At 65.7% G+C, this 53,928-nt stretch carries 63 protein-coding genes and 1 tRNA gene (2 of these 64 only partly in view); 28 read left to right on the top strand and 36 right to left on the bottom strand.

Annotated elements, in window-relative coordinates; all coding sequences use genetic code 11:
- The 5 genes from fabF to fabD all read right to left on the bottom strand — a co-directional run.
- Positions 1–979, bottom strand: partial view of a beta-ketoacyl-ACP synthase II gene (gene fabF / locus DF286_RS12780; RefSeq protein WP_109271791.1) — the 5' portion only. The gene continues 281 nt to the left of window position 1, outside the view; 979 of the gene's 1,260 nt are visible here — the first part of the coding sequence; it begins with the start codon at positions 977–979; its stop codon lies off the left edge, out of view.
- A 110-nt stretch (positions 980–1,089) separates the two neighbouring features.
- Positions 1,090–1,326: an acyl carrier protein gene (locus DF286_RS12775; RefSeq protein WP_109271790.1), complete on the bottom strand. Its 237-nt coding sequence runs from the start codon at positions 1,324–1,326 to the stop codon at positions 1,090–1,092.
- Positions 1,327–1,436: 110 nt separating this feature from the next.
- Entirely contained in the window at positions 1,437–2,174 is a 738-nt protein-coding gene (gene fabG / locus DF286_RS12770) for a 3-oxoacyl-[acyl-carrier-protein] reductase (RefSeq protein ID WP_109271789.1), read from the bottom strand.
- Between the two features lies 1 nt (position 2,175).
- Positions 2,176–2,604: a GxxExxY protein gene (locus DF286_RS12765; RefSeq protein WP_109271788.1), complete on the bottom strand. Its 429-nt coding sequence runs from the start codon at positions 2,602–2,604 to the stop codon at positions 2,176–2,178.
- Positions 2,605–2,642: 38 nt separating this feature from the next.
- The gene (gene fabD, locus DF286_RS12760; protein ID WP_109271787.1) at positions 2,643–3,563 is read right to left on the bottom strand and encodes an ACP S-malonyltransferase; all 921 of its coding nucleotides are present in this window, start codon (positions 3,561–3,563) and stop codon (positions 2,643–2,645) included.
- Between the two features lie 255 nt (positions 3,564–3,818).
- On the opposite strand from fabD, the gene DF286_RS12755 reads away from it, so the two are divergent.
- Positions 3,819–4,616, top strand: coding sequence for a hypothetical protein (locus DF286_RS12755; protein WP_109271786.1), 798 nt, complete (start codon positions 3,819–3,821; stop codon positions 4,614–4,616).
- Here the strand turns inward: DF286_RS12755 and DF286_RS15590 are convergent.
- Positions 4,611–4,841 (bottom strand): DUF6471 domain-containing protein, encoded by a 231-nt coding sequence (locus DF286_RS15590; RefSeq protein ID WP_424141256.1) that lies wholly within the window; start codon positions 4,839–4,841, stop codon positions 4,611–4,613. The genes DF286_RS12755 and DF286_RS15590 overlap by 6 nt on opposite strands.
- Positions 4,842–5,110: 269 nt before the next feature.
- Here DF286_RS15590 and rpsF point away from each other — a divergent pair, with 269 nt between their 5' ends.
- From rpsF to DF286_RS12720, 6 genes are all read left to right on the top strand, one after another.
- Positions 5,111–5,527, top strand: coding sequence for a 30S ribosomal protein S6 (gene rpsF, locus DF286_RS12745; protein ID WP_109271785.1), 417 nt, complete (start codon positions 5,111–5,113; stop codon positions 5,525–5,527).
- A gap of 19 nt (positions 5,528–5,546) precedes the next feature.
- Positions 5,547–5,771, top strand: a complete 225-nt coding sequence (rpsR, locus tag DF286_RS12740) for a 30S ribosomal protein S18 (protein WP_109271784.1) — start codon at positions 5,547–5,549, stop codon at positions 5,769–5,771.
- A 12-nt stretch (positions 5,772–5,783) separates the two neighbouring features.
- Entirely contained in the window at positions 5,784–6,404 is a 621-nt protein-coding gene (rplI, locus tag DF286_RS12735; RefSeq protein ID WP_109271783.1) for a 50S ribosomal protein L9, read from the top strand.
- 79 nt (positions 6,405–6,483) lie between these two features.
- The gene (locus tag DF286_RS12730) at positions 6,484–7,506 is read left to right on the top strand and encodes a hypothetical protein (RefSeq protein ID WP_109271782.1); all 1,023 of its coding nucleotides are present in this window, start codon (positions 6,484–6,486) and stop codon (positions 7,504–7,506) included.
- On the top strand, positions 7,506–8,168 hold the full coding sequence (locus DF286_RS12725) for a Fe2+-dependent dioxygenase (protein ID WP_109271781.1): 663 nt from the start codon (positions 7,506–7,508) through the stop codon (positions 8,166–8,168). The genes DF286_RS12730 and DF286_RS12725 overlap by 1 nt, the downstream gene beginning before the upstream one ends.
- A 153-nt stretch (positions 8,169–8,321) precedes the next feature.
- Complete coding sequence (locus tag DF286_RS12720) at positions 8,322–8,729, top strand: hypothetical protein (RefSeq protein ID WP_146193626.1); 408 nt, start codon at positions 8,322–8,324, stop codon at positions 8,727–8,729.
- On the opposite strand, the gene DF286_RS12715 is transcribed toward DF286_RS12720, so the two are convergent.
- The 8 genes from DF286_RS12715 to DF286_RS12680 all read right to left on the bottom strand — a co-directional run bounded on the left by DF286_RS12715 (position 8,726) and on the right by DF286_RS12680 (position 20,054).
- Positions 8,726–10,033 (bottom strand): MFS transporter, encoded by a 1,308-nt coding sequence (locus DF286_RS12715; RefSeq protein WP_109271779.1) that lies wholly within the window; start codon positions 10,031–10,033, stop codon positions 8,726–8,728. The two genes, DF286_RS12720 and DF286_RS12715, sit on opposite strands and share 4 nt — an antisense overlap.
- A 101-nt stretch (positions 10,034–10,134) precedes the next feature.
- A complete protein-coding gene (addB, locus tag DF286_RS12710) occupies positions 10,135–13,062 on the bottom strand; it encodes a double-strand break repair protein AddB (RefSeq protein ID WP_109271778.1) in 2,928 nt (975 codons plus the stop codon).
- 85 nt (positions 13,063–13,147) lie between these two features.
- Positions 13,148–13,846: a nucleotidyltransferase family protein gene (locus tag DF286_RS12705; protein WP_109272177.1), complete on the bottom strand. Its 699-nt coding sequence runs from the start codon at positions 13,844–13,846 to the stop codon at positions 13,148–13,150.
- Between the two features lie 62 nt (positions 13,847–13,908).
- A complete protein-coding gene (locus DF286_RS12700; RefSeq protein ID WP_109272176.1) occupies positions 13,909–14,901 on the bottom strand; it encodes an aminoglycoside phosphotransferase family protein in 993 nt (330 codons plus the stop codon).
- Positions 14,898–15,344 carry a tRNA (adenosine(37)-N6)-threonylcarbamoyltransferase complex ATPase subunit type 1 TsaE gene (tsaE, locus tag DF286_RS12695; protein ID WP_109271777.1) on the bottom strand — a complete coding sequence of 149 codons (447 nt, stop codon included), beginning with the start codon at positions 15,342–15,344 and terminating at the stop codon, positions 14,898–14,900. Before tsaE ends, DF286_RS12700 begins: the two co-directional genes overlap by 4 nt.
- 10 nt (positions 15,345–15,354) lie before the next feature.
- The gene (locus DF286_RS12690) at positions 15,355–17,712 is read right to left on the bottom strand and encodes a sensor histidine kinase (RefSeq protein WP_109271776.1); all 2,358 of its coding nucleotides are present in this window, start codon (positions 17,710–17,712) and stop codon (positions 15,355–15,357) included.
- Positions 17,713–17,974: 262 nt separating this feature from the next.
- Positions 17,975–19,387, bottom strand: coding sequence for an adenosylhomocysteinase (gene ahcY, locus DF286_RS12685; protein WP_109271775.1), 1,413 nt, complete (start codon positions 19,385–19,387; stop codon positions 17,975–17,977).
- Positions 19,388–19,493: 106 nt separating this feature from the next.
- The gene (locus DF286_RS12680; RefSeq protein ID WP_109271774.1) at positions 19,494–20,054 is read right to left on the bottom strand and encodes a YqgE/AlgH family protein; all 561 of its coding nucleotides are present in this window, start codon (positions 20,052–20,054) and stop codon (positions 19,494–19,496) included.
- Between the two features lie 81 nt (positions 20,055–20,135).
- On the opposite strand from DF286_RS12680, the gene DF286_RS12675 reads away from it, so the two are divergent.
- A complete protein-coding gene (locus tag DF286_RS12675) occupies positions 20,136–20,618 on the top strand; it encodes a peroxiredoxin (RefSeq protein ID WP_109271773.1) in 483 nt (160 codons plus the stop codon).
- A 112-nt stretch (positions 20,619–20,730) separates the two neighbouring features.
- Positions 20,731–21,054 carry a hypothetical protein gene (locus DF286_RS12670; RefSeq protein ID WP_146193625.1) on the top strand — a complete coding sequence of 108 codons (324 nt, stop codon included), beginning with the start codon at positions 20,731–20,733 and terminating at the stop codon, positions 21,052–21,054.
- Here the strand turns inward: DF286_RS12670 and DF286_RS12665 are convergent, their stop codons facing one another.
- The 4 genes from DF286_RS12665 to DF286_RS12650 form a co-directional block, all read right to left on the bottom strand.
- Positions 21,055–21,597: a YbjN domain-containing protein gene (locus DF286_RS12665; protein ID WP_109271771.1), complete on the bottom strand. Its 543-nt coding sequence runs from the start codon at positions 21,595–21,597 to the stop codon at positions 21,055–21,057.
- A 70-nt stretch (positions 21,598–21,667) separates the two neighbouring features.
- A complete protein-coding gene (locus tag DF286_RS12660) occupies positions 21,668–23,521 on the bottom strand; it encodes a M2 family metallopeptidase (RefSeq protein WP_109271770.1) in 1,854 nt (617 codons plus the stop codon).
- A gap of 63 nt (positions 23,522–23,584) precedes the next feature.
- Entirely contained in the window at positions 23,585–24,352 is a 768-nt protein-coding gene (locus DF286_RS12655) for an alpha/beta fold hydrolase (protein ID WP_424141247.1), read from the bottom strand.
- A 5-nt stretch (positions 24,353–24,357) separates the two neighbouring features.
- Positions 24,358–25,386 (bottom strand): aspartate-semialdehyde dehydrogenase, encoded by a 1,029-nt coding sequence (locus tag DF286_RS12650; protein ID WP_109271769.1) that lies wholly within the window; start codon positions 25,384–25,386, stop codon positions 24,358–24,360.
- Positions 25,387–25,576: 190 nt separating this feature from the next.
- On the opposite strand from DF286_RS12650, the gene DF286_RS12645 reads away from it, so the two are divergent.
- Positions 25,577–26,392: a DUF2189 domain-containing protein gene (locus tag DF286_RS12645; protein ID WP_109271768.1), complete on the top strand. Its 816-nt coding sequence runs from the start codon at positions 25,577–25,579 to the stop codon at positions 26,390–26,392.
- Between the two features lie 33 nt (positions 26,393–26,425).
- On the opposite strand, the gene DF286_RS12640 is transcribed toward DF286_RS12645, so the two are convergent.
- The 3 genes from DF286_RS12640 to trmD form a co-directional block, all read right to left on the bottom strand.
- Positions 26,426–28,621, bottom strand: a complete 2,196-nt coding sequence (locus DF286_RS12640) for a S9 family peptidase (RefSeq protein ID WP_170303963.1) — start codon at positions 28,619–28,621, stop codon at positions 26,426–26,428.
- An 88-nt stretch (positions 28,622–28,709) separates the two neighbouring features.
- Positions 28,710–29,132 carry a 50S ribosomal protein L19 gene (gene rplS / locus DF286_RS12635; RefSeq protein ID WP_109271766.1) on the bottom strand — a complete coding sequence of 141 codons (423 nt, stop codon included), beginning with the start codon at positions 29,130–29,132 and terminating at the stop codon, positions 28,710–28,712.
- A gap of 1 nt (position 29,133) precedes the next feature.
- Positions 29,134–29,874 carry a tRNA (guanosine(37)-N1)-methyltransferase TrmD gene (gene trmD, locus DF286_RS12630; protein WP_109271765.1) on the bottom strand — a complete coding sequence of 247 codons (741 nt, stop codon included), beginning with the start codon at positions 29,872–29,874 and terminating at the stop codon, positions 29,134–29,136.
- Between the two features lie 60 nt (positions 29,875–29,934).
- On the opposite strand from trmD, the gene DF286_RS12625 reads away from it, so the two are divergent.
- The gene (locus DF286_RS12625; RefSeq protein WP_109271764.1) at positions 29,935–30,852 is read left to right on the top strand and encodes an NAD(P)/FAD-dependent oxidoreductase; all 918 of its coding nucleotides are present in this window, start codon (positions 29,935–29,937) and stop codon (positions 30,850–30,852) included.
- Here the strand turns inward: DF286_RS12625 and rimM are convergent.
- From rimM to ffh, 3 genes are read right to left on the bottom strand one after another with little or no spacing between them, the layout of a single operon-like run.
- Complete coding sequence (gene rimM / locus DF286_RS12620) at positions 30,849–31,334, bottom strand: ribosome maturation factor RimM (protein ID WP_109271763.1); 486 nt, start codon at positions 31,332–31,334, stop codon at positions 30,849–30,851. The two genes, DF286_RS12625 and rimM, sit on opposite strands and share 4 nt — an antisense overlap.
- Before the next feature lie 3 nt (positions 31,335–31,337).
- Positions 31,338–31,862, bottom strand: a complete 525-nt coding sequence (gene rpsP / locus DF286_RS12615) for a 30S ribosomal protein S16 (RefSeq protein ID WP_109271762.1) — start codon at positions 31,860–31,862, stop codon at positions 31,338–31,340.
- 26 nt (positions 31,863–31,888) lie between these two features.
- Complete coding sequence (gene ffh / locus DF286_RS12610) at positions 31,889–33,367, bottom strand: signal recognition particle protein (protein ID WP_109271761.1); 1,479 nt, start codon at positions 33,365–33,367, stop codon at positions 31,889–31,891.
- Between the two features lie 222 nt (positions 33,368–33,589).
- Here ffh and DF286_RS12605 point away from each other — a divergent pair, with 222 nt between their 5' ends.
- From DF286_RS12605 to DF286_RS12575, 7 genes are read left to right on the top strand one after another with little or no spacing between them, the layout of a single operon-like run.
- Complete coding sequence (locus DF286_RS12605) at positions 33,590–35,224, top strand: putative bifunctional diguanylate cyclase/phosphodiesterase (RefSeq protein WP_109271760.1); 1,635 nt, start codon at positions 33,590–33,592, stop codon at positions 35,222–35,224.
- A gap of 49 nt (positions 35,225–35,273) precedes the next feature.
- Positions 35,274–36,077, top strand: coding sequence for a diaminopimelate epimerase (gene dapF / locus DF286_RS12600; protein WP_109271759.1), 804 nt, complete (start codon positions 35,274–35,276; stop codon positions 36,075–36,077).
- A complete protein-coding gene (gene mtaB, locus DF286_RS12595; protein ID WP_109271758.1) occupies positions 36,074–37,405 on the top strand; it encodes a tRNA (N(6)-L-threonylcarbamoyladenosine(37)-C(2))-methylthiotransferase MtaB in 1,332 nt (443 codons plus the stop codon). The genes dapF and mtaB overlap by 4 nt, the downstream gene beginning before the upstream one ends.
- Positions 37,402–38,340 (top strand): signal recognition particle-docking protein FtsY, encoded by a 939-nt coding sequence (gene ftsY, locus DF286_RS12590; RefSeq protein ID WP_109271757.1) that lies wholly within the window; start codon positions 37,402–37,404, stop codon positions 38,338–38,340. Before mtaB ends, ftsY begins: the two co-directional genes overlap by 4 nt.
- Positions 38,337–38,942, top strand: coding sequence for a septation protein IspZ (gene ispZ / locus DF286_RS12585; RefSeq protein ID WP_109271756.1), 606 nt, complete (start codon positions 38,337–38,339; stop codon positions 38,940–38,942). Before ftsY ends, ispZ begins: the two co-directional genes overlap by 4 nt.
- Positions 38,943–38,969: 27 nt before the next feature.
- On the top strand, positions 38,970–39,905 hold the full coding sequence (locus DF286_RS12580) for an ABC transporter ATP-binding protein (protein ID WP_109271755.1): 936 nt from the start codon (positions 38,970–38,972) through the stop codon (positions 39,903–39,905).
- Positions 39,905–40,675, top strand: a complete 771-nt coding sequence (locus DF286_RS12575; RefSeq protein ID WP_109271754.1) for an ABC transporter permease — start codon at positions 39,905–39,907, stop codon at positions 40,673–40,675. The genes DF286_RS12580 and DF286_RS12575 overlap by 1 nt, the downstream gene beginning before the upstream one ends.
- Before the next feature lie 118 nt (positions 40,676–40,793).
- On the opposite strand, the gene DF286_RS12570 is transcribed toward DF286_RS12575, so the two are convergent.
- The 3 genes from DF286_RS12570 to pspF form a co-directional block, all read right to left on the bottom strand.
- The gene (locus DF286_RS12570) at positions 40,794–41,405 is read right to left on the bottom strand and encodes a superoxide dismutase (RefSeq protein WP_109271753.1); all 612 of its coding nucleotides are present in this window, start codon (positions 41,403–41,405) and stop codon (positions 40,794–40,796) included.
- A 192-nt stretch (positions 41,406–41,597) separates the two neighbouring features.
- Entirely contained in the window at positions 41,598–42,146 is a 549-nt protein-coding gene (locus DF286_RS12565; protein WP_109271752.1) for a tetratricopeptide repeat protein, read from the bottom strand.
- Between the two features lie 134 nt (positions 42,147–42,280).
- Positions 42,281–43,339, bottom strand: coding sequence for a phage shock protein operon transcriptional activator (pspF, locus tag DF286_RS12560; RefSeq protein WP_109271751.1), 1,059 nt, complete (start codon positions 43,337–43,339; stop codon positions 42,281–42,283).
- A gap of 165 nt (positions 43,340–43,504) precedes the next feature.
- Here pspF and DF286_RS15195 point away from each other — a divergent pair, with 165 nt between their 5' ends.
- The 9 genes from DF286_RS15195 (at position 43,505) to DF286_RS12520 (ending at position 46,959) form a co-directional block, all read left to right on the top strand.
- The gene (locus DF286_RS15195; protein WP_158274688.1) at positions 43,505–43,663 is read left to right on the top strand and encodes a hypothetical protein; all 159 of its coding nucleotides are present in this window, start codon (positions 43,505–43,507) and stop codon (positions 43,661–43,663) included.
- Positions 43,664–43,717: 54 nt separating this feature from the next.
- Positions 43,718–44,392, top strand: a complete 675-nt coding sequence (gene pspA / locus DF286_RS12555) for a phage shock protein PspA (protein ID WP_109271750.1) — start codon at positions 43,718–43,720, stop codon at positions 44,390–44,392.
- A 3-nt stretch (positions 44,393–44,395) separates the two neighbouring features.
- The gene (gene pspB / locus DF286_RS12550; RefSeq protein WP_109271749.1) at positions 44,396–44,680 is read left to right on the top strand and encodes an envelope stress response membrane protein PspB; all 285 of its coding nucleotides are present in this window, start codon (positions 44,396–44,398) and stop codon (positions 44,678–44,680) included.
- A complete protein-coding gene (pspC, locus tag DF286_RS12545; RefSeq protein ID WP_109271748.1) occupies positions 44,677–45,060 on the top strand; it encodes an envelope stress response membrane protein PspC in 384 nt (127 codons plus the stop codon). Before pspB ends, pspC begins: the two co-directional genes overlap by 4 nt.
- A gap of 25 nt (positions 45,061–45,085) precedes the next feature.
- Positions 45,086–45,379 (top strand): hypothetical protein, encoded by a 294-nt coding sequence (locus tag DF286_RS12540; protein WP_109271747.1) that lies wholly within the window; start codon positions 45,086–45,088, stop codon positions 45,377–45,379.
- 36 nt (positions 45,380–45,415) lie between these two features.
- Entirely contained in the window at positions 45,416–45,727 is a 312-nt protein-coding gene (locus DF286_RS12535) for a hypothetical protein (protein WP_109271746.1), read from the top strand.
- A 91-nt stretch (positions 45,728–45,818) separates the two neighbouring features.
- Positions 45,819–46,052, top strand: coding sequence for a hypothetical protein (locus tag DF286_RS12530; RefSeq protein WP_109271745.1), 234 nt, complete (start codon positions 45,819–45,821; stop codon positions 46,050–46,052).
- Positions 46,053–46,111: 59 nt separating this feature from the next.
- Entirely contained in the window at positions 46,112–46,519 is a 408-nt protein-coding gene (locus tag DF286_RS12525; RefSeq protein ID WP_109271744.1) for a SufE family protein, read from the top strand.
- A gap of 20 nt (positions 46,520–46,539) precedes the next feature.
- The gene (locus DF286_RS12520; RefSeq protein WP_109272174.1) at positions 46,540–46,959 is read left to right on the top strand and encodes a PaaI family thioesterase; all 420 of its coding nucleotides are present in this window, start codon (positions 46,540–46,542) and stop codon (positions 46,957–46,959) included.
- Here DF286_RS12520 and DF286_RS12515 read toward each other — a convergent pair whose 3' ends face one another.
- On the bottom strand, positions 46,960–47,493 hold the full coding sequence (locus DF286_RS12515; RefSeq protein WP_109271743.1) for a J domain-containing protein: 534 nt from the start codon (positions 47,491–47,493) through the stop codon (positions 46,960–46,962).
- A 132-nt stretch (positions 47,494–47,625) separates the two neighbouring features.
- Here DF286_RS12515 and DF286_RS12510 point away from each other — a divergent pair, with 132 nt between their 5' ends.
- The gene (locus tag DF286_RS12510) at positions 47,626–49,722 is read left to right on the top strand and encodes a S9 family peptidase (RefSeq protein ID WP_424141246.1); all 2,097 of its coding nucleotides are present in this window, start codon (positions 47,626–47,628) and stop codon (positions 49,720–49,722) included.
- Positions 49,723–49,777: 55 nt separating this feature from the next.
- Here the strand turns inward: DF286_RS12510 and DF286_RS12505 are convergent, their stop codons facing one another.
- The 8 genes from DF286_RS12505 to DF286_RS12470 all read right to left on the bottom strand — a co-directional run.
- On the bottom strand, positions 49,778–50,539 hold the full coding sequence (locus DF286_RS12505; RefSeq protein WP_109271741.1) for a CsgG/HfaB family protein: 762 nt from the start codon (positions 50,537–50,539) through the stop codon (positions 49,778–49,780).
- 176 nt (positions 50,540–50,715) lie between these two features.
- On the bottom strand, positions 50,716–51,327 hold the full coding sequence (folE, locus tag DF286_RS12500) for a GTP cyclohydrolase I FolE (RefSeq protein WP_109271740.1): 612 nt from the start codon (positions 51,325–51,327) through the stop codon (positions 50,716–50,718).
- Between the two features lie 69 nt (positions 51,328–51,396).
- On the bottom strand, positions 51,397–51,606 hold the full coding sequence (locus DF286_RS12495) for a hypothetical protein (RefSeq protein ID WP_146193624.1): 210 nt from the start codon (positions 51,604–51,606) through the stop codon (positions 51,397–51,399).
- An 87-nt stretch (positions 51,607–51,693) separates the two neighbouring features.
- A tRNA-Arg gene (locus DF286_RS12490) sits at positions 51,694–51,770 on the bottom strand.
- 36 nt (positions 51,771–51,806) lie between these two features.
- The gene (locus DF286_RS12485; RefSeq protein ID WP_109271738.1) at positions 51,807–52,256 is read right to left on the bottom strand and encodes a DUF1178 family protein; all 450 of its coding nucleotides are present in this window, start codon (positions 52,254–52,256) and stop codon (positions 51,807–51,809) included.
- The gene (locus DF286_RS12480; RefSeq protein WP_109271737.1) at positions 52,253–53,083 is read right to left on the bottom strand and encodes a carbon-nitrogen hydrolase family protein; all 831 of its coding nucleotides are present in this window, start codon (positions 53,081–53,083) and stop codon (positions 52,253–52,255) included. Before DF286_RS12480 ends, DF286_RS12485 begins: the two co-directional genes overlap by 4 nt.
- Entirely contained in the window at positions 53,084–53,341 is a 258-nt protein-coding gene (gene grxC / locus DF286_RS12475) for a glutaredoxin 3 (RefSeq protein ID WP_109271736.1), read from the bottom strand.
- Positions 53,342–53,391: 50 nt separating this feature from the next.
- Positions 53,392–53,928, bottom strand: the 3' portion of a protein-coding gene (locus tag DF286_RS12470; protein ID WP_109271735.1) for a ComF family protein. Its footprint extends 210 nt past the window's final position; only the last 537 of its 747 coding nucleotides appear in the window; its start codon lies beyond the right edge, outside the window — the gene reads right to left on this strand; the stop codon is at positions 53,392–53,394.

Below are 53,928 nucleotides of genomic sequence, written 5' to 3'. Positions count from 1 at the left end.
GGCGAACCGCGCCCAGCTCCAGCTCGTCGCCGAGCGGAGTCGAGGTGCCGTGGGCGTTGATATAGTCGATGTCGGACAGGTCGAGACCGGACCGCTTCATCGCCACCTGCATCGCGCGAAAGCCGCCGGCGCCTTCCGGGTGCGGCGCGGTGACGTGATAGGCGTCGCCCGACATGCCGTAGCCGATCAACTCGGCATAGATCTTCGCACCACGCGCCTTGGCACGCTCATATTCCTCGAGCACGACCACGCCCGCGCCTTCGCCCATGACGAATCCGTCGCGGTCCTTGTCATAGGGGCGGGACGCTTTTTCCGGCTGGTCGTTGAAATTGGTCGAGAGCGCCCGCGCCTGGGCAAAACCGGCGATGCCGAGCGGGCAGAGGGCGCTTTCGGCGCCGCCAGCCAGCATCACGTCGGCATCCTCCATCGCGATCATCCGGGCGGCGTCGCCGATCGAATGCGCGCCGGTCGAGCAGGCGGTGACGACGGCGTGATTCGGGCCCATCAGGCCGTACTTGATCGAGACCTGACCCGAGATGAGGTTGATGAGCCGACCATGCACGAAGTGCGGAGACACGCGCCGCGGGCCCTTTTCGTGAAGGACGATCGATTCCTTTTCGATTCCGGGCAAGCCGCCGATACCGGAGCCGATCGACACGCCGGTGCGGTAGCGATCCTCCTCGCTCATGTCGGTGAGACCAGCATCCTCGAGCGCCTGGCCGGCCGCGTCGATGCCGTAGACGATGAAGGGATCGACCTGCCGCTGCACCTTGTGATCGACGCGCTTGGCCGGGTCGAAGCCCCATTCATGATCGGGGGCCTTCACCTCACAGGCGATCTGGCAGGCATAGTCGGTCGGATCGAAGCGCGTGATGCGCGTCGCGCCGCTCTTCGAGGCGAGGATGTTCTTCCAGCTGGTCTCGACGTCCGCCCCCAACGGGGTGACAAGTCCAAGACCGGTGACGACTACGCGGCGCATTTAGAAAACTCCCGTATTTAGACGAAAACGGCCCCCCGGCCTTGGGACGGGGAGCCGTTTTTCAAACCTTGGCTCGATCCCATCGGGGCCGGTAGCCGCGGGCCTGACGATCAGGCCTTGTTCGCCTCGATATAGTCGATCGCGTCCTTGACCGTCGTGATCTTCTCGGCGGCGTCGTCCGGGATCTCGACCCCGAACTCTTCCTCGAAAGCCATGACCAGCTCGACGATGTCGAGGCTGTCGGCGCCCAGATCGTCGATGAAGCTGGCTTCCTCGGTGACCTTGTCGGCTTCGACGCCCAGATGCTCGACGACGATCTTCTTAACGCGCTCGGCGGTCTCGCTCATATGTATACCTTCCCTAGATGATGTTTGTATTCGCCCTAGCCGCTCCCGGCGCATGCTGGCAAGTGGCCGGAAACAAGCCGTGCATCTGCAAAGCGTCTGGCATGCCCCCGTCAGAGCATGGCCATGCCGCCGTTCACATGCAGGGTCTGGCCCGTCACATAAGCAGCCTCGCGGCTCGCAAGATAAACAGCGGCCGCCGCGACGTCGTTCCCCTCGCCTAACTTGCCAGCGGGAATGCGGCCTAGCAAGGCCTCCTTCTGAGCGTCGGGCAGAGCGTCCGTCATGGCCGAGGCGATGAAGCCCGGGGCGATGCAGTTGACGGTGATGCCGCGGCTCGCGACTTCCTGGGCCAGCGCCTTCGACATGCCGACGAGCCCCGCCTTGGACGCGGCGTAATTCGCCTGGCCGGGATTGCCGGTCGCGCCCACCACGGACGTGACGGAGATGATCCGGCCATGCTTGGCGCGCATCATCGGCTTCATCGCCGCGCGAGCAAGTCGGAATGCGGCCTCGAGGTTGATCCGGATCACGTCGGACCACTCCTCGTCCTTCATCCGCATGGCGAGATTGTCGCGGGTGACTCCCGCATTGTTGATGAGGATGTCGAGCTTGCCGAGCGCTTCGACCGCCTGCGGCACCAGCGCGTCGACGGCGGCGCTATCGGAGAGGTTGCACGGCAGAATGAGGCTCTCGCCGCCGATCTCGGCCTGGACGCCCTTCAGCGCCTCTTCGCGAGTCCCGGAAAGCGCCACCCGCGCGCCCTGGCCGGCCAGGGCCTTGGCGATCGCCGACCCGATGCCCCCCGAAGCGCCCGTCACCAGCGCGGTCATTCCCGATAAGTCGAACATGTCATTCTCCGTAGATTGAGTTCGCGCAGAGACGCGGAGGCGCAGAGAGGCCGTGTCCGTTGACGAGCCGACGGAAGCCTTCCTTCAGAGTCGCCCCACCGAAATTGATAAGCAGCCCCACGGGCTGCTTCGTGAGCCGAAGGTAGGTGAGCAGTTGCTTCGCATGCGCAGCATGCAACCGATCCAAGGATTTTATCTCGATCAGAAGCGTGTCGTCGACGAGAATGTCTATTCGAAAGGCGGCTCCGAAGCGCAATCCGTCAAATTCGACGTCGATCGGCTTCTGCCGCTCTACCTTATAGCCCATCCGCGCGAGTTGCCCGGCAAGCACCATTTCATAAACGGATTCCAGCAGGCCCGGTCCAAGATCACGGTGCAAGCGGATCGACAAGTCCAGCACGTCCCCACTGATGCGATCGAGATCCGTCACCCACTGACCCTCCGCGTCTCTGCGTCTCTGCGCGAGTATCAGATATCCTTCACCAGCGCGTCGATGTCGTCCATCGTGATGACGCTGGTCGTCTTCACGTCCGGCGCGATGCGCTTCACCATGGGCGAGAGCACCTTGCCGCCGAATTCGACGAAGTGGGTGACCCCGAATTCCGCCATGGCCGCGACGCTTTCCCGCCAGCGGACCATCCCCGTGACCTGCGCCACCAGCAGCTTGCGGATGTCGACCGGATCGTCGGCAGGCGCGGCGATGACATTGGCGTAGACCGGCACCGCCGGCGCGCGGAGATCGGCCGTCTCCAGCGCCTCGGCCATGGCATCGGCGGCCGGCTGCATCAGCGGGCAGTGGAACGGCGCCGAAACCGGAAGCAGCAGCGCCCGCTTCGCGCCCTTCGCCTTGGCGATCTCCAGCGACCGCTCGACCGCCGCCCTGTGGCCCGACACGACCACCTGGTTCGGATCATTGTCGTTCGCGACAGTGCAGACTTCCCCCTGGGCCGCCTCGGCGGCGACCTCCTGGGCGGCTTCGAGGCCGAGGCCGAGCAAGGCCGCCATCGCCCCCTCGCCGACCGGCACCGCCGCCTGCATCGCCTTTCCGCGGAGCTTCAGGAGGCGCGCCGTCGTCGCGACGTCGAACGCCTCGGCCGCGCAGAGCGCCGAATATTCGCCTAGGCTGTGGCCCGCGACGAAATCCGCCTTGTCGAGCGAGATGCCGGAGACGCGAAGCGTCGCCACCGCATTGGCCATGATCGCGGGCTGCGCGTTCTCGGTCAGGGTCAGCTCGTCCTGCGGCCCCTCGGCCATCAGCCGGGCGAGATTCTGCCCGAGCGCATCATCCACTTCCTCGAACAGCTCGCGAGCGACCGTGCTCGCCTCGGCCAGCGCCTTGCCCATGCCGACCGCCTGGCTCCCCTGCCCTGGAAAAATGAATGCACGCATGTCGAAGCCTCCTCCTGTCGCGGCGGCTGGTAGGCCAGCACGATCGCGGGGCGCAAGAGGGGTGCCGCACTCGTCACCCGTGCCTCAAACCGTCTTGGGTTAGGTGGACGGAATTGTGCCGGCATTATGTATCAAATGCACCAAGCCAACGCAGGAGTGTGTCTCCCGCGATTTTCGGCGGCTTAACTGCCCCGCGCGGAGGCGCGCGATGAACAGGACTCCACAACGGGTCCGTAACGGGGCAGGATCACGTCAATGGAGATCAAACGAAAACCAACCGCACTGCTACTGGCTGGTGCATACGGCGTTTGGGAACTCTTCGCTAAGCCCATTTGGAATCTCAACGTCGAGCGCGTTGCTGAGCGCGGGAACATTGACGATGCTTTGCTCGGGGCTGGGCGCATGAGCGACGTTATAGCCTCCATAGCATCATATCTGCCCAGCTCTTTTGGGCTAGGCTTCGTCGCTGGCGCCGTAATATTTGCCTACTGGGACAATGTTGCTGCTTGGGGTCGGCGCCTGCGGGGGAGGGAGGCGCGCCCCGATATGCGGGCGTGGATCGGTAACATGTGGCCGCACTTTGACCCCGAAAACCGAAACTTTGAACTCTGGATCAGCCTCATAAACGTCGGCGATGTGCCGCTGCAACTAAAGCGATTGGAAGGAACGGCCAAGATTGTATCGATGGGCGGCACCTTCGATCTGACAGAACCTCGTTTCCATCAGAAGCTAGATGCGTTCATAGAGCGGGCGCACTACGCAACCGTCGCAGTGCGCTTCGATGCCCCTGCGAAATTCTGGTCTTGTCTCCCAGACATGTTCATTTGGAACAGCCCGCACACGAGCTTACGCCTGGATGAGTTCGCCGTAGTTATGCAATCGGCTGACGGAACAGAGAAGATTGTAAAGGGCTGGGACAGCATGCGGCTAACGGCAGGAGAATGGGAAGTGCGATCGGTCCAGACCTTTCCTCTCTTTAGTTCCAAAGAGGAACAAGAGAGATTTCAAACAGCGATGGGAAACGTGGTAAAACGCTTTGGAATGAAGCTATAAATTTAATTCGCGCACACCAATAGCCTCTAAGCATTGTATCAAAAAGACCGCCGTGAATTTGCCCCGGGCAAGTTTGTTCCTGATATTCGGCTCAGAGTCCACCACCCCTATTGCCGCCAGTTTATCCACCAGCTGCAGGAGCGCGCACGCGACTTTCCTACAGGTCGTTGTTTCTGCTATGTTCCGCACGATGGACGGGTTCGACAGTCTCGGGCAGGGATTCATTCGGGCATTCGGCCGCACCGGCAGGCCCGGCGCGCCGAAGGTCTCGATCTTTGACGCGGCGGCAGGCGGGAGCAAATCCCATGGCCACTGCGACCATCGGGACCATTCGCGCGGCGGCCCTTGCTTTTTCCGGCCCCTTCCGCCATTAGGCCGCTCGTCCGGGGTTGAGGCGCTGCCTTCAGCCCCGGTTTGCATTGAGTACGAGGACAGCCGGAGGGGCGTTCGCATGGTGCGGCGTCAGCGATCGGCCAAAAGAAAAGGACGCATGCATGCCGCTCTACGAGCATGTATTTCTCGCGCGTCAGGATCTGGCTCAAGCCCAGGTCGACGCGCTGGCGGAAAACGCCACCAAGATCATCGAGGACAATGGCGGCAAGGTCGTCAAGACGGAGACCTGGGGTCTTCGCAGCCTCGCCTACCGCATCCAGAAGAACCGCAAGGCGCATTATGTGATGCTCGAGGTCGACGCGCCCGCATCGCTCGTCGCCGAGCTGGAGCGTCAGACGCAGATCAACGAGGACGTCATCCGCTACATGACCATCAAGGTCGACGCGCATGAGCAGGGCCCGTCTGCGATGATGCGCCGCAACGAGCGCGACCGCAAAGGCCGTGGCGGCGATCGTGACGACCGCGGCGGTGACCGCGGCCCGCGTGGCGGCCGTGGCCGCGACGGCGACGACGAGTAAGCGAGAAGGATAGCACATCATGGCACGCCCATTTTTCCGCCGCCGCAAGAGCTGCCCTTTCTCCGGCAAGGACGCTCCCGCCATCGACTATAAAGACGTTCGCCTCCTCCAGGGCTTCGTCTCCGAGCGCGGCAAGATCGTTCCCAGCCGCATCACCGCCGTTTCGGCCAAGAAGCAGCGCGAGCTCGCCAAGGCGATCAAGCGCGCGCGGCATCTCGGCCTTCTCCCCTACGTCGTGAAATAAGGAGCAGGACTCATGGACGTTATTCTGCTCGAACGCATCGAGAAGCTCGGCGCCATCGGCGACGTGGTGAAGGTCAAGAACGGCTATGCCCGCAACTTCCTCCTGCCGCGCGGCAAGGCCCTTCGCGCCAATGAAGCCAACCGCAAGGTCTTCGAAGCCAACCGCGAGAAGATCGAGGCCGAGAACGCCGAGCGCCGCAAGGCCGCCGAGAAGGACTCGAAGTCCATCGAAGGCGTCAAGATCCAGCTGATCCGCCAGGCGTCCAACGCGGGCGCGCTCTACGGTTCGGTCTCCGCCCGCGATCTCGCCGAGGCGCTCGAAGCGCAGGGCCACAAGGTCGCCAAGAACCAGATCGTGCTCGACCGCCCGATCAAGGCGATCGGCGTGCAGGACGTGAAGGTTTCGCTTCATCCGGAAGTGTCGGTCATGATCCAGGTCAATGTCGCCCGCTCGCCCGAAGAGGCCGAGCTCCAGGCGCAGGGCATCGACGTCATGGCCGAGATGTTCGAAAAGGACGTGGCGAGCTTCACCGAGGAGTTCGACGCCAATGCCGAGCCGGGCACGCTTCCGACCGACGAGGGCGAAGCGCGCGAAAGCGAAGCCTCCGAGGACGAGACGGCCGAACAGGCTTGATGCGTTCCTCGACCAAGACAGCAAGGCCGTCCGCTCGCATGAGCGGGCGGCCTTTCTTTTTGCCGCACGGAGCTCGGTCATGATCGGCCGCACGCCCGAATGGTTCCCGCACCAGTTCGACATCGCGAACGACCGCGTCGCGCTACTGAGGATGAGCGAGGCCGATTACCGCGCCGCCAGCTTCCTCGACCAGCGGGCGCTTCGCCCCGGAGCCGAGATGCGGGTCGTCGAATGGCAGTCGCTCGCCGCCGCGGTTCCATCGGACGCACGGCGCGATGCGCAATATATCTTCCACATCGGCAATGTCGGCTCGACATTGATCTCGCGGTTGCTGGGGGAACTGCCCGCCGTGCTGGCGCTTCGCGAGCCGCTGCTGCTCCGCGCCTTCGCCGAGATGCTCGGGCCGGTACCGCCGCCCGCCCCCTGGACCGACGGCAAGGACCGGCTCGATACGCTGACCGCCCTCCTCTCGCGCAGCTTCCGCCCGGAGCAGCGCGCCATCGTGAAGGCGACCAGCTTCACCAGCGAGATCGCCGATCGGCTCGTCCCGCCGGGCTCCAGGGCTCTTTTCCTGTTCGCGACCCCGCAACATTATCTGGAGAACATCCTCGCCGGCGAGAATTCGCGGCAGTTGCTCCAGATCGTCAGTCCGTCCCGCCTCCAGCGCCTCCAGAGCCGGTGCTCCGGGTTCCGCGCGGACCTCGACACCCTGTCCGAAGCGCGCAAGGCGGCGCTTGGCTGGGCCTGCGAAATGACCTCGCTAGAGCTCAACGTATCGAAGCTTCCTTCCGGTGATGCCCGCTGGATGGACTTCGACCAGTTCCTCGCCGACCCTGCCCGCCACTTCGCCGACATCGCCGCCTTCTTCGGCCATCCCGTCGATGCGGCGACCGCCCGCACGATCTGCGGCGGACCGCTGATGCGCCGCTATTCCAAGGCGCTGGAATATGAATACAGCCCGGAGCTGCGCCGCGAGATCCTGGCCGAAGCGCGCGCCATGCACGGGCCCGCGATCAAGGACGCTCTTGGCTGGCTCGATGCCTTGGCGAGCGACTATCCTCCGATCGCGCAGGCGATTCGGCGGGCGCGAGGGGAAGGATGATGTTCAAGGAAATCGAGCTGCTCAGCGCGGGCCAGATCGAGGAGCTGCGCCAGATCGCGGCCACCGCGAAATTCGTCGACGGCCGCATCAGCAATCCGCACTCCAAGGTGAAGCAGAACCTCCAACTGCATGACGAGGCCGCCTATCGCAAGTCGTCGCAGATATTGTCGCAGGCGCTGCTCAGCCACGAAGACTTCCGCAACTTCGCCTTCCCCGTCGCCATGCTCCCCCCGCTGATGACGCGCTACACGCCGGACATGCGTTACGGCGCCCATGCCGACGCCGCCTTCCTCCAGCTCGGCAACATGTCGGTTCGCTCCGACCTTAGCTGCACCATCTTCCTGGGCGACCCGAGGACTTACGAAGGCGGTTCGCTCCGCATCCAGCTCGGCACGCGCGACATGCGCTTCAAGGGCGAAGCGGGGACGGCGATCGTCTATCCCTCCGACATGCTCCACGAGGTCGAGCCTGTGACCAAGGGGGAGCGCTGGGTCGCTATCACCTTCATCCAGAGCCGCATCCCAGATTCCTCCCGCCGCGAATTGCTCTACGAGCTCAACGAGGTGGCCGCGCTGGAAGGCCTCAACATGGCGCCGGAGAACTTCACCCGGCTGCAGCTCGTCCAGTCCAATCTCCTGCGCCAATGGGGGGATCGGCCCTAGCCCGCCTCCAAGACAGGGGCGCCGTCATCTGCTATAAAGGTCGGCTCGCAGATCTCATCGCTGGAGGTGAGAATGAAGCGTGCTTTGGAGGCGTCTCTCTTACTTTTGATCATCGGCGGGACGCCGGCGCTCGCGGCCGATGGGGCTCGACACATGTCCGGCCGGACCTGGGACGGTCGACTCCACGACTTCCATGGAAAGCGCGGTTTCGATCCTTGGCTGGCGCCCGGATTTATCTGGCTCGGCCCCCGGCACCACCCGCTCCTCTCCTGGGACGACGGGTTCTTCGCCGACCTCAGATACCGCCGCCACCGATATGGATATTGGCCCTATCGCCGGGGCCGCTATTATCCGAGCGGCGACGTCGAGGTGGTGAACGGCGAAGCGGTCTACCATTATGACCGCAACTATCCCTACGATCATTACGACTATGATCGCTACGGCAGCTATGGCGCAGATTGGCGCGGCTACGACCGATCCGCTCCGGCCAGATGCCGCGTCGAGCGAGTGTGGAGCGCGCGCGAGCGGGAACAGGTTCCGGTCCGCATCTGCTCCGACTAGCGGATCGCCGCCAGCTCCACGCCCTTGGTTTCCCGTGCCAGCAGCGCGCTGAGGCCGCTGATGGCGCAGGCGATGCCGACATAGATCGCCACCGGCAGCGCCGATCTATATTCCGTGTAGAGGGCAAGCGCGATGATCGGCGCCAGCGATCCCGCCACGATCGAGGTCAGCTGATAGGCCATCGACACGCCCGAGTAGCGGATGCGGGTGGGAAACAATTCGGTGATGAAGGCCGCCTGCGGCCCGTACATCGCCCCGTGAAGCACCAGCCCGACGACCAGCGCGAGATAGATTTCCAGGTTGCTGCCGCTGCCAAGCAGCGGAAAGAGCGCGAAGCTCCAGGCGGCGAGGCCAAGGCCGCCAAAGGCATAGACCGGTCTGCGGCCGATCCGATCGGACAAGAGGGCGAAGCCCGGAATGGCAAAGAACTGCACCGCCGCGCCGATGAGAAGCGCATTGAGGGCAAGGCTGCGGCTCTCTTCGGCCACGTCGACGAGATAGGTGAGCGAGAAAACGGTGAGAATGTAATAGGATATATTCTCGCCGACGCGCAGGCCGGCGCCCAGCAGCATCGCCCTTGGCCGCTCGCGGATCACCTCCATGGCCGGGAGCTTCGGCGGCACCTCCGCCTCGCCTAGCTCCTTCTCGAACATGGGACTCTCGGTCACCCGATTGCGGATGTACCACCCCACGGCGACGAGCAGGGCCGACAGCACGAACGGCACGCGCCAGCCCCATTCGAGGAAATCCGCCTCGCTCTGCACGCCGGCCATCAGCGCCAGCACGCCGGCGGCGAGCAGGTTTCCCGCCGGCACACCAGCCTGGGGCCAGCTTGCCCAGAAGCCGCGCCGGGCGGCGTCGCCATGCTCGGCCGCCATCAGCACGGCTCCGCCCCATTCGCCCCCGACCGCGAAGCCCTGGATCAGCCGGAGGACGATGAGCGCGACCGGCGCCCAGACGCCGATCTGGGCGTATGTCGGCAACAGCCCGATCAGCACGGTGGCGACGCCCATCATGACCAGGCTGAGCATCAGCAGCTTCTTGCGGCCGATGCGGTCGCCGAAATGGCCGAATACGATGCCGCCCACCGGCCGGGCGACGAAACCCAGCGCATAAGTCGCAAAGGCCAGCAGCGTGCCGACCAGCGGATCGAATTCCGGGAAGAAGAGCCGGTTGAAGACCAGGGCCGCGGCCGAGCCGTAAAGGAAGAAGTCGTACCATTCGATGGTCGTGCCGATCAGGCTTGCTGCGACCACCCGCCTAAGCGGCGTCCTGCCTTCGTCGGCCGTCACGCGCTCGCTCATTGCCCCTCCCCTCGTCTTTGGTGGCAGCAAACTACAGGCCACAGCCCTCATGGCAATCGCCGATGGTTCGAGCGAAACGGCACCGCGAACGCCTCTTGAAGTCAGGTCTCCCGCCCGTACCATTCCTCGAGGCGCATCAGCTGGTCATAGTCGCCATAGGGCGCATATTCCGGGTGGAGCTTGGCCGTGAAGGGCTCGCCGCCCGTCAGCCAGGTCTCCGCGGCGGCGATGAAGTTGCGCGCCGCCAGAGTCGTGAAGTCGGCCGGATCGATGCCCGAGCGGCCGCCGACGGGACTTTTCACGAAGCCGAGCTTGCCCGCCTTCTTCGCCAGCGACCAATATTCGAAGGCCGCGGGGATGCCTTCCACCTCCTTGAAACCGCCGCGTTCGGCGATGAGGCCGAGCAAGCCGAGCTGCATCGAATAGCCCTCCGCCACCGCCTTGCCGCTGGGCGGCGTTCCGGTCTTGTAGTCGACGATGACGAGGCTGCCGTCGGCGGCGCGGTCGATGCGGTCCGCCATGCCGTGCAGGACGACGTTGGCGATTTCGATCCGCCCCTTGGCCTCGGCGCTGAGCGGTAGCCTCCCTGCGCGCCGGTTCGTCTCGACTTCCTCCGCGATCCAGTCGATCGCTTCCAACAGGCGCGGCTGCCAGAGCGCCCGCATCAGCGGATGGGCCGAAGCGCTTTCCAGAAAGGCCTGCGCGCGCGGGCGGAGCTTGGCCGGATCGCAGTCATCCTCCTTCATCCAGCCTTCCAGCACGGCATGGACCGCGCTGCCGCGCCAGGCCGGGCTCGGATCGGCATCGAGGATATCCAGCGCCGACAGGCCGAGCATCTTGCGGGCGTAGAAGGCGAACGGATCGGCCTTGAGGCGGTCGACCTCGGTCACGGAAATATCGCGCGGCCGGATGGCGCTGGGCGGCCCCGGCGCCGGTTGGGCGGCCGGGCGGTGCCCCTCGGGCCTGTCGAGCATCTTCGCCCAACGGCGATGGTAAGGCGATCGGGTGAGGCCGCCGGTCATCGCCTCGAGCCGCAGCCAGAAACGCGAGGCGACGGCGGGCGCGCGGGCATCGCGGCGGGCGCGAGTGACGAGCACCTGCCGGCCGCCCAGCGCGGTCGCGAGATCGTGGGCGGAAAGGCCGATGCGCCTCTCCAGGCTCGGCAGCCCGAGTTCGGCGCGGATGCGCGGCGCGAGCCATGGGTCCGGGGTCGGCAATGCGGGCCAGGTGCCTTCGTTGAGGCCCGCCAGGATCATGACGTCGGCATGCTGGAGCCGCGCCTCGAGCAAACCCCAGATGAAGATGCGGGGATGCTGTCCATAAGGCGGGCGCACGGCGGTTCGGCCCATCAGTTGTTCGAGCACGGTGGGCAGGCTCGGCGGGTCGAGATCCGCCGGTCCGAGCCCGGCCGCGGCCTCGGCGCTGGCAAAGAGATCGGCCGTCGCGCGGCCGGCAGGGCCTGCCCAGACCGTGTCGCCGCTCAGTCGGGAGGCGACCTCCCGGAGCGCAGCGAGTGATGCGGGCAGGCCGCCCTCGAGTCGCTCCAGCGGCGCCAATAGGGGGACCACCGATCTCCACCAGCGTAGCGCCGTCTCCCGCGTATCTCGGTCGCGGCCGGTCCGGTCGGACAGAAGCGCCGTCACCCCCTCCAGTCCGGCCGGCGGCCGAGGCCCGCGAAGGGCGAGGTCGAGCAGGCGGGCGCCTTCCAGCCATGGGAGACGCCCCTCGCCCTTCATCACCAGCGGGTGCTTGAGCAGCGCCAGCAGCGGCACCGGTGCGAACCCCTCGGCCGCCGCCGTGGCGAGCGCAAGAAGCAGCGTGCCCGGAGGCGTCTCCGTGAGGGGCCGGCCGGCGCTGTCGTCCGCCTCGATGCCCCAGCGCCCGAGATGAGCGGAAACGCGGCGCGCCAGCCCCCGATCGGGCGTGACCAGGGCGGCGGTGCGGCCGGGCTCCTCCAGCGCTTCCCGGAGGGCCACGGCGATGGCCTGCGCCTCCTCGGCCGGATCGGCGAGTTCCAGCGCGCGCACGCCGGTGAGGCGGCGCTCGGCCGGCTTCAGAGCCTGCCATTTGCCGGTGAAGCGAGCCGGCTTCATCGCGTTGGCGATGGCGCGCGTGCGGACCGCCGGGGCGTCGCGGCCGCCGCCCCAGCGCCAGCGCTCCACCTCGTCGCGTCCGACGCTCATCCGCTCGAGCAGCAGCTTCAGGTGGAATTGAGGATGAGTCTCGATCGAGCGCGGGCGGCGGCCGGTCACCGGATCGGGCTCATGCGGCCCGAGCGCGCGCCATTCCTCCTCCTCCATCCCGACGTCCAGCGCCGGGATGACGACCATCCCTTCGGGCAGGCGCGCGACCGTGCGGAGCAGCCGCGCGACCGCTGGCGCGGCCGTCGTGATGCCGGCTGCAACGACGAAGCCTCGCGGAGGCCGCTCCCGCCATCGTTTTGCGACGGCCGCGAGGAGGCGGTTGCGGCGCTCCGCCAGGTCGATGCGTCCCCGCTCCGCCAACAGCCTCGGCCAATCGGAAAGGATCACGCTCAGCCGGTCGAGCGACTTCTGCCAGTGGAGCGAGAGGTCCGGCAGTTCCGCCGCGATGTCGGCGAGGCGGACCGGGTCCACCTGCTCGACGAGGAGCTGATCGAGGGTCCGAGCGAGATCCTCGGCGAGGCGGAAGGCTTCCGCCGCGTCGACGCCGCCATGCCGCTGCACCAGCCGCGCAAGCAGCATCAGCCGCTCCATAGGATCGATCGCGGGCGGGATGGGCTCGCCTTCCAGCGGCTCCAGCGCTCCGCCGATCCGCTCGTCCAGCTCCGGATCGCCGACGGGGACGAGGCGCGGCAGCAGCAATCCGCCGCCCGACCGGCGGACGAATGCGTCGGAGATGGCCCGCGCCGCGCGATTGTTGGGAACAAGGATCAGCCCCTGGGCGAGCCCGGTCCTCTCCTGGCCGTAGCGGGCGATGAGCCCCGCCGCGAGAGCGTCGGCAAAGGCCCGATGCGGCGGAATGGTGAAGACCGAGAGGGACTGACTCACGCCATCAGCCTAGCCGTTCGTGCCGAGCGAAGTCGAGGCGCGTTGGCGCGGACTTATCACTTGCGCTCGGGATGAACGAGGTCGGTCAGACCTCTCCCAATACCGCTTCGGTCTTCTTGATGCTGGCGGGGGCGCCGACGTCGAACCACAGCCCCTGATGAACGGCGCCGAAGCAGCGGCCCGCCTCGATCGCGCGGTCCCAGAGAAGATTGGTGGAGAAAGGCCCGTCGGGCATCTCACCCTCGAACAGCCGTTTCGAGGCCATCTGGATGCCGGTGTAGACATAGGGCGCCACCGTGCCCGGCTTCTTGCGCCGGATCGCGCCGGTGGCGCTCATGTGGAAGTCGCCCTGCCCGCCATGGCAATTGGCCCGCGCCAGCGGCACCAGCAGAAGCAGCGCATCCATCCGCGCCTCGTCCCAGTGGGACGCCAGCAGTCGGAGCGTATCGACGGGCCCGTCGATCCACAGATTGTCGGAATTGACGACGAGGAAGGGATCGGCATCGATGAGCGGCAACGCCTTCACCAGCCCGCCACCCGTTTCAAGCAGCTGGCTCCGCTCGTCCGACACGGCGATCTCGATGCCGTTGACGCGATTGCTGAGATGCGCCTCCAGCGCGTCGGCCAGATAATGGACGTTGACGACCGCCTTCCTGACACCGGCGGCGCGGAGACGATCGAGGCTGTGATCCAGGAGCGTCCGGCCGGCGACCTCGATCAACGGCTTGGGCCGGGTCGCGGTCAGCGGCCGCATGCGCTTGCCGAGGCCGGCGGCCATGACCATGGCGACTTCAGGCACGTCGGCGGCGGGGTTGGGGCGGAGGGCGAGCGGCGCCTTGTATCGGGTCACGCAGCAGCGTCCTTCGTCCAGGCGGCGGCGCGCTTGCTCGCCGGCACATGCGTGTCGAACCAGGCGCGGACGGGCGCCAGCGCCGGATGGGCGAGATTGCGCTCCAGATAGCCCCAGACCCGGGGCTGCAGCGGCAGATAGTGCGGTTTCCCGTCGCGCTTCCACAGCCGCGTGAAGATGCCGAGTATCTTGGTGTTCCGCTGCGCGCCGAGGATTTCGTAATGCGCGCGGAAGCTATCCTTGTCGGCCACGCCGGCCGCGGCATAGTAGCGGGCGAGCATCGCCTCCTCCAGCGCCGGCGCAACGTTGCGACGGGCGTCCTGGAGGAGCGAGACGAGGTCGTAGGCCGGATGGCCGGCGAGCGCATCCTGGAAATCGAGCAGGCCAAGCGTGTCGCGGCCGGGCAGGACCATCAGATTGTCGGCATGATAATCGCGGAGAACCAGCACGGGCCGCTCCGCGACGATCTTCTCCACCTCGCCCCAAACCTCGCGCCACGCATCGAGGAAGGCCGTCTCGTCGGCCTCCAGCCCAAGCGCGGGCGCATACCATTCGGTGAACAGCGAGACCTCGCGCGTCATGGCGGCATCGTCATAGGGCGGGATGTCGGCGGGGGCTGGATCGCGGGCGAGGTCGGCGAGGATGTCCACCGCCATTTCGTAAATTGCGTGCTCGTGGCGCGGCTCGCGGGCGAGCAGCGGCCCGACACGATCGTCGCCGAAATCTTCCAGCAACAGCAGGCCCTGCCCGCGATCGACAGCCAGCGGCCGGGGCGGCGCGAAGCCGCGATCGAGAAGGCACTGGGCGACCTTCAGGAAGGGACCCACATCTTCATGCGCGGGCGGCGCGTCCATCAACACGGCGGTGGCGCCGCCCCGCACGACGCGGAAGTATCGACGGAAGCTCGCATCGCCGGCAAGCGGCAGAATCTCGGCGCCTTCCCAGCCGTGGGCGGCAAGGAACGCGGGCGCGGCGGCAGGCGGAATCATCGGGGCGGCCATCGCTCCTCCCAAGCGGGCGGCACCTGGGCTGTCAAGGCGCGCTCGCCGGGGCCGGCGATGCTAAGGGTCAGACGGAGGCTATCGGGCCACAGTGCGGGGCCAAGCCGCTCCGGCCATTCGATGAGCAGCGCCCCGCCCGAGCGCCCCTCGTCCAGCGCGAGCTCGTCCAGCTCCTCGGGATCTTCGATACGGTACAGGTCGACATGCCAGAGCGGCAGGCGGACATCGGGCGGATCGTAGGTCTGGACGATCGGGAAGGTCGGGCTGGCGACCTCTCCGGAAAAGCCGAGGCCGTGGAGGACGCCCCGGCTGAGCGTCGTCTTGCCGGCGCCGAGATCGCCGAACAGCGCGACCACGTCGCCGGGCCGCAGCAAAGCCGCAAGGCGCGCGCCGAACGCCTCCGTCTCGGCCGGGCCGGGCAGCATGATCATCGGCAGCGCCTCAGCCCGCCCGCGGCAGGCGGAGGGTGACGGTGGTTCCGCTACCTATTTCGGATTCGAGCTCCAGGCGCCCGCCATGGGCTTCGATGAACTGGCGGGCGAGCGGCAGGCCCAGGCCGAGCGCGCCCTCCTCGCCGGTCCTCGGCGCCACGGTGCGCTGGAACCGATCGAAGATTCTCTCGCGGTCGGCGGGCGCGATGCCCTTGCCATTGTCGGAGATGGTGATCTCAGCCTCCAGACTGTCCCCCTCGGCATGCACCAGGATGCGACCGCCCTCGCCGGTGTAGGCGACGGCGTTCTTGAGAACATTGTCGAGCGCCTGGCGCAGGCGACTGCGGTCGCCGGTGACGGCGCCCACCGATGGATCGATTTCCAGCGCCAGCTCGATCGACTTCTTCCCGGCCCCTTCCCGCGCAGCCCCCACGGCTTCGGCGCACAAGGCCTCAAGGTCCACCTGCTCCTCGGCCAGCAAAAGGCTGCCGCTGTCGCTCTGGGTCAGGTCGAGCACGTCGTCGATGAGCGAGCTGAGGCGCGCCACGGAATCCGTGATGGCCTTTACATAGTCCTGCGCCGTCGGGCTCAGCTCGCCGGCATAGCCCCCTTCCAGCATTTCGGCGAAGCCGGCGATCGATGTGAGCGGCGTCCTCAGCTCATAGCTCATATTGGAGACGAAGGCGGTCTTCAGCCGGTCGGCATCCTCCAGCGCCTCGTTGCGCTCGCGAAGGGCCGTCTCGATCTTCCGGCTGTCGGTCACGTCGAGCATGGTGAAGAGTGCGTTGCCGTCCGGCAGCGGCACGGCGGCGAACTCGAAATCCCGGCCGTTGGTGAGCGATACGCGGCCGCTCCGCTGCTTGCGCTCCACGGTCGCGCTTCGAACCAGCTCGCGCACCATCCCGGCATGGTTCGGATTCTTGAGCTTCCTGCCGATATGGGGGGTCATCGCGTCGATGCGCGGGTGCGTGGCGAGATGCTCCTCCTCGAAGTCCCAGAGCTCGCGGAAGCGATTATTCCAGAGGTGGAGACGCCCGTCGGAGGCGAAGACGCCGATCGCCTCGAACAGATTGTCGAAGGTGGCGGTGCGGACTCGAAGCAGCGTATCGCGAGCGCTGGCGAGCTGGATCTGCTCGGTGCGATCCTCGAAGATGAGGAGGAGGCCCCCGTCCGGAAGGGGCTGGGCGACGACGCGCAGATGCTTGCCGCCGGGGAGAAGCCAGTCCTCCTCCTCGGCTGCCCGATCGGAGGTGAACCAGGCCCGGCGCTCCTCCTTCCAGGCCGGAAAGTCCCGGACTTCCGGCAGATGCCCTTGCTCGCGCATCGCATCGATCACGCGATCGAATTCGGGTCGATCGGCGAGGAAATCCATCTTCAGGGAAAAGAGGCGGGCGAAGGGCTGGTTGAAGAAGATGAGGCCATGCTCGCGGCTGAACTGAGCGACGCCGGCGGACAGCCGGTCGAGCATGTCGCGCTGGGCACGAACGAAGCGCGTAAGGTCGGCCCGCGCCTGCTCCCGTTCCTCGACGTCGATCGCGTAGCCGGCGACGCCCGTCGCGCCCATCGGCACCTCAACCACGCGCATCATGCGTCGCTCGCCGGCGATGGTGGCCGGGACGGTGCGCGCGACCGCCTGCCCCTTCTCGCGCACGGCCGCGGCCTGGCTCAGCGGGCTGCGCTCCTCGCTCTCGTCGACCAGTTCGACGCCGGCCTCGACCACGGCGAGCGCATCATCGGCCTCCACGGCTTTGACATAGGCGCTGTTGACCATCGCGAGCCGAAGATCGGGGCCGCGGTGCCACATCGGGAAAGGCGCCGCCTCGATCAATGCGGAGAGGGCGTCGATCGCCGCCTTGAGCCCCGCCGCTTCGGCACGAAACGCCGCCGTCTGTTCCTCGCGTTCGGTAGCGTCGGTAAACCAGAGGACGATCGTCGACGGAGGATAAGGCGGCGGCGCCGGCGCGCCCTGGATATTGTAAACGCGGGTCGAATCCTGCGCCCGCGCGGCGATGGAAAAGCCGCCGCCGGAAGCGGCGCTGGCCGCCACATTGTCGGCCAGGAGCGCCATGTCCTCGGCGGTCAGGCCGGCTCCTTCACCCGCGAGGCCGGCGAACTGCGAGGGGATGTCCGCAAGGCCGAGGCTGCCGGCCAGCGCTGCCCCACCCTGGATGGTCCCGTCTCGGTAGACGATCAGGGGAATGGCGGGGCCCGACGCGAGCAGGGCTTCCGCTCGCTCGGCGCCCTCCTGGGCGGCGGCGGCCCTGCGGCCGCGTTTCGAGGCGCGGATCGTCGTCCAGGCGCCAAGGCAGAGCCAGGCGCCGCTGACAAGAGCGATCAGCGCGACGGCGGTGCGAGAAAGCTCGATCATTCACCGATGGAACGGAGCGAGGGAGCGGTGTGCATGGATATTGTCTAGACGGAGCGCCGCCGCAACGAAAGCCCACCGCCGCAGGCGTGAAGACCGGACCGGCAGGACCCTTCAGAAGCGCTCGGAAAGGTCCGTCCGAACGCCGACTTAGAAAAACCGGCCGATCGGGTTTTATTCGAGCAACATACGCCTTTTTTGACCAGCCTCCGGGAGAGCAAGGCTGCCTGAAAGAGGGCCGCCGAAGATGGCGGCCCTGCTTGGATCAATAGCGGTAATGGTCGGGCTTGAACGGCCCTTCGACCGGCACACCGATATAGTCGGCCTGCTTTTGCGTCAGGGTCGTGAGCTTGACGCCGAGCTTCTCCAGGTGAAGCGCCGCGACCTTCTCGTCGAGATGCTTGGGCAGGACATAGACGTCATTCTTATACTCGTCCGCCTTCGTCCACAGCTCGATCTGGGCGAGCACCTGGTTGGTGAAGGACGAGCTCATCACGAAGCTCGGATGGCCCGTGGCGTTGCCGAGGTTCACGAGGCGGCCCTTCGACAGGATGATGAGCTTCTTGCCGTCCGGAAACTCGACCTCGTCGACCTGCGGCTTGATCTCGGTCCATTTGAGATTCGACAGCGCGCCGATCTGGATCTCGCTGTCGAAGTGGCCGATGTTGCAGACGATCGCCATGTTCTTCATCGCGCGCATATGGTCGAGCGTGATGACGTCGGCGTTGCCGGTGGCGGTGACGAAGATGTCGGCACGCTTGGTCGCCTCCTCCATCGTCACGACCTCATAACCCTCCATCGCGGCCTGAAGCGCGCAGATCGGGTCGATCTCGGTTACGAGCACGCGGGCGCCGCCGTTCCGCAGCGACGCGGCCGAACCCTTGCCGACATCGCCGAAGCCGGCGACGCAGGCGACCTTGCCGGCCAGCATGACGTCGGTGGCGCGGCGGATCGCGTCCACGAGCGATTCCTTGCAGCCGTAAAGATTGTCGAACTTAGACTTGGTGACGCTGTCGTTGACGTTGATCGCCGGAAAGGGAAGCTTGCCCTTCTTGGCGAGGTCATAGAGCCGGTGGACGCCGGTGGTGGTCTCCTCCGAGACGCCCTTGATCGTCTCGACCGTCTTGGTGAGATAGCCCGGGCGCTCGGCGAGGAACTTCTTCAGCGTCGCGGCGAAGATCTCCTCTTCCTCGTTGGTCGGCGTGAACAGTTCCTCGCCGGCCTCGACGCGCGCGCCCCACAGGGCGAACATGGTCGCGTCGCCGCCATCGTCGAGGATCATGTTGCAGGTCTGGTCCTGGCCCCAGTCGAAGATGCGGCAGACATAGTCCCAATATTCCTCGAGCGTCTCGCCCTTGACGGCGAAGACCGGAACGCCCGTCGCGGCGATGGCGGCGGCGGCATGGTCCTGGGTCGAGAAGATGTTGCACGATGCCCAGCGGACCTCGGCGCCGAGCGCCGTCAGAGTCTCGATCAGCACCGCCGTCTGGATGGTCATGTGCAGAGAGCCGGTAATGCGGGCGCCCTTGAGGGGCTTCGAGGCGCCATATTCGGTACGCAGCGCCATCAGACCCGGCATTTCGGTCTCGGCGATCTCGATCTCCTTGCGGCCGAACGCGGCCAGGCCGATGTCGCGGATCACATAGTCGCTGAAAGGGGTCTGGGCCTGTGTCGCCACGAGGATGCTCCTGAAAAATTGATGCAATCGCCGCTTCGGCGGCTTGGCTGGCCCTTAACGTGGGGAGCCGCCAATTACAAATATAAAGATATCTTTATATGTGACTTCAAGCCGTGCCGAAATCAGCGGTCAATAGCCGAGTGTCGACGCCGGCCGTCTGGAACGCCGTAGCCCAGCGCGAATTGACGTCGCAATCGTAAAGCAGCGCATCGTTGCCCGGCGTCGTGAACCAGCCGTTGCGGCACATCTCCTCTTCGAGCTGCCCCGCGCCCCAGCCGGCATAGCCGAGCGCCACGGCCCAGCGCGACGGCCCCTTTCCTTCCGCGATCGCCCGCAGGATGTCGAGCGTGGCGGTGAGCACCCAGCGATCCGCCACATGGATGCTGCCTTCGCCGCCCCAATCGGGCGTGTGAAGGATGAAGCCGCGCTGGGGCTCGACCGGCCCGCCGTGATGGATTGGCACGTCCGGAGCGACGCCTTTGTCGATGCCGAGCTGCTCCAGCAGCGAATGAAAGCCGATGCGAGGCATCAGGCGGCCCAGGCCAATGCCAAGCGCCCCACCCTCGTCATGCACGCACATTGCGATGACCGCCTTCTCGAAGCGCGGATCGCTCATTCCGGGCATGGCCAGCAGCAACTGGCCGACGAGATATTTGGGCTCTTCCATCGTCTTCCCACCTATAGGCGCGGCGCGCGGGCCCTGCTAGAGCGCCGGCAGTGATATGGACCCAAACGAAAGGAACGGGCGATGAGCATCAACGTCGGCGACAAGCTTCCCAAGACGACTTTCATCAAGGCGACTGCCGACGGGCCCCAGCCGATCGACTCCGACGAGTTCTTCAAGGGCCGCAAGGTCGCGCTCTTTTCGGTGCCCGGCGCCTTCACGCCGACCTGCTCGGCGCGCCATCTACCCGGCTATGTCGAGCGGGCTTCGGACCTCAAGGCCAAGGGCGTCGACGAGATCGCCTGCACCGCCGTCAACGACGCCTTCGTGATGGGCGCCTGGTCCAAACAGGGCGGTGCCAATGACAAGGTGACGATGCTCTCCGACGGCAATGGCGAGTTCGCCGAGGCAATCGGCCTCACCATGGACGCGTCCAAGCACGGCATGGGCACGCGCGGCCAGCGTTACTCCATGATCGTCAACGACGGCACGGTCGAGCAGCTCAACGTCGAGGAGCCCGGCGCCTTCAACGTCAGCAGCGCCGATTACATGCTCGAACGCCTGTGACCTTGAAAGGGGCGAGCGCGTCTCGCCCCTTTCCCGCCTCCCTCCGTCGAACGAAGGAAACCGACGCGGCCGCTCTGCATTGATGCCGATCCCTCCGGTTCAGGAGATCAGCATGGCCGCCAGCGAAGATCGTCGCGACAGCAATTGCACGGGTCACGGAGAGCCTCCGCCGGATTCGGTTGCCGGCGGCGCTGAGTGGAGACCCATCAAGGCGGCCGCTCTGGTCGGGGGCGCGGTGGCGGCGACGGCCGGCGCCTGGCTCGGCACCCGCGCCATAGCCCAGCGCAACGCCCGCCCCGATGGCCGGCGGGTCAACTCGGTCATGGCCAACGCCATCACCGCCTGCGACGTTGCCCACAAGCAGACGGCGCCGCGCACGCCGCGCGAACCTTCGGTGGAAGCGGAGCCGCCGATCCCGATGGAACCGCGGGTCTGACTATTTCCCGCTTGCCTCCAGCGGCCCCAGCACGTCGCGGGCGAAGCGCTCGGCCTGGTTGGCGAAGACGAGCAAATTGACAGCCAAGTTGCCCCGCACGAACCCATAATCGGCGGTCAGGTAACGCTGCAGCGCCGGCCGTCCGTCCTCGGCAATGAAAGCCTTTGCGAAGGAGTAACGTCGATTGAAGTCGGCGATTGCGGCTTGCGTCTGCTGAGGCGGCGCATGGGCGATGCGGGTCCAGTAGGACTGGATGCTGAGCGCCTTGCAGGCGCTGCCGTCGGCATTGCACGAGCCGAACATCAGCACGGCCTTGCGATTGTTCGGAAAGCTGACCAGCAGCGCCGGCTGGCCCGGCTGGCCGGCACGCTGAGACCGGGCACCGATGCCGCTCAGCACCGATTCCACGGAGGCGTAGCTGAAGCTCGCGAGGATCTGGCTATTCTCCGGCGCGCGCGGATTGAACCTGGGCGGAACCACGCCCTGCGCCGATGCTGCGCTCGCCCCGGCGAGCGCCAAAATGCCGACCATGGCCGCTTTCATAACGGCTCCTCTTTGCTGTGACTAATGGGATGAGGCGCGTCCCCTGCCCCATCCCACCTGTATCAGCGATTTACCAGCCGCACTGCTTGCCCTGGTTCTGCTGCTTCAGCCACGCGGAGAGCGGCGCGAAATATTCGAGCAGGGCCTTGCCCGACATCTCGCGGGTGCCGGTGAAGGCTTCGAGCGCGTCCGGCCAGGGCTTGGAGGCACCCATTTCGAGCATGGCGTTGAGGCGCTGGCCGACCTCTTTGTTGTTGTAGAAGGAGCAGCGGTGCAGCGGGCCCTTCCAGCCGGCCTGCTCGCACGCCGCCTTGTAGAACTGGAATTGGAGGATGCGGGCGAGGAAGTAGCGGGTGTAGGGCGTATTGCCGGGAATGTGATATTTGGCACCCGGATCGAAATGCTCCTCGGTGCGCGGCACCGGCGGCACGATGCCCTGATATTCGAGGCGGAGGTCGTTCCACGCCTTGTTATATTCGTTGGGCTGGATCGAGCCGTCAAACACGTTCCAGCGCCATTTGTCGATGAGCAGGCCGAACGGCAGGAAGGCGACCTTGTCCATCGCCTGGCGGAGAAGAAGGCCGATATCCTTGTCCGCCGACGGGATCTGGTTCTCCTGCAAGAGCCCGATCTGGACCAGATATTGCGGCGTGATCGAGAGGGCGACGGTGTCGCCGATGGCCTCGTGGAAGCCGTCATTGGCGCCGTTCTGATACAGCAGCGGCTGCTTATTATAGGCGCGCTGATAATAATTGTGGCCGAGCTCGTGGTGCACGGTCACGAAGTCGTCGGCATTGACCTTCGTGCACATCTTGATCCTGAGGTCGTCGACATTGTCGATGTTCCAGGCCGAGGCGTGGCAGACGACCTCGCGATCCTGCGGCTTCACGATCATCGAGTTCTGCCAGAAGCTTGCCGGCAGCGGCGCGAAGCCGAGCGAGCTGAAGAAGCCTTCGCCCGTCTTGACGATCTTCTCCGGCGTGTAACCCTTGGTCTTCAGCAGGTCGGTGAGGTCGTAGCCGATATCGCCGGCACCTTCGGGCGCGACGATCGGGTAGATATTGCCCCATTCCTGCGCCCACATATTGCCAAGGAGGTCGGCGCGGATGGGTCCCGTCGCGGGCTGCACCTCGTCGCCATATTTCTCGTTCAATTTGCCGCGCGTGTAGCAATGGAGCTGGTCGTAGAGCGGCTTTACCTCGCCCCAGAGCTTGTCGGTAAGCGCCGCGAAATCGTCGGGCGGCATGTCGTAGACCGAGCGCCACATTGCGCCGGTATCGGCGAAGCCCAGCTCCTTGGCGCCGGCATTGGCGATCTCGACCATGCGGATATATTCCGGCCGCATCGGCGCGCCGACATTGTCGTGCCAGCTCGTCCACATCTCTTTCAATTCGGCGGGATTGCGGTTCGTCCCCATCGCCGCTTCGATATCGCTGCCGCTGATCGGCTTGCCGTTCAGCGTGCCCCTGCCCTTGCCATATTGGGACTGAAGGCTGGTGGCGATCTTGTTCAATTCGGCGGCCGCGCCGGGCGTGGTCGGCGCCGGTAGGACGAGGCCGGAACGCAATATGTCGAGCTTGCGCTTGGTGTCGTAGCTGAGGCCCGCCACCTTCTGATATTTGGCCGCTTCATTGGCGAAGCGGACCGACATCTCGGTGCCGATCGTGCCGAAATGCGCGGCGAGCGCGTCCGTGTCCGGCGTGATGTAGGTCGAGTTCACCCACTGGGCACGCGAATTGATGATGAAGAAGTCGAACAGCTCCTTCTCCGCCTGCTTGACGAACGCATCGGCCTCGGCGGCGGTGGGCGCCGCCTGGGTCGTGGTGGCCTGCGCCTGCCGATTGGCTTGGCCCTGGGCGATGGCGGTGGTGCCGGCGGCCAGCAACGCGGCGGCGACGGCGAAAGCGGAGACGGTGGCTTTCATGGGCGGCATCCTCGGGTCTGTTCTGGAATTGGCCGGCACCTTGGACGCCGAGCCGTGCACCGGTCAAGACGCTAGGAAGCTTGCGATCGCTCGTCCGAGTTCGGGCTTGGTGACCGCGCTCATATGATTGCCGGGGATCCTCTCGAAGCGGCCGTGAGGGAGCGCTTCGGCCAGCGCTTCGCCTGAGCCGTTGTCATCGTCATCGTCGCCGGTAACGACGAGCACCGGCAGATCGATCGCCGCCAATTCCTCCCGGCTGGTGTCGACGAAAGTGTCGAGGATCAGCAGCAGCGCCTCCGGGTCGCCGTCAGTGGTCTTCAAAAAAGCCTCGGTTAACCATTCGGACGAGCCGCGCTCGAAGCTGCCGATGTTCGTCAGCACATGCCGGAAATAGCCGCCCCGCCCTTGGGTGTTGAGGATGCCATCAAGGCCCATGCCCGACAGCACCGCCCGCCGCGGCTTCGCGCCCTTGGCCATCATGCGGACGGACGTGCGCGCCCCGAGCGAATAACCGGCCAGATCATAGTCGGTGAGGCCGAGGTGGCGGACGAGATCGAAGGCGTCGTCGGCGAGCACGTCCGGCTTGTAGCAGGCGGGATCGTGCGGTTTGTCGCTGTCGCCATGGCCTCTAAGGTCCGGCATGATCACCCGGAAGCCCGCATCGGCAATGTGGCGGGCGTGACCGTAGCGGATCCAGTTGACGAAAGCGTTCGAGACATAGCCGTGGATGAGGAGCAGAGGTCGCCCCTCACCCATCTCCCGCCAGGCCAGGCTGACGCCGTCGCGCGCGCTGAACCGCTGGACCGGAACGTCGGTCGGAGAGCCTGCCAAGACGCTCAAGCCGCCTTCTGGAGATGCTTGCGGCCGAGCAGTTCGGCGATCTGGACGGCGTTGAGGGCCGCGCCTTTCCTGAGATTGTCGGAGACGCACCAGAGGGAGAGGCCGTTCTCCACCGTTGGGTCCTCGCGGACGCGACTGACATAAGTGGCATATTCGCCCACGGCCTCGACCGGGGTAACGTAACCGCCGTCCTCGCGCTTGTCGACGAGCATCACGCCGGGCGACTCGCGCAGGATCTTCTGCGCCTGCTCGGCGCTGATCTCATCCTCGAACTCGATGTTGATCGCCTCGGAATGGCCGACGAAGACAGGCACCCGCACGCAGGTGGCCGTCACCTTGATCTTGGGGTCGAGGATCTTCTTGGTCTCGACCACCATCTTCCATTCTTCCTTGGTCGATCCGTCCTCGAGGAAGCTGTCGATGTGCGGGATGACGTTGAAGGCAATCTGCTTGGTGAACTTCTTGGGCTCGGCCATGTCGCCGACGAAGATGTCGCGGCTCTGCTCGAACAACTCGTCCATTCCGACCTTCCCGGCGCCGGACACGGACTGATAGGTGGCAACGACCACCCGCTTGATCTTCGCCGCGTCATGGAGCGGCTTCAGCGCCACGACCATCTGGGCGGTCGAGCAGTTGGGATTGGCGATGATGTTCTTCTTGCGATAGCCCGCAATCGCCTCGGCATTCACCTCCGGCACGATCAGCGGCACGTCCGGGTCCATCCGGTAGAGCGAGCTGTTGTCGATCACCGTGCAGCCCGCCCCAGCGGCCTTGGGCGCATAGACTTTCGACACTTCGGAGCCGGCGGCGAACAGGGCAATGTCCCAGCCCGCGAAATCGAAATGCTCGATATTCTTAACCTTGAGCATCCGGCCGCTGTCGCCGAAGTCGATCTCGTCGCCCGTGGAGCGGGGGCTGGCGACGACGGCGATCTCGTCCAACGGGAATTCCCGCTCGGCGAGGATGTTGAGTATCTCCCGCCCGACATTGCCCGTGGCGCCCACGACGACAACCCGATAGCCCATGCTTGCGTCTCCCATTGGTTGGCCGCCGATCTAGTCACCTGGCACCGCTTATCCAAGCGGCAATCGAGATCGCGTGCCCACAGCACAAGCATCTCGCGATGCAAGGCCGGCTCTGCTATGGTTGGGATCAGGCGGCGCTCGACCCGCCAGCAGCGCGGGAAGGCCGCCGCCTCTCAAGAGGAGGATGCCGATGGCTGTCGCTCACCCTGTTTCCGCCGCTTCCCCCGCGCGCACCGCGCCCGTTAGAACCATCAGGCGGGACGATCTTCGGATCGCCCTCAGGGACGGCTGGGCCGATTTCATGTCGATGCGCGGCGACCTCATCTTCATCGGCCTCCTCTACCCGCTGATCGGCATCATCGCGGCGACGGTGACGATGGGCGGCGCCCTGCTGCCGCTCTTCTTCCCGATCGCGGCGGGCATATCCCTCCTGGGACCGATCGTCGCGATCGGCTTCTACGAACTCGCCCGGCGACGGGAGGACGGACTGGAATCCGGCTGGTCCCACTTCCTGGACGTGCGCAAGCGGCCGTCGGCGGACGGCATCAGCGTGGTGGCGGCACTGCTCGTCACCATCTTCATGCTGTGGGTCGCCGCGGCGGGCGCCCTCTATGTCGGGTTGTGGGGCATGAACGCGCCGGAGTCCGTCGGCGCCTTCCTCACGCGCCTGTTCACCACGCCGGAGGGCTGGGGCCTGATCGTCATAGGCAATCTGGTCGGCCTCGGCTTCGCGGCCGTCGTGTTGGCGGTGAGCGTGGTGTCGCTGCCGATGCTGGTCGATTGCGAGGTGGATGCAGGCACGGCGGTCAGGACCTCCATCGCCGCCTTCCGCCGCAACACCGGCCTGATGATGCGCTGGGGCCTGATCGTCGCCGCCCTGCTGGTGCTCGGATCGATCCCGCTCTTCATCGGACTGGCGGCCGTTCTGCCCTGGCTCGGCTATGCGACCTGGCATCTTTACACCCGGCTGGTCGACCGCGCGGCCTTTCCGCACTGTCAGGATTGAAGCGGAGCGGCCGGCGTCGGCCGCTCCACGGCTTCAAGGCGCCGCCTTCACCGTGCGATCGAGGAAGCGTTCGATCGACTTCCAGACATGGGTCTGGCGGCCCTCGCCGGTGACGGCGTGGGTGGCGCCCGGATAGACCATCATTTCGAACGGCCGCCCCTCCGCCTGCAGCTTGGCGATGAGCGCCGTCGAGTTCTCGAACACGACATTGTCGTCGGCCATGCCGTGGATGAGGAGCAGCGGATCGGCGATTTTCGCGCTGTCCGGCAGGGCGCTCGCGGCCTTGTAAGGCGCAGGATCGATCGACGGGTTGCCGAGATACCGTTCGGTATAATGCGTGTCGTAAAGTTCCCATTGCGTCACGGGCGCGCCGGCCACGCCCGCGGCAAAGGCGCCGGGAGCCGCTTCCAAGAGCTTCGCCACCATATAACCGCCATAGGACCAGCCGTAGACCGCAACCTTTTCCGGATCGACGAAAGGCTGCTGCTTGAGCCACTCCACGCCCGCCAACTGGTCCTCGACTTCCACCGACCCCAGCTTCAGATAAAGCGCGTCGGCGAAGGCCTTGCCGCGATCGGGCGTGCCGCGATTGTCGATCGAGAAGACGATCCAGCCTTGGTCGACCAGATATTGATGCAGCGGCGAGGTCCAATTGCGCGTCGCCTGTCGCCCCGTGGGACCGCCATAGACCTGGACGAAGACCGGATAGCGCTTGCCCGCCTCCCGCTGCGGGCTCAGCATCTCATAATGAAGGTCGGTTCCGTCCGCAGCCTTGATGGTGCCGAAGGTCGGCAGGACATGGCTGTCGAGATAGGGCGCATAGGGATGGGACGCATCGAGGGCATTTTCCTCGACCCAGGCCAGGCGCTTTCCGTTCGGATCGGCCAGATAGACCTGCGACGGCTGCTCCGGGCTCGCGCGATAGACGAGGGCGCGGCTCGCCTCATCGTCCATCTCGGTCTTGTTCCACCAGCCGCTTTCGGTGAGGCGAACCGGCTTTCCGGGATTGTCGAGATCGACCCGATAGAGGTGCTGCTCCAGCGGTCCGTCGACGTTGCCGGTAAAATAGACGCGCCCGGCTTCTTCATCGACACCGTCCAGCTCCGCCACGGCCCAATCGCCATGGGTGAGCGCCGTCCATCGACCGTCTTTCCACCGATAGAGATGATTGAAGCCGCTGCGGTTGGACGACCAGATGAGGCTGCCGTCCTTCAGCGCCTTGAGGTCGTCGTCCACCGCCACCCAGGTGTCGGAGCTCTCGGTGAAGAGCAGCGTCGATGCCCCGGTGTCGGGGTCGATGCGCAGCAGGTCGATGCGCTTCTGGTCGCGGCTCTGGCGCTGGACGAGCAGCGCGCTGCCGTCGGGCATCCAGTCCACCCGGGCGACGTAGATGTCGGGATTGGAGCCGAGATCGGCCTTCACCTGGCCGCTTCCGTCGGGCGCCATGATATAGAGGTCGACGACGGCGTTGGCGGTGCCGGCCAGCGGATAGCGCTGCTCGTAAAGGCGGGTCCCGTCGGCGCCGATGGCGGCGCGGGTGACGACCTCGACTCCGCTCTCGTCGACACGGGCGACGGCGATATGGCGGTCGTCGGGCGACCACCAATGGCCCTGGTCGCGGCCCATTTCCTCGTTCGCGACGAACTCCGCCGACCCCCAGCTGATCGGCCCCGCCCCGTCGCTCGTGAGCGCGCGTTCCTTCCCGGCCGCGACGTCCATCACAAGGAGATTCTTGTCGCGGACGAAGGAGAGATAGCGGCCCGTCTCGGAAACCTGCGCATCGAGCTCGGTTGCCGCGGTTTCCGTCAGCCGGCGGATCTCGCCGTCAAGCGATGCGAGATAGAGATCGCCATCCAGTGGCACGAGAATGGTCTCCCCGTTGGGCGACCAGTCATAGGCGACGATACCCTTGGTGCCGGCGATGCGTGCCCGCTCGCGCCGCATCTTTTCTTCCTCGGAGACTTCGGCACCGCTGCCGATCCTGAGGGAGTCGACCAGCATCCGGGCCTCACCCGTCGCCGTGTCGATGGCCCAGAGATCGTAGCGCTCGCGATCTTCGGCACGGTTGCGGAGCAAGGTCACCAGCTCGCCATTCGGCGACAGGCGAGGCAGGCGCGGAATCGACCCCTCCAGCGAAGGACTTCCGAAAATCCGTTCGAGCGTGAGCACTTCGGCGGCTGCGGGAGAGGCGGCGGCGAGGACAGCGGCCGCCAAAAGGATGTTACGCATCCACCCAGCGTAGAGGCTGCTCCGCAAAAGAAAAGGGCGAGGACTTCCGCCCTCGCCCCTTCATCTGGAAGCGTGTGACGCGAGAGCTTCAGCCCTCGGCGGTCTCCGTCGCAGGCGTAGCCGTCTTGGCTTCCGGCTGCGAATTGACGCGCGCATCGCGACGCTCGGCGATGCGAGCGGCCTTACCGGTGCGGCCACGCAGATAGTAAAGCTTGGCGCGACGGACGGCGCCGCGGCGCACGACTTCGATCGAATCGATGTTCGGCGAATAAAGCGGGAAGACGCGCTCGACGCCTTCGCCGAACGAAATCTTGCGGACGGTGAAGGAAGAGCCCAGGCCCTTGTTGGCGCGGGCGATGCAGACGCCCTCGTAGTTCTGGACGCGGGTGCGCTCGCCTTCGACGACGCGGACGCCGACGCGGAGCGTGTCGCCCGGGCGGAAATCGGGGATCGACTTGGTCGACTTGAACTGCTCGATGGCCTCAGCCTCGAGGGTCTGGATCAGGTTCATTTCACTTGCCTTCATTCTCGCGCCGCGCGCCAGAGGGCGGGTGACCGGGTGCGTCCCCATGACGCTCCATCAGGTCCGGCCGCCTTAGCCGTGTGTCCTCGACCGCCCTTTGATGTCGCCAGGCGGCGATCTTCGCATGATCCCCCGATCGCAGCACTTCAGGAATCCTGCGCCCTTCCCATTCATAAGGTCGGGTATAATGAGGGTATTCGAGAAGGCCCGCTTCAAAGCTCTCCTCCTCACCGCTCGTCGGCGCGCCCATTACCCCGGGCAGCAGCCGAACGCAAGCATCGAGCAGCACGATCGCCGCCGTCTCACCGCCGGAGAGGATATAGTCGCCGACCGAGACCGGAACGATCGGCCGCGCCTCGAACAAGCGCTCGTCGATTCCCTCGAACCGGCCGCAAAGGATCGACACGCCGGGGCCGTCCGCAAGCTCCCGCACCAGCCCCTGCGTCAGCGGCTGCCCGCGCGGTGTCATCGCGAGCATCGGCACGCCCGGACGCTGCTCCAGCACATGATCCACGGCCCGCGCCAGCACGTCCGCCCGCATCACCATCCCCGCCCCACCGCCGGCCGGCGTGTCGTCGACCGAACGATGCTTGTCCGTTGCGAAATCTCGAATCTGCACCCTGTCGAGCGACCATGTGGCGTCCGCTAGCGCGCGTCCGGCCAGGCTTTGGCCGAGCGGTCCGGGGAACATTTCCGGATAGAGAGTGAGGACGGATGCGCGCCAGGTCATGCCCCTCCCCTAGCGACTGTTCGGGCCGGAACCAACGCGCTTCGGCCGCGCTAAGCGCGCATGAGCGAACCCGATCATGATTGCCTGATCATCGGCGGCGGCCCGGCAGGGCTGACGGCGGCGATTTATCTCGCGCGCTTTCATCTCGACGTGAAGCTGGTGGACGCCGGCAAGAGCCGGGCGAGCCTCATTCCCTGCACGCGCAATCATGCCGGCTACCCGGACGGCATCTCCGGGCAGGAACTGATCGAGCGAATGAAGGCGCAGGCCCAGAAATATGGCGTCTCCATCGCGAGCGGCCGCGTAACGCGGCTCGACAGGACAGAAGCCGGCTTCGAGGCGCAATGGGGCGAAGGCAATACGACCGCGCGGAGCGTGCTCATCGCGACCGGCGTCAAGAACCGCCGCCCCTCGATGGACGAGGCGCTGCACGACCAGGCGCTGGCAGACGGCCTCATCCGCTACTGCCCCATCTGCGACGGGTACGAAGTCACCGACCGGAAGGTGGGCGTCATCGGTAGCGACAGCCATGGCGTCGCCGAGGCCCTGTTCCTGCGCGGCTATACGGTGGACATCACCCTCATCGCCCCGGACAAGGCGATGGACCTCCGCCAGAAGGATTGGGAGAAGCTGGAAACCTTCGGCATCCGCACCCTCGACGGTCCTTGCCGCGCCGTGGGAGTCGATGCGGGCACGATCTTCGTCGAGACCGCCGATGGCACCTATCGCTTCGACAGCGTCTATCCCGCGCTTGGCTCCGACACCCATTCGGATCTCGCCGAGATGGCGGGCGCGAAGCTGTCGGACAGCGGCTGCATCCTCGTCGATTCACACCAGCGGACCAATGTGCCCGGTCTCTACGCCGCGGGCGACGTGGTGCAGGGGCTGGACCAGATCAGCCACGCCATGGGCGAAGGCGGCGTCGCGGCGACCACCATCCGCAACGATCTGGCGAAGGAAAGGCCGCTCGTTCGCTAGACGAGAAAGGCCGGATCGACCTCGATACGGTCGCCGGCCAGATCGGCGATGCCGGCGCGAAACGGCACCATGGCGCGCTTGCCGTCCGATTTCTCGATTTCAAGAATATCGCCGGCTCCGAAATTCTCGACCGAGACGACGACGCCGAGTTCGACTCCGCTCGCATCCGCGCACGGGAGGCCGATCAAGTCGGCATGATAATATTCATCGTCCGCCAGCGGCGGCAGGGCGGAGCGGGGAACCGTCACCAGTTCGCCGCGCAAGGCTTCGGCCGCGGTGCGATCGGTAATCTCGGCGAAGCGGGCGATGGGTGTGCCACCGCCCGCCTTCACCGATTTCAGCGTCAGCATCCGGCCGCCGACCTGCACCGTCTTGTGACGGGCAAGACTCTCCGGGGCTTCCGCGAAAAGCTTCAGCCGCACCTCGCCGCCGATGCCGTGGGCACCGATGATGGCGGCGAGCGTAACCGGCTGGTCGCCCAAGGCTTAGCCCTCGGCCTTCTCCGCGCCTTCGGCGGGAGCGTCTTCCACCGCGCCTTCGGCCGGCTCGTCCGTGGACTGGCCCTCATTGGAAGCCTCGTCGGCCGGCGTGGCCTCCTCGGCAGCGGGAGCCTCCTCGGCGGGGCTTTCCTCGGCGGGAGCAGCCTCGGCGGCAGCAGCGGCCTCGGCGGCCTCCGCTTCCTTGGCGGCACGCTCTTCGGCGCGCTCCTTGGCCTTCTCGCCCGGCTCGCCCTTCTTCGGGTTGTTGCGGGCCGGACGCTCCATCAGACCGGCCTGGTCGAGGAACCGGAGGACGCGGTCAGACGGCTGGGCGCCGACCGACAGCCAGTGCTTGGCGCGCTCGGCGTCGATCTTCACCCGCTCCTCGCTGTCGCGGGGGAGCAGCGGATTGTAGCTGCCGATGCGCTCGATGAACTTGCCGTCGCGCGAATTGCGCGAGTCAGTGACGACGATCTTGTAGTAGGGACGCTTCTTCGCGCCACCGCGCGAGAGCCGGATTGCAACTGCCATTGTTTATTCCTTTCTGAGTTTTACGCTTATTTCTTGATAAACTTGTCGAAGCCGGGCGGGAGGTTGAAGGGCTGTCCGCCTGCGCCCCCCGGCAATCCCGGCAAACCCGCCGGAGGCGCACCGGCGCCACCGCCCAGGCCGCCCATCATGCCACCAAGCCCCCCAGCTCCGCCCCCGCCGAGCAGGGCGCCGAGCTTGCCGAGGCCGCCCATCTTTTTGATCTTCTTCATGGCGGTCGCCATTTCCTGATGCATCTTCAGGAGCCGGTTCACGTCCTGCACCGTCGTGCCCGAACCCTTGGCGACGCGGATCTTGCGCTTCGCGTTCATCAGCTCTGGCTTGGAGCGCTCCTTCGGCGTCATCGAGCCGATGATCGCGTCGAGCCGCTGCAGGGTCTTGTCGTCCTGCGCCTTCTGGGCGACGCCGGCGACCTTCTTCATGCCCGGCAACATCGAGGCGAGCGCGCCGAGGCCTCCCATGCGCTGCATCTGGAGCATCTGGTTGCGAAGATCGTTCAGGTCGAACTGGCCCTTCGCCATCTTCTTGGCGAGCGCCTCGGCTTCCTCGACCTTGATGGTCTCGCTGGCCCGCTCGACCAGGCTGACGACGTCGCCCATGCCGAGGATGCGGCCGGCAACGCGCTCGGGGTGGAAGCCCTCGAGCTTATCAATGCCTTCGCCAACGCCGGCGAACTTGATCGGCTTGCCGGTGACCGCCCGCATCGACAGCGCCGCGCCGCCGCGGGCGTCGCCGTCGAGACGGGTGAGGACGACGCCGGTGAGGTCCACCTGCTCGGAAAAGCTTTTCGCGACGTTGACCGCGTCCTGCCCGGTCAGCGCATCGACGACGAGCAGGATCTCCTGCGGCTGCGAGACCTCGGCGACGGCCTTCATCTCGTCCATCAAGGCCTGGTCGACGTGGAGACGTCCGGCCGTGTCGAGAAGCACCACGTCGAAGCCCTGGAGCTTCGCCGACTGAAGGGCGCGGCGGGCAATTTCCACCGGCTGCTGGCCCGGGACGATCGGCAGGGTGGCAACGTTGGCCTGCGTGCCGAGCACCGCCAGCTGCTCCTGCGCGGCCGGGCGGGCGACGTCCAGCGACGCCATCATCACCTTCTTGCGCTCCTTGTCGGAGAGCCGCTTGGCGATCTTGGCGGTGGTGGTGGTCTTACCGGAGCCCTGGAGGCCGACCATCATCACGACGGCCGGCGGCGTCACATCGATGGCGAGCTCGGACGCGTCGGACCCGAGCATCTCGACCAGCGCGTCGTGGACGATCTTGACGACCTGTTGGCCCGGCGTGACCGACTTCAGCACCTGCTGGCCGACCGCCTTCTCGGTGGCCTTGTCGACGAACTCGCGCACGACGGGGAGCGCCACGTCGGCCTCGAGCAACGCGACCCGCACCTCGCGCATGGCGGCACGGACGTCGCCCTCGTTCAAGGCACCGCGGCCGCGCAGGCGGTCGAATACCCCTCCCAGCCGGTCGCTCAGACTCTCGAACATGCTCGCTTCCTTGTCTCCACGTCCAAACGCAAAAGCGCCGGCGGGCGAAACCTCGCCGGCCAGCGCGCGCCCTTGGACGCTTCAATCTCCACCTATTCCCATGAACAGGATGGGGGCGCGCATAGCCGCGCAGGCCCACAATGGCAAGGCCGGACGCCGGCTTAACCGCATTTTCACGTCCCGCCCATAATCAACTCGGCGAAGCCGGGAGAGACCAGATCTATGGCGAGCATGTTCTCACGGGACAGGCAGCAGCGTCGCGCGGGAGCCGATTTCATCATCATCGGCATCGCCGTCCTATCGCTTCTCACGCTCGCGGCCTCCGGCCATCATTATCTCGACGGGGTCAAGGCGCAGGTCACCCGGCTCGGAGCCGACAACAGCAACCTGGTCATCGGTCTTCTTCTGCTCAACCTGGCGCTCACAATTTACGGCGTCCGCCGATACAGTGACGTCAGGCGAGAGGTGATCGAACGCGCCGCCGCCGAGCGCGGCACGCAAACCCTCGCTTCGACCGACCCGCTGACCGGGTTTCTCAACCGGCGCGCGCTCGGCGACGCGATCAAGGAGCTCCTTCTCACCGCCGCCCGCAGGCGTCGAGCGGTATCGATGATGATCGTCGACCTCGACGGCTTTAAGACCATCAACGACGTTCACGGCCACCTCACCGGCGACAATCTCCTTCGCGCCACCGCCGACCTTCTCCAGAAGGCGCTGCCTGCCCATGCCGTTGGCGGGCGCATCGGTGCCGACGAATTCGCCGTCGCCTTCCTCTTCGATCCCGACATGGCAAGTGAGGTGGAAGCCACCGCCCATTACATCGTCGAGCGGCTCGGCAAACCGTTCGACCTGGCCGGGGTCCATACCCATGTCAGCGCGTCGGTCGGCATCGCTCGGTCGGATCATGACTGCGGCAACGTCGATTCCCTCATGCGTCGTGCCGACATCGCCATGCATGCGGCCAAGAAGCTGGGGCGTGGCCGCTTTACCTGGTTCGACGGCAGCATGGAGCGGGAGCTCAGAAGCCGCAACGCCACCGAGGCCGGCCTGCGCCGCGGCATACCCGCCGGCGAGTTCATCCCCTATTTCGAACAGCAGGTGGACCTCGTCACCGGCAGCCTCCACGGCTTCGAGATGCTCGCCCGCTGGCAGCATCCGGAAAGAGGCATCGTGGTCCCCGACGAGTTCATCTCCGTCGCCGAGGAGTGCGGCCTCATCGCGGACCTCTCCATGTCGGTGATGCGCCAGGCGTTCGAGGCGGCGCGGGGCTGGGATCCTCATCTCACCCTCTCGGTCAACATTTCGCCCTCCCAGCTCAAGGATCCGTGGCTGGCGCAAAAGATGCTGAAGCTGCTCCTCGAGACCGGCTTCTCGGCCGAGCGGCTCGAGGTGGAGATCACCGAAAGCTGCCTGTTCGAAAATCTGGGCCTCGCCCAATCGATCATCGGCAGCCTCAAGAACCAGGGCATTCGCATCGCGCTCGACGATTTCGGCACCGGCTATTCGTCGCTCGCGCACCTGCGCGCCCTGCCCTTCGACCGCATCAAGATCGACCGCAGCTTCGTTTCCTCGATCAACGACAATCCTGACAGCGCCGCCATCGTCATCGCCATCACGCGGCTCGCGGAAAGCCTCAATCTCGCGGTCACGGCCGAGGGGATCGAGGACGAGCTGATCGAGGCCCGGCTGCGCGCGATCGGAAGCTATAAGGGTCAAGGCTGGAAGTTCGGCCGGCCCATTCCCGCCGACGCGGTCCAGCGGCTGCTGGCCGAGCGCAATCTCCTCCCGGTGGCCCGGGGCGGCGAGGCGTCACGCCGGCGCGTCAACAACCGCGACCGGCTGCAGCAAGGCCGCTAGCTACGGCCGACGGTAGACTTGGGAGCCGCCGCCCACTAGATCGCGCGCGATGAAGCGCCGCTTTCACAAAATGCACGGGCTCGGCAACGATTTCGTCATCTTCGACGCGCGCGAGACGCCTCTGGCGTTGGATGCGGCGCGGGCGCGCGCCATTGCCGACCGCCGGACCGGCATCGGTTGCGACCAGCTGATCCTGATCGAGCCGTCGGCCATCGCGGACATGAAGATGCGCATCTTCAACGCCGATGGCGGCGAGGTCGAAGCCTGCGGCAACGCCTCGCGCTGCGTCGCGCTGCTGGCCGGCGGCGGGGCCCGGATCGAAACGTCGGGCGGGGTCATCGGCGCCGCGGCCCTCGGCGATGGCGCGACCATAGACATGGGCGAGCCCCGCTTCGGATGGGACGAGATTCCGCTCGCCTATGCGATGGACAGCTCGGCGATGCCGGTGGGCTGGGAGGAGCTTCGCGATCCCGCCGCGGTCAATGTCGGCAACCCGCACATCATCTTCTTCGTCGAGGACGCGGACGCCGTCGACCTGGAGCGGCTCGGCCCGTTGATCGAGCATGACCCGCTCTTTCCCCAGCGGGTGAACGTCAACGTCGCCTCGGTCGAGGACGGGGCGCTTCGCCTGCGCGTCTGGGAGCGGGGCGTCGGCCTCACCCGCGCCTGCGGCACCGGCGCCTGCGCCACCGCCGTGGCCGCGATCCGCCGCCAACTGGTACGCGGCCCGGTCGAGGTTCATCTACCCGGCGGCACGCTCAGCATCGACTGGGAGCCGGGCAGCCGTATCCGCATGACCGGCCCCGCCACGCACGTCTTCACCGGCGAGATCGAGCTCGAGGCGCTCGCATGAGCGGCCCGGAGGTCATCACGCTGGGTTGCCGCCTCAATGCCGCCGAGAGCGAGTCCATGCGCCTCCTCGCCGCCGGCGAGGAGGACCTCATCATCGTCAACAGCTGCGCCGTCACCAACGAAGCGGTGCGCCAGACCCGCCAGGCCATTCGCAAGGCCAAGCGCGAGCGGCCGAACGCACGCGTGTTCGTGACAGGCTGCGCGGCGCAGGTGGAGCCTGAGACCTTCGCCCGCATGCCCGAAGTGGAGCGTGTGCTGGGAAACACCGAGAAGCTGGACCCAGAATCGTTCGTGCCGAGCGAAGTCGAGGCGCGCGGCACGGACGCTGAGGTGCGCCCCTCGACTGCGCTCGGGACGAACGGGTTCCTGTTTCCCGCACCGGCCGACGTCCGCGTCTCCGATATCATGGCGGTGCGCGAGACGGCGCCGCATCTCGTCACCGGCTTTTCGGAGCGCACTCGCGCCTTCGTCGAGGTGCAGAATGGCTGCGACCATCGCTGCACCTTCTGCATCATCCCCTACGGCCGCGGAAACAGCCGCTCGGTGCCGGCGGGGCTGGTCGTCGACAAGATCAAGGCGCTGGTCGACGAGGGCCACAAGGAAATCGTGCTGACCGGAGTCGACGTCACCAGCTACGGCCCCGATCTCCCCGGCCGCCCGTCCTTGGGGCAGCTTATCGAGCGGATATTGAAGTACGTCCCCGCCCTCCCCCGCCTCCGCCTCTCCTCGCTCGACAGCGTCGAGATCGACGAGCGGCTGGAGGAGATCATCGTCGGCGAACCGCGGTTCATGCCCCACCTCCATATGAGCTTTCAGGCGGGCGACGACATGATCCTGAAGCGCATGAAGCGCCGCCACAGCCGCACCCAGGCGGTCGAGACCGTGGCGCGGCTGAGGGCGAGGCGTCCGGAGATCGCCATCGGTGCCGACATCATCGCCGGCTTTCCGACGGAGACGGAGGAGATGGCCGAGAACAGCCTTCGCCTCGTCGACGAATGCGACATCGTGATGGGCCACATCTTCCCCTATTCGCCCAAGAAGGGCACGCCCGCCGCCCGCATGCCGCAGGTGCCGCATGCGGCGATCAAGGAACGGGCGCGACGGCTTCGCGAGGCGACCGCGCGGCGGAAGGCCCTGTGGCTTCAGGGTCTGGTCGGAACCACGCAAAATGTGCTCGTTGAACGCGACGGTTTGGGCCATGCCGAAAACTTCGCGTCCGTGCGCGTGACGAAATTTCGTTCGTCGCTTGGCACGAACGAGACTGGAATGATTGTGAAAGCGAGAATAGCTGCCGTGCACGGCGACATTTTGATCGGAGAAGCGGCTTGAGCGAGACTCCCTGGCTCGAGCGGCTGCGCGGCGGGTTCAAGAAGACTTCGGACAGGCTGGGGGACAATCTCACCGGCCTGTTCACCAAGGCCGTGCTCGACGAGGCGACTCTCGACGAGATCGAGGAAGCGCTGATCGCCTCGGACCTCGGGCCGGCAACGGCGGCCAAGGTTCGCGACCGCCTGGCGAGCGAGCGGTACGAGCGCGGCCTGACCGAGGCCGGCGTGCGCGAGGTCGTCGCCGAGGAACTTGCCAAGATATTGGCGCCGGTGGCGACGCCGCTGGAGATCGACGCCTTTCCGCGGCCGCAGGTGATCCTGGTCGTCGGCGTCAACGGATCGGGCAAGACCACCACCATCGCCAAGCTCGCCCACCTGTTCCTGGAGCAGGATTACGGCGTCCTGCTCGCCGCCGGCGACACCTTTCGCGCCGCGGCCATCGGCCAGCTCAAGGTCTGGGCCGAGCGGATCGGCGTGCCGATCATCACCGGGCCCGAAGGCGGCGATCCTTCCGCCATCGTCTTCGATGGGGTCAAGAAGGCGACCGCCGAGGGCATCGACGTCCTCATCGTCGACACCGCCGGGCGTCTTCAGAACAAGAAGGGCCTGATGGACGAGCTCGCCAAGATCCGGCGCGTCCTTGGCCGCCTCAATCCGGCGGCGCCGCACAACGTCGTGCTGGTCCTCGATGCGACGACCGGGCAGAATGCGCTCAGCCAGATTGAGGTTTTCAAGGAGGTGGCGGGTGTCACCGGCCTCGTCATGACCAAGCTCGACGGCACCGCGCGGGGCGGCGTCCTGGTCGCGGCGGCCGAGCAATATGGCCTGCCGATCCACGCCATCGGTGTCGGCGAAGGCATTGACGACCTGCGCCCGTTCGACCCAGAGGAGGCCGCCCGCGCCATCGCCGGCGCTCCGCAAAAGAGTGAAGCGTGACCGACACCCCCAAAACCAAGCCGCACGGCGCCCTCAGCTTCGCGCTCGATTTCGGACCGCTGCTCGCCTTCTTCATCGCCTACAAGCTGACCGGCATCTTCGTGAGCACGGCGGTGTTCATGGTGGCGATCGTCGTCGCCCTCGTCGTCTCGCTGGCCGTGCTGAAGCGGGTGTCGCCGATGACGTGGATGTCGGCCATTCTCGTCGTCGGTTTCGGCGGTCTCACCCTGTACCTCAACGATCCGCGCTTCATTCAGCTGAAGCCGACCATCATCTATGCCGGATTCGCGCTGCTCCTGTTCGCCGGCCTGGCAGCGAAAAAGCCGCTGCTACGCTACGTGTTCGGCCCGATCTTCGAGGGACTGAACGAGACCGGCTGGCTCAAGCTTTCGCGCAATTGGGCCATCTTCTTCGCCGCGATGGCGGTGCTCAACGAGGGTCTGCGCGCCTGGCTCAGCTTCGAGACCTGGCTGACGGTCAAGGTCTGGGGCGTCACCGCGCTGTCTATGGCCTTTGCCATGGCCAATATCCCGATGCTGCTTCGCCACGGCTTCAGCGTGACCGAGGCCAAGGAAGAGCCGCCCATTCCGCCGCAGGGCTGAAACCGGCGACAGTTGGGGGCAAATCATATGTCGTCCGTCATTTCCGTCTCCCATCTCACCAAGCGCTACGCCTCCGGCCTCGAGGCGCTGAAGGACGTCAATCTCGACATCCGCAGGGGCGAGATCTTCGCGCTGCTAGGGCCGAACGGCGCCGGCAAGACGACCCTCATCAGCATCATCTGCGGCATCGTCACTCCGACCTCGGGCGAGGTGAAGGCGGACGGCCACGACATTAAGACCGAGTATAAGCGGGCGCGCTCCAAGATCGGCCTCGTGCCCCAGGAGCTGACCACCGACGCCTTCGAGACCGTTTGGGCGACCGTCACCTTCAGCCGCGGCCTGTTCGGGCTGCCGCCGAACCCCGACCATATCGAAAAGGTCCTGAAGGACCTATCGCTTTGGGAGAAGCGCCAGTCGAAGATCATCGAGCTATCCGGCGGCATGAAGCGCCGGGTGATGATCGCCAAGGCGCTCTCCCACGAGCCCGAGATCCTGTTCCTCGACGAGCCCACCGCCGGTGTCGACGTCGAACTCCGCCGCGACATGTGGGAGCTGGTGAGGGGGCTTCGCGAGCGCGGCGTCACCATCATCCTCACCACCCACTATATCGAGGAGGCCGAGGAAATGGCCGACCGGGTGGGCGTCATCAGCCGGGGCGAGCTCATCCTGGTCGAGGAGAAGACCGAGCTGATGAAGAAGCTCGGCAAGAAGCAGCTCACCCTCGTCCTCGCCGAGCCGATGACGGCGGTCCCGCCGGAGCTTGACGAATGGCCACTGGAGCTGAAGGCGGACGGAAACGAGCTGGAGATGACGTTCGACGCCAATGCCGAGCGAACCGGCATTCCCTCGCTCCTGAAGCGGATGACGGACCTCGGCATCGGCTTGAAGGACCTCCACACCCGCGAAAGCTCGCTGGAAGAGATTTTCGTCGGGCTGGTGAGCCAGCGGAAGGACGCCGCCTGATGAGCGCATTCAACGGCTATGGCGTCTGGGCCATCTACCGCTTCGAGATGGCGCGGGCGCTGCGCACCTGGCTGCAGAGCATCGTCACGCCGGTCATCACCACGTCGCTCTACTTCATCGTCTTCGGATCGGCGATCGGCTCGCGAATGTCGGAGGTCGGTGGCGTCGACTATGGCGCCTTCATCGTGCCCGGGCTCATCATGCTCTCGCTCTTCACGCAGAGCATCTTCAACGCCAGTTTCGGCATTTATTTTCCGAAGTTTACCGGCACGATCTACGAAATCCTCTCAGCCCCGGTCTCGACGCTGGAGATCGTCACCGCCTATGTCGGCGCGGCCGCGACGAAGTCGATCGTGCTCGGCCTCATCATCCTGGCGACGGCGAGCCTGTTCGTGCCAATCCAGATACAGCATCCGGGCTGGATGATCACGTTCCTGCTGCTGATCGCGACGACCTTCAGCCTGTTCGGCTTCATCATCGGCATCTGGGCGAAGAGCTTCGAGCAGCTCAACTTCATCCCGATGCTGCTGGTGACGCCCCTCACCTTCCTGGGCGGCGCTTTCTACTCGATCGACATGCTGCCCGAGCCGTGGCGGACGATCTCCCTGTTCAACCCGGTCGTCTACCTCATCAGCGGTTTCCGCTGGAGCTTCTACGACACGTCGGACGTGGCAGTAGGGGTCAGCCTCGCCGCGACCCTCGCCTTCTTCTTCCTCTGCCTCGGCATCGTCGCCTGGATCTTTAAGACAGGCTATCGCCTGAAGAGCTGATAGCTGAATTCGTCATTGCGAGGAGCGTGGCGACGAAGCAATCCAGAACAGCTCGGCGCGTATCTGGATTGCTTCGCTCCGCTCGCAAAGACGGTGCGAGTCAGTCAGCCAATAAGGGTCAGCCCACCGCCTTGGCGAAATGCTCGTCGACCTTGGCCCAGTTCACCACGTCCCACCAGGCCTTCAGATAATCCGGCCGGCGGTTGTTGTATTTGAGATAATAGGCGTGCTCCCAGACGTCGTTGCCGAGGATGGGCGTGCCCTTCACCGGTGCGTCGTCCATCAGCGGATTGTCCTGATTGGGAGTCGCGGTCACTTCCAGCTTGCCGCTCTGGTTGACGATCAGCCATACCCAGCCGGAGCCGAACTGGCCGACGCCGGCCTCGTTGAACTTGGTCTTGAGGTCGTCGAACGAACCGAAGGTCTGGTCGATCGTCTCGGCCAGCCGGCCTGACGGGCGACCGCCGTTCGGACCCATGATCTCCCAGAAAAAGCTGTGGTTCCAATGACCGCCGCCATTGTTGCGCACCTTCTTCGACGCGGACGAGATGTTGGAAAGGATATCCTCCAGGCTCTTGCCCTGCAGGCTCGAATCCTCAGACACGCCTTCGTTCAGCTTGTCGACATAGGCTTGATGATGCTTGTCGTGGTGCAGCTGCATCGTCTGCGCGTCGATCGTCGGCTCGAGCGCATCAAAGGCGTACGACAACGGTGGAAGCGTGAAAGCCATGGTGTGTCTCCTGTTATTGGCTACAGGCAGCTAACGCCATGGCGGCAAAAAGGGGCAAATATTTTTCGATCAGGCGCGGGAACGGGCTCGATTAGCCAGAAAAAGGCCTCCGCAGAGGCCGCACGGCGCACACAGCGCCCTCTTCCGGTCCCGCGCTTACGCCGGGACCGGCTTGATCCGAAGGCCGCCCGGTCAGTTGCGCTTCACGATGAAGCGCGACAATTCCTGGAGCGGTCGATCCCAGGTGGGCTCGAGCGTGCTCGCCATCTTATAGTCGTTGTAGGCGGAACGAACGTCACCTGTTATCTCATGAGCCATGCCGCGTCCGAAATAGGCCAGCGCCGGCTTGGAAGTCTTCTTCTCGATCGCCAGCGTGAAGAGTGGCAGGGCATTGGCCCATCCGTCCTTCTTCGACAGTGCGACGCCCTTGTTGAGGTAGGCCTCGGCCTGGTTCGGGTCCCGCGCAATGGCGGCGTCGAAATCCGTTATCGCGGAATCCGTCCGGCCGTCCCTCAGCTTCAATATGCCGCGGTTCACCAGTGTCGCCACTTCCTCATAGGGGGTCAGCGCCTCTTCGCTTAGCGCCCGGTCGCAAACGCCGATATCGTCACGAAGCAGCACCGTCGAGGCGGCAGCCTGGTAGCAGGACTGGGCAGCGCTTTCCCCAACGACGGTTACGGCAGCAACGGCGGGACCGGCGACCACGAGCAGCGCGGTCGCGGAGAGGAATTTGCCAATCATCACATCCTCCTCGATACGCCGGACCCTTCACCTGGCCCGACACGCTATAGATAAGTATCAGTGGAGGTTGGACCGTGACGATTTCGACGAAAGTCATTTCGCTTTCGATCAAGTGCGTCGATTAAGCGGCACCTTCAGGCCGACTGTCGCTCACCGCCGATGACGCCATGTCTCTTCATGGCATGACGAAGCTGATCGTAGCTGAGCTGAAGCGCCGCCGCCGCCGCGCGCTGGTTCCAGCGGCATCTTTCCAGCGCGGACTTCAAAATGGCCTTTTCATATTCCGCCACGGCCAGGCGGAAGTCGGCACAGCTCAGGGGATCGTGAGCCGGTGAAGCGGACGCCGGGGCGGTTGCCGTGGCCATCGCGCTTTGCTGCTCACTCGCGGCTGAGGCGGCCGTGACTTCGCCAATCGGGCGCCACGGTGACTCGAACGGATCGAACTGAACCGCATCGACGGGGCGTTCCGAATCCTCCCATCGGTACACGGCCCGCTCCACGACGTTCCGCAACTCGCGGACATTGCCGGGCCAATCATAGGAAAGCAGCCGAGCAGCGGCGGCGGCGCTGAAGCCGGGCCACTGGTTCCACTCCAGTTCCAACGCCATCCGCCTGGCGAAATGATCGGCGAGCACGGGTATGTCGCTGGTGCGGCGGCGGAGCGGCGGCAAGGTCACGACTTCGAAGGACAGCCGGTCGAGCAGGTCGGCGCGGAACCGTCCTTCTTCCACCGCCCTCGGCAGATTCTCGTTGGTGGCGGCGACGATGCGGACGTCGACCTCGAGCGGCCTGTTGGAGCCGATCCGCGTCACTTCGCCATATTCGATGGCGCGGAGCAGCCGGTCCTGCGCCGGCTTCGACAGCGTTCCGAGCTCGTCGAGGAACAGGGTTCCGCTATCAGCCTCTTCGAACCGGCCCGGCCGCGCCTTGGTGGCCCCGGTGAAGGCGCCGGCCTCATGACCGAACAGTTCGGCCTCGATCAGCGTTTCCGGAAGAGCCGCGCAGTTCATGATGACGAGCGGCCCGTCCCACCGCGACGACAGACGATGAAGCCGCTCGGCGACCAACTCCTTGCCGGTGCCCCGTTCGCCAATGACGAGCACGGGCCGGTCCAGCGGCGCGGCCCGGCTCGCGCGCTCGATCGCGTCGAGAAAGGACGAGGACTGGCCGACCAGTTGGGTGTTGCGCTCCATTCCCAACAATTGGGACATATCGCCACCTATTGGCAAGCGAAATATGCTGCTTGAGGCTCATTTTTGGCGGATTTCTGCCTATCCGTAAAGTTGGCACGGGGGCTGCAAAGGATTGGGCAACCGCCACAGAGCGGATCGGATCAACCCGGTTCAGGGAGTAAGAATATGCTCAACCAAGACATGAAGAACATCGCCGCCTCCATCATCGGCGCCCTCCTGCTCAGCACCGTCTCCGTCGGCGCTGCCGTCGCTCCGGCCCGCGCGCTTGAAACCGCGCCCGCCCAGGCTGCCGACGCTCCGCTTTCGCATGAAGTCCTGGCCTGAATGGTGCTATGATAGTCCGGCGTCGACAGCGACATAAAAGGAGTTCTTAAACCCATGGGTATCTTCTCACGGACCCGCGACATCATCGCCGCCAACTTCACCGACTTGCTCGACAAGGCGGAAGATCCGGCGAAGATGATCCGGATGATCATCATGGAGATGGAGGAGACGCTGGTCGAAGTCCGCGCCTCCGCCGCCCGGACGATCGCCGACCAGAAGGAAATGCGCCGCCAGGTCGCCAAGCTTGAGAAGCTCCAGGAAAGCTGGACCGAGAAGGCCGAGTTGGCCCTCTCCAAGGACCGTGAGGACCTCGCCAAGGCCGCTCTCGTCGAGAAGCAGAAGGCGGCCGACATGGCCGACGGCCTCAAGGCCGAGATCGCCGTGCTGGACGACGCGCTGCGCGCTTCGGAGGGCGACATTGCCAAGCTGCAAACCAAGCTGCGCGAGGCTCGCACCCGCCAGAACGCGATCATGAGCCGCCTCGAAAGTGCCCAGAACCGTGCCCGGATGCGCGAAATGTATGCCGGCCCGAAGGTCGACGAGGCCTTTTCGCGCTTCGACGTGCTGGAGCGCCGGGTCGACTTCGCCGAAGGCCATGCCGACGCGCTGAGCCTGGGCGCTCCGCAGAAGACGCTCGAGGAAGAGATTGCCGAGCTCAGGAACAGCGAGAAGGTCGACGCCGAGCTTGAAGCGATGAAGGCAGCCCGCGCCGCGAAGAAGGAAGACTGACCGATGGAAGAAGTTCTCGTCCCGATCGCCGTCGTCGGCATGCTGTTCATCGGCCTGCCGTGGCTGATCTTCCATTATGTCGTGCGCCTCAAGAGCGCGGCCTCGCTCACCGCCGAGGACGAGCGGCTGCTCGACGACATGCATGAAATGGCTCGCCGTCTCGACGATCGCCTGCAGACAATCGAGCGGATCATGACTGCCGAGAATCCCAACTGGCGCCAACTCGCCGCCGATCCGGCCAGCATCGGCATCGAGGATCGGCACACCGTCCGGAGGCTCAACCCGTGAACGCTCCCCGCCGCACCAAATTCTACCGCGACAAGCTCAACGGCAAATGGCTGGGCGTCTGCGCCGGCATAGCCGACTATACCGGAATCGACGTGACCCTGGTCCGGATCGGTACGGTGTTGCTGACGGTGCTGGGCTCCGGGGCGACAATCATCGTCTATATCGCAGCCGGGTTCCTTGCCCCCGTTAAGCCGCGCGAGCTCTACGACCAGAACCCGGAGGAGCAGAAATTCTGGCAGGGCGTGCGCGTCAACGCGCGCCGCTCCGCCCGCGACGTCCGGTCGCGACTACGGGAAATCGACCGGCGGCTGGCCGACGTGGAGACCTACGTCACCAGTTCCAATCACCGGCTGGCACAGGAAATCGAAAGCCTACGCTAAGCGCACAAGAATAGGGGAAAAGAAGATGTCCTGGGGAAGTCCGGCATTCGTACTCGCGATCATCGCCATGTCCTACGGAGCCTGGCTGATCACCAGCTGGATCCGCGCCAAGCACGGCTATCCCATCGAGAATGAGTGGGGCGGAATGACGGAGAAAAACGACGGCCCCGACGCGAGGCGCCAGATCGAGATCCTGTCGAACGAGAATGCGGGCCTAAAGGGCCAGGTAAGCCGGCTGGAGGAGCGGATCGCCGTGCTCGAGCGCATCGCCACCGATCCGGCCGAGCGCACCGCCCGCGAAATCGAAAAGCTGCGCTGACCGCGAACCGCGTCTCAACTTAGCGGGAGATTGAAGATGTTTCCTTTTGCCGATTTCGCTCCGGTATTCGCCCTGGTGGGTGTCGTCGCGGTCGCCGGATGGGTGTTCACGACCTGGCTACGCATCAAGAACGGCTACCCGCTGGATGGCGCCTGGGGCCAGGCGGTCTATCCCAAGACCAGTGACGAGCAGATGGAGCGGATCAAGCTCCTGAGCTCCGAGAACGCCCAACTCCGCGCCGAACTTGGCGCAGTGAAGGACCGACTGGCGACGGTGGAACGGATCGTCACCGACGATAGCCACCGCCTCACACAGGAAATAGAGAGCCTGCGCGGCCCGACCAACTGAGGGACGAGTCGACAAGAGGATTGTCGTCGACGATTTGGAGACACCAAGGGGCGAGCCGCTGAACCGGGCGACGCCAGAGCAGGAGAGTATCATGGACCCCTTTTCGATGGTCGTCGGGATCGTGCTGATCGTGACGATCGGCGGGATCGTACGAGCCCGGTACAAGCATCAGGGAAGCGCGCTGCGCCTCGCCGACGATCCGGAAGCGCAGCGCATGCGCGACGAGATCAAGCACCTCAAGGAAAGGCTGGCGGTGCTCGAGCGAATCACCGTCGAGAAGGAAAACGCCCTGGAGCGCGAGATCGAGCTGCTGCGGGACCGCTGACGCCCGCGGCGCGCTTCGGGTGATGACGAATCCGCCTCGCATCACTATCTGCTCACCGTATGACCGCGCTCAATGACGTCTTCGCCGATTACGAACTGCTCGAAGCAGACGATCGCTACCGGCTGCTAATCGATCTCGGCCGCTCGCTGGAGCCGATGCCGGACGCGCTCAAGACCGACGCGACCCTGGTGCGGGGTTGTTCGGCGGCAGTGTGGCTCTATCCGGTCGAGCGCGGGGACGGCAGCTTGCATTTCCTGGCCGACAGCAATGCCGCGATCACCAAAGGCATTGTCGCGCTGGTTCTGCTCGCCGTCCAGGATCGGCGCGCCGAGGAGATATTGGCGACCGACATCGAGGGAGCGCTGTCGCCCTTCGATCTTCGTAACCAGCTCAGCTCCAACCGGACCCAGGGCATTCCCAACATGATCGCCCTCATCCGCCAGACGGCCGAGCGGCTGAAGGGGTGAGCGTCGCCGATCTCGGCAAGATGAATAGCTTCGATCCGAAGCTATTCATGTCCTATGCCGAGAGGGTCGGCCACGGCGCCGCGCTGGGCATCGTCTATCACGACCACGGCTCCGACTGGGCCGAGCTCGCCCTGCCCTATCGCGAGGCGCTTGTCGGCGTTCCCGAAAGCGGCATCATCGCCTCGGGTCCGATCATCAGCCTGATGGACATGGCGACCAGCCTCGCCATCTGGGTAAAGCTGGGCCGCTTCCGCCACCAGGCGACGCTGGACCTCAGGGTCGACTATCTGCGCCCGGCAGCGCCCGGCAAGACGATCATCGGCCGCGGCGAATGCTACCGGGTGACGAAAAGCGTCGGCTTCGTCCGCGGCCTCGCCCACGACGGCGACAGCGCCGACCCGGTCGCGCATGTCGCGGCGACGTTCATGTTCACGGACTAGCTAGGGCGACAGCGCGCTCCGGCGCTCCTCGGCCTTGCGAAGCACGTCATAGGCCGCCTGCACCGCCTGGAATCGAGCAGCCGCTTCCTCGCCCGGTGCCACGTCGGGATGATTCGCCTTGGCGAGACGCCGGTAGGCCGCCTTGATCTCCTCGAAATCCGGATCGCCTTCCAGCTCCAGCACCTCGAGCGCGCGCATCTCGTCGCGGCTGCGGCTGCCGTCGCCCGGCCCGCCCCAGCCATAATGGCGCGCCTGCTCGAAGCCGCGCGAGTCCCGGTGCTCGCCGGCTTCGCGAGCCGCCGCTTCCTCCGCGCTCAGCCCCTCGAAATAATTCCAGTTTCGATTGTATTCGGCGGCGTGGCGCTCGCAGAAATACCAGCGGTCGGGCTTGTTCGGCGCTTTCGGCGCGGGCCGGTCGCCGGGCTCGTCGCAACCGTGACGGTCGCACCGGCGCACCTCTGCCGCCTCGCGCCTGCCGCCATAGCCGCGCCAGCGGGGAAAGCCCCAGTCGTTCGATCGTGTCGCTCTAGCCATCCCCCACCAGATAGGACCTCAGACCCGGTACGGCCAGCATCCAGATGACAGAAGGACGCTTGCCCGCGCGCAGTCACCCGATAGGGTGGGCCGGCCAAAAACGATCCCACGACAAGAATAATGGGGGAATGAATGCCTGCACTATCCGCGATGCCGGGGCTTCCGCTCGGCCCGACTCTTCGCCGCCTTTGCGTGGTCGCGCTGCTCATGACAGCGCCCGCCACGGCCCTGGCGGCACCGGCCGAGGGCCCAACCACCCTCTTCACGCCGCACGACCTCTTCTCCCTCCAGGTCGCCTCCGACCCGCAGATCAGCCCGGACGGCAGCCGCATCGCCTATGTCCGTCGCTCCGGCGACATCATGACCGACCGGATGCGCCCGACCCTCTGGCTCATCGACACCCGCACCGGCAAGGAAATGCCGATCGCCGCGGGGCCGGGCGCGCACAGCCAGCCGCGCTGGTCGCCGGACGGGAGCCGCCTCGCCTATGTGTCCACGGCCGAGGGCGACACGCCGCAGCTCTTCGTCCGCTGGATGGATAGCGGCGAGAGCGTCCGCATCACGGGTCTGCCGAACTCCCCCTCGGGCATCGCCTGGTCGCCGGACGGGCGGCGGATCGCCTATTCGATGTTCGTGCCGGACGAAGGGCTGAAGCTCGGCAAGCCGGCCGAGAAACCCGAAGGTGCGACCTGGGCGGAGCCGCTCGAAATCCACACCGCCGTCACCTACCGCACCGACGAGCAGGGTTATCTGAAGCCCGGCTACGACCACATCTTCGTCGTCCCGGCCGAGGGCGGCGCACCGCGTCAGCTTACCTTCGGTGCGGTCAACAATGGCGGGCCGCTGTCCTGGAGCCCCGACGGGAGCACGATCTACTTCAGCGGCAACCGCACGCCGGAATGGGAGCGAGAGCCGCTCGACAGCGAAGTCTTTGCGCTGGACATCGAAAGCGGCGCCGTGGCGACGCTGACGGATCGCGAGGGACCGGACAGCAGCCCGGCGGTTTCGCCGGACGGCAGCCGGATCGCCTATGTCGGCTTCGACGACCAGAAGCTCGGCTACCAGAACAGCATCCTCTACGTGATGGACCGCGACGGCTCGAACCGGCGCGTCCTCACCGCCGACCTCGATCGAAGCGTCGGCTCGCCCGCCTGGGCCGCCAACGGCCGCTCCATCTATGTCGACTATGACGACGAAGGGGTGACCAAGGTCGCCCGCGTGTCGCTCGACGGCTCCGTCCGGACCGTCGCCCAGGGCCTCAGCGGTTCCTCGCTCGACCGACCCTATACGGGCGGCTCCTTTTCGGTGGCCGACAATGGCGCGCTCGCCATCACCAGCGGCTCGGCGACGCGGCCGGCCAATATCTCGCTGGTGCGCGGCGGCGAAGCGCGGCAGCTCACTCGGCTCAACGCCAGTCTGCTCGACCACAAGCGGCTGGGCGAAGTCATCGAGATTCCGGTGACCAGCTTTGACGGCCGCGAGGTCGACGCCTGGCTCACCCTGCCGCCGACCCATGTCGAAGGCCAGCGCCACCCGCTGATCCTCGAAATCCATGGCGGCCCTTTCTCCGCCTACGGTCCGCATTTCTCGACGGACAACCAGCTATACGCCGCCAGCGGCTATGCAGTGCTGTCGGTCAATCCACGCGGATCGACTTCCTATGGCGCCGAGTTCGCCAACCTCATCCACCATGCCTATCCGGGTCGCGACTATGACGATCTGATGGCCTCCGTGGATGCGGCGATCGCCGGGGGCTATGTCGATCCCGACCAGCTCTTCGTCACCGGCGGCTCCGGCGGCGGCGTGCTCACTGCCTGGATCATCGGCAAGACCGATCGCTTCAAGGCGGCGGCGACGCAAAAGCCGGTGATCGACTGGGCGAGCTTCGCCCTCACCGCCGACGGCCCCTTCTTCTTCTCCGAATATTGGTTCGGCGAATATCCGTGGGAGGATCCCCAGGCCTTTTGGAGCCGCTCGCCGCTGTCGCTGGTCGGCAATGTGAAGACGCCGACCCTCGTGGTCGTCGGCAGCGAGGATTACCGCACGCCCGTCAGTGAGGCCGAGCAATATTATACGGCGCTGCAGCTCGTCGGGGTGCCGACCGCCCTCGTGAAGGTGCCGGGTGCCAGCCATGGCGGCATCGCCGCCCGACCTTCGCAAAGCGGCGCCAAGGCGAGCGCGATCCTCGCCTGGTTCGACAAGTATCGTAACCGCGCGGCCACAAAATAAAAACTTGGGGCGGCGCCGCTGGTCCTACCCGGCGCCGCCCCGCGATCCGGTGAACCTAGCGCGCTTCGGGGGCCGCCGCGCTCGGGTTCGCCGGGAGACCGCCCAGCTGGGAAACCAGGTCTGTGTAGGCGTCGAGATAGGCCAGGACGATGACCTGGCCGATGTCGGTGTTGGTGTAGCCGCCACCGCCGATGCCGGCGAAGCCGCCCCAGAAGGTGCCGGCGCCGCCGCCGAAGCTCCAGTCGGAGCGACGGGCATAGCCCTCGGTCATCCGCTCCTGCTCGGTGGTCCGGGCGTTGACCAGCGTCAGGAGGACGTTGGCCTCCTTCTTGCTGACGCTGAGGCCGCCGACGATCCCGCCGAAGACGCCGCCGCCGAGCGCGCCGCCCAGCGCCGCGCCGAGGCCGCCGCCGCCGGACCGCTCATTCTTGGTGACGATGTCGGGAACGATGAAATAATCCGCCGCCTTCACCTGGCCGCGGCCGATGTTGGAGCCTTCCTGAAGCTCGCCGCTGTCGGCGAGGGCCCGCTCGAGGTTGCGGCTGGAAAGACCTTTGTTGCGGTCGACGAGGCCGAAGCAGCCGGACTTCATGACGAACATCTTGATGACCGCCTCGGGGCTGCCGAGCCCGAGCGCCTGCCACCAATTATTGTCCGGCTCGACGATGGCGATCGTGCCGAGCTTCTGGGTGCAGACGGGAATCTGGGCCTCCGCCTTGTCCTGGGCCTTGCGACCGGAAGACCGGCCCTGGGCAAGAGCGGACGTCGACGTCAGCGCGAGTGCCGAGATAGCTATGAACGAGACCAGTTTGCGCACGATTATTCCCCCAAAGTGATTTTTCCATGCCGGGCCGGTCCTGATCCGACCCCGCGATCTTTGGCATAGGGGAATGCGTCGTCTTTATCACTCGCCTTTCGCTGCAGCTGACCGATGCTGCTGCGAAACGACAGGTCGAGCGACGAAAGCGACGATCTCGTCGACGGGCGTGCGCCTCAATAGCCCATCAGGGCGAGAACCTCGCGGCGACTTCGTTCGTCTTCCCGGAAGACACCCATCATGCGGCTCGTCGTCATCATCACGCCCGGGGTCCGCACCCCGCGCGCGGTCATGCAGGCATGGCTCGCCTCGATCACGACGGCGACGCCCTGCGGCTCCAGATGCCCCCAAATGCAGTCCGCCACCTCCGCCGTCAGCCGCTCCTGCACCTGGAGCCGCCGCGCATAGCCATGGAGAACCCGCGCGAGCTTGGAGATGCCCACCACCCGATCCTTGGGCAGATAGGCGATCGATGCCTTACCGATGATCGGAGCCAGATGATGCTCGCAGTGGGATTGGAACGGGATGTCCTTCAGCAGCACGATCTCGTCGTAGCCGCCGACCTCCTCGAAGGTGCGGCTGAGATGATGCGCCGGGTCCTCGGCATAGCCCTGCGCATATTCCTTCCAGGCCCGGGCGACGCGGACGGGCGTGTCGAGCAGCCCCTCCCGGTCGGGGTCGTCGCCCGCCCAGCGGATCAGCGTTCGGACCGCCTCGCGGACCTCCTGGGGCACGGCGATTTTTTTGGGCGAGCGGTAAAGATCGCCATCCTCGGGGGTGCTGGTCATCGCGCTTCCCTAGCACGAACGGGTCTCAGCGCCAGAGGATCGTTCCCGTCCTGTGAAAAGTCCCGACGTTCAGGGGCTGACCGGCCGCTCGGTATCTTCCTCATCCTCGATGAGGACATCGTAGATTCCGTAGAGGATGAGGGCCGCGAATGCCGCGCCGAGAGCATATTGCACGACGCCGGGTCCCGTGTTCCGCGTCTCTTGAGCCGTCTGTGCCGATACCGGAGCGACCGCCAGCGCGGACGCGGCCGCGACTAGGCCGAACTTCTTCAGGTCCATCATACCGCCCCCACAATTGGCTGCGAATTGTTGCTTATTGTATGATGTTGCCGATTGTTGCGCAACGACCGAGCCGTGGGCGGAAAATGGTGACCCCGACAGGATTCGAACCTGTGGCCTACTGATTAGGAATCAGTTGCTCTATCCTGCTGAGCTACGGGGCCGACCGGCTGGCTGGTTAAGCCGCACCGCGCTTCCGGTCAATTCTCGCGGCCGGGTTCCAACACCGGGAAGGGCAGCGGCGCGACCTTGATTCCGTCTTCGAGCAAACTGTCGGTTTGTTCCCTGGTGGCCCGCCCGTGAATGGAGCGCGCCTCCGACTCGCCCAGGTGGATGGCCCGCGCCTCGTCGGCGAAGCGGTCGCCGACATAGTCGGAGCCTTCCAGCATCTTCTTCTGCGCCTCGGCCATCTGCGCCATCATCGCTTTCACGGCTGCGGGATTGGACGACAGCATCTCGGTCGGAGCCTCGGCCCGGTTACCCTTGGGCGCCACGCGCGGTGCCATCACCGCCTTTTCGACCTCGCGCGAGCCGCAGACGGGACATTCAACCAGCCCGCGACCGCGCTGATCCTCAAACGCGTCGCTGGATCCGAACCAGCCCTCGAAGACATGGCTCGCCGAGGCGCATTTGAGGTCGAAGACGATCATCGGGCAAGCTCCGGCTCGCCGATGGCACGGCGGTGGCGAATGGCCGGCAACCGGCCGCGCACCGCTTCGACCTCTGCAAGATCGATGTCCGCGAAGCCCACACCCGGCTCGCGCCCCATGTCGAGGAGCACCTTCCCCCACGGATCGACCACCAGCGAGTGGCCGTAGGTTTCGCGCCCATCCTGGTGCCGGCCCGCCTGCGCCGCGGCAATCACGAACGCGCCCGCCTCGATCGCCCGCGCACGCAGCAGCACATGCCAGTGCGCCTCCCCGGTGGGCACGGTGAAGGCGGCCGGAATGCTGAGGACCGTCGCACCCGCATTGCTGAGGGCCCGGTAGAGGTCCGGAAAGCGAAGGTCGTAACAGATGGAGAGGCCCATCACCCCCAGCGGGGTTTCGGCGGCGACGCTGCGCTCGCCCCCGGCATAGGCGGCGGATTCGCGCCAGCTCTCGCCGGTCGGCAGGTCGACGTCGAACAGGTGGATCTTGTCGTACCGCGCCCGGATGGTCCCCTTGTCGTCGATCAGGAAGCCCCGATTGACGAGCCGCCCGTCCGGCCTCGCCTCCTTCAGCGCCAGGGAGCCGAGATGAACCCAGATGCCCTTGTCGCGGGCGGCCGCGAGGACGGCAGCGAGGACCGGATCGGACGCTTCGTCCCTCAGATGCCGTTCGGCCCGTTCCCGATCCCGATCGAGAAGTCCGCTCATCTCCGGGGTGAACAGCATCGCCGCGCCGCCCGCCGCCGCGCCTTCGACCGCGCCGACCAGGTCGCGGGCATTGGCCTCCGGGTCCAGGCCCGTCTGAGCCTGATAAAGGGCGATCCGCATTCAGGCCTCGAGCAATGGGTCGAGCTTGCCGGCGCGGTCGAGCGCGGCAAGGTCATCGAAGCCGCCGATATGACGATCGTCGATGAAGATTTGGGGCACCGTGGTGCGGCCGTTCGCGCGCTGGATCATCTCGGCCCGCTTCTCGCCACCCAGGCTGATGTCATATTCCTCGAAATCCGTTCCCTTCTCCTCCAGCAGCCGCTTGGCCCGGAAGCAGTAGGAGCAGAGCATTTTACTATAGATTTCAACGCGCGCCATGGGACACCCTTCATTCGCCGCGCCCGACTTGTGGCGCCTCACCACCATTGTCAATCGTCCGACCGAACAACCCGCGCCCAGCACAGAATGTTCACCCGCGCTGCCCCAGCCCGCTTCAGCGCCTTGGCACAGGCGTTGGCGGTGGCGCCGGTCGTGTAGACATCGTCGATAAGGAGCACGGAGCGGCCTTTCACGCGCGTCTTCGCCTTTTCGCCGAGGCGGAAGGCGCCCCGTACGACCAGCGCGCGCTCGCGCCGCCCCTTGCCCTTGAGCCTGGGCGTCGCCTTCACCCGCTCGATCAGCGCCAGATCGGTCCCAAGACCGGTGCGGCGGCCGAGCGCGGAGGCGATCAGCGCGGCCTGATTGTAGCCACGCTTCCAGATCCGCCAGCGGTGGAGCGGCACCGGGGCGAGGATCGCGTCGCCATCTTCGCCATCGACGTGACGACGCATGAAATGGGCGAGCGTCTCCGCCACGCCCGGCCGGCCGCTATATTTGAGCTTCAGCACCACCCTTCGGGCAATTTCTCCATAAGCGACGGCGGCGCGGAGGCGGTCGAAGGCAGGCGGCTCGGCCAGGCAGGCGGC

Origin of the sequence: Sphingosinicella humi, assembly GCF_003129465.1 — a bacterium.
Taxonomy (GTDB): domain Bacteria; phylum Pseudomonadota; class Alphaproteobacteria; order Sphingomonadales; family Sphingomonadaceae; genus Allosphingosinicella; species Allosphingosinicella humi.
This window is presented reverse-complemented; position numbering and strand designations above follow the sequence as displayed.

Coding starts and splice junctions, on each gene's coding strand:
- DF286_RS12715 (WP_109271779.1), bottom strand. CDS start 10,033: ATGAGCGAGCGCGTGACGGCCGACGAAGGCAGGACGCCGCTTAGGCGG.
- DF286_RS12520 (WP_109272174.1), top strand. CDS start 46,540: ATGAATAGCTTCGATCCGAAGCTATTCATGTCCTATGCCGAGAGGGTC.
- DF286_RS12530 (WP_109271745.1), top strand. CDS start 45,819: ATGGACCCCTTTTCGATGGTCGTCGGGATCGTGCTGATCGTGACGATC.
- DF286_RS12640 (WP_170303963.1), bottom strand. CDS start 28,621: ATGCGTAACATCCTTTTGGCGGCCGCTGTCCTCGCCGCCGCCTCTCCC.
- rpsF (WP_109271785.1), top strand. CDS start 5,111: ATGCCGCTCTACGAGCATGTATTTCTCGCGCGTCAGGATCTGGCTCAA.
- trmD (WP_109271765.1), bottom strand. CDS start 29,874: ATGACCTGGCGCGCATCCGTCCTCACTCTCTATCCGGAAATGTTCCCC.
- mtaB (WP_109271758.1), top strand. CDS start 36,074: ATGAGCGGCCCGGAGGTCATCACGCTGGGTTGCCGCCTCAATGCCGCC.
- DF286_RS12675 (WP_109271773.1), top strand. CDS start 20,136: ATGAGCATCAACGTCGGCGACAAGCTTCCCAAGACGACTTTCATCAAG.
- fabG (WP_109271789.1), bottom strand. CDS start 2,174: ATGTTCGACTTATCGGGAATGACCGCGCTGGTGACGGGCGCTTCGGGG.
- folE (WP_109271740.1), bottom strand. CDS start 51,327: ATGACCAGCACCCCCGAGGATGGCGATCTTTACCGCTCGCCCAAAAAA.
- DF286_RS12515 (WP_109271743.1), bottom strand. CDS start 47,493: ATGGCTAGAGCGACACGATCGAACGACTGGGGCTTTCCCCGCTGGCGC.
- DF286_RS12645 (WP_109271768.1), top strand. CDS start 25,577: ATGGCTGTCGCTCACCCTGTTTCCGCCGCTTCCCCCGCGCGCACCGCG.
- pspA (WP_109271750.1), top strand. CDS start 43,718: ATGGGTATCTTCTCACGGACCCGCGACATCATCGCCGCCAACTTCACC.
- dapF (WP_109271759.1), top strand. CDS start 35,274: ATGAAGCGCCGCTTTCACAAAATGCACGGGCTCGGCAACGATTTCGTC.
- ffh (WP_109271761.1), bottom strand. CDS start 33,367: ATGTTCGAGAGTCTGAGCGACCGGCTGGGAGGGGTATTCGACCGCCTG.
- DF286_RS12580 (WP_109271755.1), top strand. CDS start 38,970: ATGTCGTCCGTCATTTCCGTCTCCCATCTCACCAAGCGCTACGCCTCC.
- DF286_RS12730 (WP_109271782.1), top strand. CDS start 6,484: ATGATCGGCCGCACGCCCGAATGGTTCCCGCACCAGTTCGACATCGCG.
- DF286_RS12540 (WP_109271747.1), top strand. CDS start 45,086: ATGTCCTGGGGAAGTCCGGCATTCGTACTCGCGATCATCGCCATGTCC.
- DF286_RS12565 (WP_109271752.1), bottom strand. CDS start 42,146: ATGATTGGCAAATTCCTCTCCGCGACCGCGCTGCTCGTGGTCGCCGGT.
- DF286_RS12575 (WP_109271754.1), top strand. CDS start 39,905: ATGAGCGCATTCAACGGCTATGGCGTCTGGGCCATCTACCGCTTCGAG.
- DF286_RS12525 (WP_109271744.1), top strand. CDS start 46,112: ATGACCGCGCTCAATGACGTCTTCGCCGATTACGAACTGCTCGAAGCA.
- pspB (WP_109271749.1), top strand. CDS start 44,396: ATGGAAGAAGTTCTCGTCCCGATCGCCGTCGTCGGCATGCTGTTCATC.
- DF286_RS15195 (WP_158274688.1), top strand. CDS start 43,505: ATGCTCAACCAAGACATGAAGAACATCGCCGCCTCCATCATCGGCGCC.
- rplI (WP_109271783.1), top strand. CDS start 5,784: ATGGACGTTATTCTGCTCGAACGCATCGAGAAGCTCGGCGCCATCGGC.
- DF286_RS12510 (WP_424141246.1), top strand. CDS start 47,626: ATGCCTGCACTATCCGCGATGCCGGGGCTTCCGCTCGGCCCGACTCTT.
- DF286_RS12720 (WP_146193626.1), top strand. CDS start 8,322: ATGTCCGGCCGGACCTGGGACGGTCGACTCCACGACTTCCATGGAAAG.
- DF286_RS12650 (WP_109271769.1), bottom strand. CDS start 25,386: ATGGGCTATCGGGTTGTCGTCGTGGGCGCCACGGGCAATGTCGGGCGG.
- DF286_RS12480 (WP_109271737.1), bottom strand. CDS start 53,083: ATGCGGATCGCCCTTTATCAGGCTCAGACGGGCCTGGACCCGGAGGCC.
- DF286_RS12570 (WP_109271753.1), bottom strand. CDS start 41,405: ATGGCTTTCACGCTTCCACCGTTGTCGTACGCCTTTGATGCGCTCGAG.
- rpsP (WP_109271762.1), bottom strand. CDS start 31,862: ATGGCAGTTGCAATCCGGCTCTCGCGCGGTGGCGCGAAGAAGCGTCCC.
- rplS (WP_109271766.1), bottom strand. CDS start 29,132: ATGAACCTGATCCAGACCCTCGAGGCTGAGGCCATCGAGCAGTTCAAG.
- DF286_RS12690 (WP_109271776.1), bottom strand. CDS start 17,712: ATGATCGAGCTTTCTCGCACCGCCGTCGCGCTGATCGCTCTTGTCAGC.
- DF286_RS12605 (WP_109271760.1), top strand. CDS start 33,590: ATGGCGAGCATGTTCTCACGGGACAGGCAGCAGCGTCGCGCGGGAGCC.
- tsaE (WP_109271777.1), bottom strand. CDS start 15,344: ATGATCATGCTGCCCGGCCCGGCCGAGACGGAGGCGTTCGGCGCGCGC.
- DF286_RS12755 (WP_109271786.1), top strand. CDS start 3,819: ATGGAGATCAAACGAAAACCAACCGCACTGCTACTGGCTGGTGCATAC.
- DF286_RS12665 (WP_109271771.1), bottom strand. CDS start 21,597: ATGAAAGCGGCCATGGTCGGCATTTTGGCGCTCGCCGGGGCGAGCGCA.
- DF286_RS12775 (WP_109271790.1), bottom strand. CDS start 1,326: ATGAGCGAGACCGCCGAGCGCGTTAAGAAGATCGTCGTCGAGCATCTG.
- rpsR (WP_109271784.1), top strand. CDS start 5,547: ATGGCACGCCCATTTTTCCGCCGCCGCAAGAGCTGCCCTTTCTCCGGC.
- DF286_RS12670 (WP_146193625.1), top strand. CDS start 20,731: ATGGCCGCCAGCGAAGATCGTCGCGACAGCAATTGCACGGGTCACGGA.
- DF286_RS12660 (WP_109271770.1), bottom strand. CDS start 23,521: ATGAAAGCCACCGTCTCCGCTTTCGCCGTCGCCGCCGCGTTGCTGGCC.
- DF286_RS15590 (WP_424141256.1), bottom strand. CDS start 4,841: ATGAATCCCTGCCCGAGACTGTCGAACCCGTCCATCGTGCGGAACATA.
- DF286_RS12495 (WP_146193624.1), bottom strand. CDS start 51,606: ATGGACCTGAAGAAGTTCGGCCTAGTCGCGGCCGCGTCCGCGCTGGCG.
- DF286_RS12725 (WP_109271781.1), top strand. CDS start 7,506: ATGTTCAAGGAAATCGAGCTGCTCAGCGCGGGCCAGATCGAGGAGCTG.
- DF286_RS12680 (WP_109271774.1), bottom strand. CDS start 20,054: ATGGAAGAGCCCAAATATCTCGTCGGCCAGTTGCTGCTGGCCATGCCC.
- pspF (WP_109271751.1), bottom strand. CDS start 43,339: ATGGAGCGCAACACCCAACTGGTCGGCCAGTCCTCGTCCTTTCTCGAC.
- DF286_RS12485 (WP_109271738.1), bottom strand. CDS start 52,256: ATGATCGTCTTCGACCTCAAATGCGCCTCGGCGAGCCATGTCTTCGAG.
- fabD (WP_109271787.1), bottom strand. CDS start 3,563: ATGCGTGCATTCATTTTTCCAGGGCAGGGGAGCCAGGCGGTCGGCATG.
- DF286_RS12705 (WP_109272177.1), bottom strand. CDS start 13,846: ATGGTCATGGCCGCCGGCCTCGGCAAGCGCATGCGGCCGCTGACCGCG.
- DF286_RS12625 (WP_109271764.1), top strand. CDS start 29,935: ATGAGCGAACCCGATCATGATTGCCTGATCATCGGCGGCGGCCCGGCA.
- DF286_RS12535 (WP_109271746.1), top strand. CDS start 45,416: ATGTTTCCTTTTGCCGATTTCGCTCCGGTATTCGCCCTGGTGGGTGTC.
- grxC (WP_109271736.1), bottom strand. CDS start 53,341: ATGGCGCGCGTTGAAATCTATAGTAAAATGCTCTGCTCCTACTGCTTC.
- DF286_RS12700 (WP_109272176.1), bottom strand. CDS start 14,901: ATGATTCCGCCTGCCGCCGCGCCCGCGTTCCTTGCCGCCCACGGCTGG.